The organism is Streptomyces sp. NPDC093111, assembly GCF_040683955.1.
Taxonomy (GTDB): domain Bacteria; phylum Actinomycetota; class Actinomycetes; order Streptomycetales; family Streptomycetaceae; genus Streptomyces.
This window is the reverse complement of record NZ_JBFBNW010000020.1, coordinates 1-54844: the sequence shown is the minus strand read 5'-3', so window position 1 is coordinate 54844 and position 54844 is coordinate 1. Positions and strand designations below refer to the sequence as shown.

Annotated in this window: 55 protein-coding genes (1 of these 55 cut by a window edge); 28 read left to right on the top strand and 27 right to left on the bottom strand. The window is 74.0% G+C overall.

Annotated elements, in window-relative coordinates; all coding sequences use genetic code 11:
- The 3 genes in view from AB0Q96_RS30485 to AB0Q96_RS30475 are tightly spaced (each overlapping or abutting the next) and all read right to left on the bottom strand, a layout consistent with a single transcriptional unit that may run on beyond the window.
- Positions 1-143 carry the 5' portion of an FtsX-like permease family protein gene (locus tag AB0Q96_RS30485; protein WP_365331026.1) on the bottom strand. It extends 2407 nt beyond the left edge of the window, so 143 of the gene's 2550 nt are visible here — the first part of the coding sequence; the start codon lies at positions 141-143; its stop codon lies off the left edge, out of view.
- Positions 140-913, bottom strand: a complete 774-nt coding sequence (locus AB0Q96_RS30480) for an ABC transporter ATP-binding protein (RefSeq protein ID WP_365331025.1) — start codon at positions 911-913, stop codon at positions 140-142. The genes AB0Q96_RS30485 and AB0Q96_RS30480 overlap by 4 nt, the downstream gene beginning before the upstream one ends.
- Positions 910-1188, bottom strand: coding sequence for an SHOCT domain-containing protein (locus AB0Q96_RS30475; RefSeq protein ID WP_365331023.1), 279 nt, complete (start codon positions 1186-1188; stop codon positions 910-912). The genes AB0Q96_RS30480 and AB0Q96_RS30475 overlap by 4 nt, the downstream gene beginning before the upstream one ends.
- A 273-nt stretch (positions 1189-1461) precedes the next feature.
- Here AB0Q96_RS30475 and AB0Q96_RS30470 point away from each other — a divergent pair, with 273 nt between their 5' ends.
- Positions 1462-2046: a DUF4865 family protein gene (locus AB0Q96_RS30470; RefSeq protein WP_365331021.1), complete on the top strand. Its 585-nt coding sequence runs from the start codon at positions 1462-1464 to the stop codon at positions 2044-2046.
- 151 nt (positions 2047-2197) lie between these two features.
- Here the strand turns inward: AB0Q96_RS30470 and AB0Q96_RS30465 are convergent, their stop codons facing one another.
- Together AB0Q96_RS30465 and AB0Q96_RS30460 are read right to left on the bottom strand one after the other, a co-directional pair.
- On the bottom strand, positions 2198-2962 hold the full coding sequence (locus AB0Q96_RS30465; protein WP_365331019.1) for a methyltransferase domain-containing protein: 765 nt from the start codon (positions 2960-2962) through the stop codon (positions 2198-2200).
- A 43-nt stretch (positions 2963-3005) separates the two neighbouring features.
- Entirely contained in the window at positions 3006-4250 is a 1245-nt protein-coding gene (locus AB0Q96_RS30460; protein ID WP_365331017.1) for an ROK family protein, read from the bottom strand.
- Positions 4251-4608: 358 nt separating this feature from the next.
- Here AB0Q96_RS30460 and AB0Q96_RS30455 point away from each other — a divergent pair, with 358 nt between their 5' ends.
- The gene (locus AB0Q96_RS30455) at positions 4609-5856 is read left to right on the top strand and encodes an MFS transporter (protein ID WP_365331015.1); all 1248 of its coding nucleotides are present in this window, start codon (positions 4609-4611) and stop codon (positions 5854-5856) included.
- Positions 5857-5997: 141 nt separating this feature from the next.
- Positions 5998-6744 (top strand): maleylpyruvate isomerase family mycothiol-dependent enzyme, encoded by a 747-nt coding sequence (locus AB0Q96_RS30450; RefSeq protein ID WP_365331013.1) that lies wholly within the window; start codon positions 5998-6000, stop codon positions 6742-6744.
- Positions 6745-6754: 10 nt separating this feature from the next.
- Here the strand turns inward: AB0Q96_RS30450 and AB0Q96_RS30445 are convergent, their stop codons facing one another.
- The 3 genes from AB0Q96_RS30445 to AB0Q96_RS30435 all read right to left on the bottom strand — a co-directional run bounded on the left by AB0Q96_RS30445 (position 6755) and on the right by AB0Q96_RS30435 (position 9436).
- Complete coding sequence (locus AB0Q96_RS30445) at positions 6755-7420, bottom strand: response regulator transcription factor (protein ID WP_365331012.1); 666 nt, start codon at positions 7418-7420, stop codon at positions 6755-6757.
- Positions 7417-8508: a sensor histidine kinase gene (locus tag AB0Q96_RS30440; RefSeq protein ID WP_365331184.1), complete on the bottom strand. Its 1092-nt coding sequence runs from the start codon at positions 8506-8508 to the stop codon at positions 7417-7419. The genes AB0Q96_RS30445 and AB0Q96_RS30440 overlap by 4 nt, the downstream gene beginning before the upstream one ends.
- Positions 8509-8731: 223 nt before the next feature.
- On the bottom strand, positions 8732-9436 hold the full coding sequence (locus tag AB0Q96_RS30435; protein ID WP_365331010.1) for a TetR/AcrR family transcriptional regulator: 705 nt from the start codon (positions 9434-9436) through the stop codon (positions 8732-8734).
- A 239-nt stretch (positions 9437-9675) separates the two neighbouring features.
- On the opposite strand from AB0Q96_RS30435, the gene AB0Q96_RS30430 reads away from it, so the two are divergent.
- On the top strand, positions 9676-10143 hold the full coding sequence (locus AB0Q96_RS30430; protein WP_365331008.1) for a nitroreductase family deazaflavin-dependent oxidoreductase: 468 nt from the start codon (positions 9676-9678) through the stop codon (positions 10141-10143).
- A gap of 112 nt (positions 10144-10255) precedes the next feature.
- Here the strand turns inward: AB0Q96_RS30430 and AB0Q96_RS30425 are convergent, their stop codons facing one another.
- Entirely contained in the window at positions 10256-11590 is a 1335-nt protein-coding gene (locus AB0Q96_RS30425; RefSeq protein ID WP_365331182.1) for a geranylgeranyl reductase family protein, read from the bottom strand.
- Positions 11591-11863: 273 nt separating this feature from the next.
- Between AB0Q96_RS30425 and AB0Q96_RS30420 the strand changes: the two genes are divergently transcribed.
- From AB0Q96_RS30420 to AB0Q96_RS30410, 3 genes are all read left to right on the top strand, one after another.
- Complete coding sequence (locus AB0Q96_RS30420) at positions 11864-13231, top strand: dipeptidase (RefSeq protein WP_365331006.1); 1368 nt, start codon at positions 11864-11866, stop codon at positions 13229-13231.
- A gap of 211 nt (positions 13232-13442) precedes the next feature.
- The gene (locus tag AB0Q96_RS30415; RefSeq protein WP_365331180.1) at positions 13443-14090 is read left to right on the top strand and encodes an MBL fold metallo-hydrolase; all 648 of its coding nucleotides are present in this window, start codon (positions 13443-13445) and stop codon (positions 14088-14090) included.
- Positions 14091-14186: 96 nt separating this feature from the next.
- Positions 14187-14747, top strand: a complete 561-nt coding sequence (locus AB0Q96_RS30410) for a hypothetical protein (RefSeq protein WP_365331004.1) — start codon at positions 14187-14189, stop codon at positions 14745-14747.
- A gap of 44 nt (positions 14748-14791) precedes the next feature.
- Here the strand turns inward: AB0Q96_RS30410 and AB0Q96_RS30405 are convergent, their stop codons facing one another.
- Both AB0Q96_RS30405 and AB0Q96_RS30400 read right to left on the bottom strand, forming a co-directional pair.
- Positions 14792-15832, bottom strand: a complete 1041-nt coding sequence (locus AB0Q96_RS30405) for an NUDIX domain-containing protein (RefSeq protein WP_365331001.1) — start codon at positions 15830-15832, stop codon at positions 14792-14794.
- 95 nt (positions 15833-15927) lie between these two features.
- Complete coding sequence (locus tag AB0Q96_RS30400) at positions 15928-16875, bottom strand: ROK family protein (protein WP_365330999.1); 948 nt, start codon at positions 16873-16875, stop codon at positions 15928-15930.
- A gap of 122 nt (positions 16876-16997) precedes the next feature.
- Here AB0Q96_RS30400 and AB0Q96_RS30395 point away from each other — a divergent pair, with 122 nt between their 5' ends.
- Positions 16998-18035: a LacI family DNA-binding transcriptional regulator gene (locus AB0Q96_RS30395; protein ID WP_365330997.1), complete on the top strand. Its 1038-nt coding sequence runs from the start codon at positions 16998-17000 to the stop codon at positions 18033-18035.
- Between the two features lie 142 nt (positions 18036-18177).
- Here AB0Q96_RS30395 and AB0Q96_RS30390 read toward each other — a convergent pair whose 3' ends face one another.
- The 6 genes from AB0Q96_RS30390 to AB0Q96_RS30365 all read right to left on the bottom strand — a co-directional run bounded on the left by AB0Q96_RS30390 (position 18178) and on the right by AB0Q96_RS30365 (position 24487).
- Complete coding sequence (locus AB0Q96_RS30390; protein ID WP_365330995.1) at positions 18178-19839, bottom strand: protein kinase; 1662 nt, start codon at positions 19837-19839, stop codon at positions 18178-18180.
- Positions 19840-19908: 69 nt separating this feature from the next.
- On the bottom strand, positions 19909-21198 hold the full coding sequence (locus AB0Q96_RS30385; protein WP_365330993.1) for an aldolase/citrate lyase family protein: 1290 nt from the start codon (positions 21196-21198) through the stop codon (positions 19909-19911).
- A 180-nt stretch (positions 21199-21378) separates the two neighbouring features.
- Entirely contained in the window at positions 21379-22341 is a 963-nt protein-coding gene (locus tag AB0Q96_RS30380) for an electron transfer flavoprotein subunit alpha/FixB family protein (protein WP_365330992.1), read from the bottom strand.
- Positions 22342-22436: 95 nt separating this feature from the next.
- On the bottom strand, positions 22437-23222 hold the full coding sequence (locus tag AB0Q96_RS30375) for an electron transfer flavoprotein subunit beta/FixA family protein (RefSeq protein ID WP_365330990.1): 786 nt from the start codon (positions 23220-23222) through the stop codon (positions 22437-22439).
- Positions 23223-23420: 198 nt separating this feature from the next.
- The gene (locus AB0Q96_RS30370; RefSeq protein WP_365330988.1) at positions 23421-23954 is read right to left on the bottom strand and encodes a flavin reductase family protein; all 534 of its coding nucleotides are present in this window, start codon (positions 23952-23954) and stop codon (positions 23421-23423) included.
- Between the two features lie 221 nt (positions 23955-24175).
- Entirely contained in the window at positions 24176-24487 is a 312-nt protein-coding gene (locus AB0Q96_RS30365) for a thioredoxin family protein (protein ID WP_365330986.1), read from the bottom strand.
- A gap of 221 nt (positions 24488-24708) precedes the next feature.
- On the opposite strand from AB0Q96_RS30365, the gene AB0Q96_RS30360 reads away from it, so the two are divergent.
- Positions 24709-25434, top strand: a complete 726-nt coding sequence (locus AB0Q96_RS30360; protein ID WP_365330984.1) for a lysophospholipid acyltransferase family protein — start codon at positions 24709-24711, stop codon at positions 25432-25434.
- 33 nt (positions 25435-25467) lie between these two features.
- Here the strand turns inward: AB0Q96_RS30360 and AB0Q96_RS30355 are convergent, their stop codons facing one another.
- The 4 genes from AB0Q96_RS30355 to AB0Q96_RS30340 form a co-directional block, all read right to left on the bottom strand.
- On the bottom strand, positions 25468-26160 hold the full coding sequence (locus AB0Q96_RS30355; RefSeq protein ID WP_365330982.1) for a phenylalanine--tRNA ligase beta subunit-related protein: 693 nt from the start codon (positions 26158-26160) through the stop codon (positions 25468-25470).
- Positions 26161-26321: 161 nt separating this feature from the next.
- A complete protein-coding gene (locus AB0Q96_RS30350; RefSeq protein WP_365331178.1) occupies positions 26322-27401 on the bottom strand; it encodes a low specificity L-threonine aldolase in 1080 nt (359 codons plus the stop codon).
- Complete coding sequence (locus tag AB0Q96_RS30345) at positions 27398-28159, bottom strand: SDR family oxidoreductase (protein ID WP_365330981.1); 762 nt, start codon at positions 28157-28159, stop codon at positions 27398-27400. Before AB0Q96_RS30345 ends, AB0Q96_RS30350 begins: the two co-directional genes overlap by 4 nt.
- A 35-nt stretch (positions 28160-28194) precedes the next feature.
- Positions 28195-29601, bottom strand: a complete 1407-nt coding sequence (locus tag AB0Q96_RS30340; protein ID WP_365330979.1) for a DUF6421 family protein — start codon at positions 29599-29601, stop codon at positions 28195-28197.
- A 256-nt stretch (positions 29602-29857) separates the two neighbouring features.
- On the opposite strand from AB0Q96_RS30340, the gene AB0Q96_RS30335 reads away from it, so the two are divergent.
- Entirely contained in the window at positions 29858-30535 is a 678-nt protein-coding gene (locus tag AB0Q96_RS30335) for a glycerophosphodiester phosphodiesterase family protein (RefSeq protein ID WP_365330977.1), read from the top strand.
- Between the two features lie 15 nt (positions 30536-30550).
- Here AB0Q96_RS30335 and AB0Q96_RS30330 read toward each other — a convergent pair whose 3' ends face one another.
- Entirely contained in the window at positions 30551-31102 is a 552-nt protein-coding gene (locus AB0Q96_RS30330) for a GNAT family N-acetyltransferase (RefSeq protein ID WP_365330975.1), read from the bottom strand.
- Between the two features lie 179 nt (positions 31103-31281).
- Here AB0Q96_RS30330 and AB0Q96_RS30325 point away from each other — a divergent pair, with 179 nt between their 5' ends.
- The 6 genes from AB0Q96_RS30325 to AB0Q96_RS30300 all read left to right on the top strand — a co-directional run bounded on the left by AB0Q96_RS30325 (position 31282) and on the right by AB0Q96_RS30300 (position 36549).
- Entirely contained in the window at positions 31282-31866 is a 585-nt protein-coding gene (locus AB0Q96_RS30325) for a DUF5134 domain-containing protein (RefSeq protein ID WP_365330973.1), read from the top strand.
- Positions 31867-31967: 101 nt separating this feature from the next.
- The gene (locus AB0Q96_RS30320) at positions 31968-32909 is read left to right on the top strand and encodes a M56 family metallopeptidase (protein WP_365330971.1); all 942 of its coding nucleotides are present in this window, start codon (positions 31968-31970) and stop codon (positions 32907-32909) included.
- A 133-nt stretch (positions 32910-33042) separates the two neighbouring features.
- On the top strand, positions 33043-34062 hold the full coding sequence (locus AB0Q96_RS30315) for a helix-turn-helix domain-containing protein (protein WP_365330970.1): 1020 nt from the start codon (positions 33043-33045) through the stop codon (positions 34060-34062).
- Positions 34063-34119: 57 nt separating this feature from the next.
- Entirely contained in the window at positions 34120-34977 is an 858-nt protein-coding gene (locus AB0Q96_RS30310; RefSeq protein ID WP_365330968.1) for a GNAT family N-acetyltransferase, read from the top strand.
- Positions 34978-35001: 24 nt separating this feature from the next.
- Positions 35002-35679 carry a phosphatase PAP2 family protein gene (locus AB0Q96_RS30305; RefSeq protein WP_365330966.1) on the top strand — a complete coding sequence of 226 codons (678 nt, stop codon included), beginning with the start codon at positions 35002-35004 and terminating at the stop codon, positions 35677-35679.
- Positions 35680-35808: 129 nt separating this feature from the next.
- On the top strand, positions 35809-36549 hold the full coding sequence (locus AB0Q96_RS30300) for a helix-turn-helix domain-containing protein (RefSeq protein WP_365330964.1): 741 nt from the start codon (positions 35809-35811) through the stop codon (positions 36547-36549).
- A 12-nt stretch (positions 36550-36561) separates the two neighbouring features.
- On the opposite strand, the gene AB0Q96_RS30295 is transcribed toward AB0Q96_RS30300, so the two are convergent.
- On the bottom strand, positions 36562-38070 hold the full coding sequence (locus tag AB0Q96_RS30295) for a hypothetical protein (protein ID WP_365330962.1): 1509 nt from the start codon (positions 38068-38070) through the stop codon (positions 36562-36564).
- A 149-nt stretch (positions 38071-38219) separates the two neighbouring features.
- Here AB0Q96_RS30295 and AB0Q96_RS30290 point away from each other — a divergent pair, with 149 nt between their 5' ends.
- Both AB0Q96_RS30290 and AB0Q96_RS30285 read left to right on the top strand, forming a co-directional pair.
- On the top strand, positions 38220-38879 hold the full coding sequence (locus tag AB0Q96_RS30290; RefSeq protein WP_365331176.1) for a DUF305 domain-containing protein: 660 nt from the start codon (positions 38220-38222) through the stop codon (positions 38877-38879).
- A 27-nt stretch (positions 38880-38906) separates the two neighbouring features.
- Positions 38907-40283: an FAD-dependent oxidoreductase gene (locus AB0Q96_RS30285; RefSeq protein WP_365330961.1), complete on the top strand. Its 1377-nt coding sequence runs from the start codon at positions 38907-38909 to the stop codon at positions 40281-40283.
- Positions 40284-40370: 87 nt separating this feature from the next.
- Here the strand turns inward: AB0Q96_RS30285 and AB0Q96_RS30280 are convergent, their stop codons facing one another.
- A complete protein-coding gene (locus AB0Q96_RS30280; RefSeq protein WP_365330959.1) occupies positions 40371-40757 on the bottom strand; it encodes a helix-turn-helix transcriptional regulator in 387 nt (128 codons plus the stop codon).
- Positions 40758-40923: 166 nt separating this feature from the next.
- Between AB0Q96_RS30280 and AB0Q96_RS30275 the strand changes: the two genes are divergently transcribed.
- The 5 genes from AB0Q96_RS30275 (at position 40924) to AB0Q96_RS30255 (ending at position 45972) form a co-directional block, all read left to right on the top strand.
- Positions 40924-42009 carry an NADH:flavin oxidoreductase/NADH oxidase gene (locus AB0Q96_RS30275; protein WP_365330957.1) on the top strand — a complete coding sequence of 362 codons (1086 nt, stop codon included), beginning with the start codon at positions 40924-40926 and terminating at the stop codon, positions 42007-42009.
- A gap of 123 nt (positions 42010-42132) precedes the next feature.
- On the top strand, positions 42133-43218 hold the full coding sequence (locus AB0Q96_RS30270) for an exo-alpha-sialidase (RefSeq protein ID WP_365330955.1): 1086 nt from the start codon (positions 42133-42135) through the stop codon (positions 43216-43218).
- 75 nt (positions 43219-43293) lie between these two features.
- Entirely contained in the window at positions 43294-43971 is a 678-nt protein-coding gene (locus tag AB0Q96_RS30265) for a uracil-DNA glycosylase (protein ID WP_365330954.1), read from the top strand.
- The gene (locus AB0Q96_RS30260; protein ID WP_365330952.1) at positions 43968-44954 is read left to right on the top strand and encodes a BadF/BadG/BcrA/BcrD ATPase family protein; all 987 of its coding nucleotides are present in this window, start codon (positions 43968-43970) and stop codon (positions 44952-44954) included. Before AB0Q96_RS30265 ends, AB0Q96_RS30260 begins: the two co-directional genes overlap by 4 nt.
- A gap of 97 nt (positions 44955-45051) precedes the next feature.
- On the top strand, positions 45052-45972 hold the full coding sequence (locus AB0Q96_RS30255) for a hypothetical protein (protein ID WP_365330950.1): 921 nt from the start codon (positions 45052-45054) through the stop codon (positions 45970-45972).
- 86 nt (positions 45973-46058) lie between these two features.
- Here the strand turns inward: AB0Q96_RS30255 and AB0Q96_RS30250 are convergent, their stop codons facing one another.
- Positions 46059-47102, bottom strand: coding sequence for a lactonase family protein (locus tag AB0Q96_RS30250; RefSeq protein ID WP_365330948.1), 1044 nt, complete (start codon positions 47100-47102; stop codon positions 46059-46061).
- 410 nt (positions 47103-47512) lie between these two features.
- On the bottom strand, positions 47513-49021 hold the full coding sequence (locus AB0Q96_RS30245) for an FUSC family protein (protein ID WP_365331174.1): 1509 nt from the start codon (positions 49019-49021) through the stop codon (positions 47513-47515).
- Positions 49022-49335: 314 nt separating this feature from the next.
- Here AB0Q96_RS30245 and AB0Q96_RS30240 point away from each other — a divergent pair, with 314 nt between their 5' ends.
- The 5 genes from AB0Q96_RS30240 to AB0Q96_RS30220 all read left to right on the top strand — a co-directional run bounded on the left by AB0Q96_RS30240 (position 49336) and on the right by AB0Q96_RS30220 (position 52299).
- Complete coding sequence (locus tag AB0Q96_RS30240; RefSeq protein ID WP_365330946.1) at positions 49336-49809, top strand: Lrp/AsnC family transcriptional regulator; 474 nt, start codon at positions 49336-49338, stop codon at positions 49807-49809.
- Between the two features lie 128 nt (positions 49810-49937).
- Entirely contained in the window at positions 49938-50636 is a 699-nt protein-coding gene (locus AB0Q96_RS30235; RefSeq protein ID WP_365330944.1) for an HAD family phosphatase, read from the top strand.
- Positions 50637-50686: 50 nt separating this feature from the next.
- Positions 50687-51082, top strand: a complete 396-nt coding sequence (locus tag AB0Q96_RS30230) for a helix-turn-helix transcriptional regulator (RefSeq protein WP_365330942.1) — start codon at positions 50687-50689, stop codon at positions 51080-51082.
- Positions 51083-51153: 71 nt separating this feature from the next.
- A complete protein-coding gene (locus tag AB0Q96_RS30225; RefSeq protein ID WP_365330940.1) occupies positions 51154-51780 on the top strand; it encodes a DinB family protein in 627 nt (208 codons plus the stop codon).
- 69 nt (positions 51781-51849) lie between these two features.
- On the top strand, positions 51850-52299 hold the full coding sequence (locus AB0Q96_RS30220) for an SRPBCC family protein (protein ID WP_365330938.1): 450 nt from the start codon (positions 51850-51852) through the stop codon (positions 52297-52299).
- A gap of 112 nt (positions 52300-52411) precedes the next feature.
- On the opposite strand, the gene AB0Q96_RS30215 is transcribed toward AB0Q96_RS30220, so the two are convergent.
- Positions 52412-54469 (bottom strand): SpoIIE family protein phosphatase, encoded by a 2058-nt coding sequence (locus AB0Q96_RS30215; RefSeq protein WP_365330936.1) that lies wholly within the window; start codon positions 54467-54469, stop codon positions 52412-52414.
- Positions 54470-54844 lie beyond the last annotated feature (375 nt).

The window sequence follows — 54844 nt, the reverse complement described above, 5'->3', positions numbered from 1 at the left end:
GTGTCGAAACCGGCCCGCAGGGTGTCGCCCATGACGAGCGTGCCGGTCAGGAAGGCGACGCCGAGCAGTACGGCGGCGAAGGTGCCGAGGAAGCGGCGACGGTGGGCGCGGAGGGAGGCGAGACTGAGCCGCAGGGTGGTCATGTCACCGCTCCTCTCCGGTCGAAGGACTTCATCCGGTCCAGGACGACATCGGCCGTCGGATACGGGATCCGGTCGACGAGCCGCCCGTCGGCCAGGAACACGACCTCGTCCGCGTGGGCGGCGGCCACCGGATCGTGCGTGACCATGACGACCGTCCGGCCGGTGCGCCGGACGGTGTCACCCAGCAGCCGCAGCACCTCCTCGCCGGAACGCGAGTCGAGGTTTCCGGTGGGTTCGTCGGCGAAGACGACGTCCGGGTCCCCGGCGAAGGCCCGGGCGACGGCGACGCGCTGCTGCTGCCCCCCGGAGAGCTCGCCCGGCCGGTGCCGCAGCCGGTCGCGCAGCCCCACCGCGTCGATCAGCCCGTCGAGCCTGGCGCGGTCCGGGGTGGTGCCCGCGAGGTCCAGGGGCAGCGTGATGTTCTCCGCGACGGTGAGGGTCGGCAGCAGGTTGAACGCCTGGAAGACGAAGCCGATCCGTTGCCGGCGCAGCAGCGTGAGGCGCCGGTCGTCGAGGGCGGACAGGTCGGTGTCGCCGATCAGGGCGGAGCCGGAGGTCAGGGTGTCGAGACCCGCGGCGCAGTGCATCAGTGTGGACTTGCCGGAGCCCGAGGGGCCCATGATCGCGGTGAAGCGGCCGGCCGGGAAGTCGACGCTCACCCCGTCCAGGGCCCTGACCTCGGTGTCCCCGCCGCCGTACACCTTGACCGCGTCCACGACGCGGGCCGCGGCGGCCGGAATCGGCGCCTTCGTGCCGGTCGTGACGCTCATGACCGCCGTCCCTTCTCGTCCGAGGCGCGCCCGAACTGCTCCTCCAGGACGGTCAGCCGCCGCCAGTACTCGTCCTCGTCGATCTCACCGGCCGCGAACCGGTGCCCGAGCAGCGCGATCGGCGACCGCTCGTCGACGCGCGGGCCCCAGGGGCCCCGGTGGCGGCGCGGGCCGAAGCGGCGCAGGACGGTCACGACGGTGACGATCACGGCGGCCCAGACGAGCGGGAAGAAGAGGGCCCATGGGCCGGGGCCCGCGTGGGCGAGGGTGTTCATCGTGCTCAGCTCCTCGTGTGGTCGATGCTTCGAGCCTCGCCCCGAGACCCCCGCCGAGTCGTCGTACCCCCAGCGGCTTCGCCCGTACACCGTGGGGAGTACCGGGGCCCCCGCCCCCTGCTCCCGCCTCCCGCTCCCGCCTCCGCCCGCTCCGACTCCGCACCCGCCGGTGGGTACAGTCGGATCATGAGGGGGGCCGCGGCGGGTGTCGCGGCGGCGCGCGGTCCGCTCGCGCGGCCGTCCCCCGTCCCGCCGAGCCGAGGAGCGAGTCCCGTGCACGCGATGCAGTACGCCGTCACCCTGCCCGCCGACTACGACATGGGGATCATCCGCGAGCGGGTGGCGACCCGGGGGCATCTCCTGGACGACTTCCCGGGTCTGGGCCTCAAGGCGTATCTGATGCGGGAGCGGGCGGACGGCTCGCCGGTCAACCAGTACGCGCCCTTCTACCTGTGGGCGGCGCCCGAGGGCATGAACGCGTTCCTCTGGGGCCCCGGATTCCAGGGCATCGTGAACGACTTCGGCCGGCCCGTGGTGCGGCACTGGACCGGGCTCGCGTACGAGGAGGGCCAGGCGACCGGGCACGCGCCGCTCATCGCGACGCGCCGCGCGACCCCGCTCGGCGAGGGCACCCCGCCCGGCGAGGCGGTCGCCGACGCGGTGGAACGGCACGCCGTGGAGGCGAAGGCCGAGGGTGTGGTGGCGAGCGCCCTGGCGATCGACCCGCACCACTGGGAACTGCTGTCGTTCACCCTGTGGGCCGGGGCGGAGGCCCCGGCCGGGGCGGGGGACCGTTTCCAGGTCCTGCACCTGTCGGCCCCGGGCCGACACGGCCTCCGCTCGGGACGCCTGTGGTGACCGGCCCGGCCGCCTGACGGATCCGCTCCACGCCCCCGGCGGCGACGGGATCCAATCCACCGGCCCCGACGCCCGGACCGGATCCAATCCACCGGCCCCGACGCCCAGACTGGATCCAATCCACCGGCCCGGACGCCGGATCCGGACGGGGTCAGTCCACCGCCACCAGGGTCAGGTACGCGATGCCGAGCAGCGTCCGGTAGCCGAGCCAGGCCGAGCGCTGCCGGTCGACGCGGGCCCGGGTCTCGGCGGCCTGCGGGTGCTCGGGGTGGGCGGCGAGCCAGAGTTCGGCGTCGTGGCGGTATCCGGACTCGAACTCCTCCCACTCCTCCGGGCTCGCCGTCTCGGTCCACAGCGGCCGGAACCCGGCCTCGATCGCGAGGTCGACCAGCACGGCGAGCGACGGGTGGTCGTCGGCCCGCGCGCCCGGCCACATGGCCCCGAGCTCGGCCTCGGTGGGCGTCCGCTCCCAGAATCCCTCGCCCAGCACGGCCCGGCCGCCGGGCCGTACCAGCCGGCGCAGCTCCCGCAGGATGACGGGCAGGTCGTACGTGTCGCCCTCGCACAGCGCCTGCCCCGACCCGAGGCACAGCACCGCGTCGGCGGGGCCGTGCGCGGTGCCGACCGCGGACTCCTCGACGTACGCGACCCGTTCGGCGAGCCCGCGCCCGGCGGCCCGCTCCCGCCCGAGGACCAGCTCGGCCCCGTCGATGTCGATGCCGACGCCCTTGGCGCCGGGCACGGCCTCCAGGACCCGGAGCAGCAACTCGCCCTGCCCGCACCCGATGTCGAGCACCGTCCCCGGTGTTCCGGCCGCGATCCGGGCCACGAGCCGCTCGGCCCTGGCCTCCGAGAGAGGTCCGTGGAAGGTGAGGCCGCGACCGAGGCGCGGCGGAAGATCATCTTGGGTGGTCATGGGCCCGGACCCTAGTCGGCCTGACCCGCGACGCCCACTGGTTTTACGGCGCCTGCTCCGTCGTGACCGGACCCCCGAGCGCCGCCAGCGGATCGTCGAGCACCGGCTGCCAGGCCAGTTCCGCGGCGCCGACGAGGCTGTTGTGGTCGAGGGTGCAGGGGAGGATCGGGACGCCGCCACTGCGGCCCCAGAGGCTGCGGTCGGCCACGACGGCGCGGAGGCGGCTCGGGTCCGCGTGGAGGAGTTCGCGGTGGAGTCCGCCGAGGATGATGCGGTCCGGGTTGAGGATGTTGACCAGACCGGCCAGGCCGAGGCCGAGGCGGTCGATCAGCTCCTCGGTGGCGGCGCGTACGCCGGGGTCGTCGGAGTGGTCGCGCAGGAGGTCGCGGGCCTGCTGGAGGAGGGAGACCTCGGGGCCGGGGTCGCGGCCCGCGACGGTGAGGAAGGCGAGCGGGTCGGTCTCGACGTCGAGGCAGCCGCGCGAGCCGCAGTGGCAGGGGCGGCCCTCCGGGTTGACGGTGAGGTGGCCGACCTCCAGGGCGAGGCCCGAACTCCCCGTGTGCAGGCGCCCGTCGAGGACGAGGGCGCCGCCGACGCCGCGGTGGCCGGTGGCCACGCACAGCAGGTCCTTCGCGCCGCGCCCGGCGCCGTGGCGGTGCTCGGCGAGGGCGGCGAGGTTCACGTCGTTGCCGGTGAAGGCGGGGCCCTCGATCCCGGCCGCGCGCACCTGCTCGGCGAAGATCTCGCGCACCGGCGCGCCCGCGGGCCAGGCCAGGTGGAGCGGGTTGAGGGCGGTGCCCTCGGGTTCGGCGACGGCGGAGGGCGCGGCCAGGCCGGCGCCGACGCAGCGGCGCCCCGTCTCGCGGAGCAGCCCGACCCCCGCCTCGACGACGGCGCCGAGGACCTGGGCGGGGTCGGCGGAGACGGTGACGCAGCCGGGGGCGGTGGCCACGAGCGCGCCGCCGAGGCTGACGAGGGCCGCGCGGAAGCCGTCGGCGTGGACCTGCGCGGCGAGGGCGACGGGGCCCTTCTCGTCGACCGACAGGCGGTGCGACGGGCGTCCCTGCGAGCCGGCCGCGGCGCCCGGGTTGGAGTCGACCCGGATGAGGCCGAGCGCCTCCAGTTCGGCGGCGACGGCTCCGGCGGTGGCACGGGTCACGCCGAGCTCCGCGGTGAGGACGGCGCGGGTGGGCGCCCGGCCCGTGTGCACCAGTTCCAGCGCGGGTCCGAGCGCGCTGCGCCCCCTGTCCAGCCGTGTTCGCGTGGTCGTCGTCGCCTTGCCGTTCATGGGGGCGAGTCTCCCATGATCGGTCCGCCCCGGGCTCCCGCCGCCCTCCCTTTGGCCGGGTCTCGCCCGCCACTCCGGCCTGAAGTACCACGGCGGGCAGACCGCAGCCCCGGCCTGAAGTGCCGCCGCAGGCAGCCCACAGCCCCGGCCCGTAGTACCACGGCAGGCTGCCCGCCGCCCCGGCCGAAGCATCCCGGCGGACAGCCCGCCGCCCCACCCGGACGTGGCTCGACGGACGGCCCGTCACCCCGCCCGGACGGGGCGGCGCGGACGGCCTTCCGCCCCGCCCGGACGCGCTGTGGCGGAGGTCGCGCCGCCCATGTTGAATCCAGGGCCGTTCGACCCCTATCCTGAGTTTGTGCCGCTACTAAACAAAGTACGGACGGCCGTATCAGGGGGATCCGGCGGAGACACCGCTCCCCTCCCCCTGTCCCGCCTCCGCTCCGCCCTGACCCTCTTCTTCGCCCTCGACGGCTTCCTCTTCGCCGGCTGGGTGGTCCGCATCCCCGCCATCAAGCAGCAGACCGGCTCCTCCGCCGGCGACCTCGGGCTCGCGCTGCTCGGCGTCTCCGCGGGTGCCGTGGTCACGATGACGCTCACCGGGCGCCTCTGCCGCCGCTACGGCAGCCACCCCGTGACCGTCGTCACCGCCGTCCTGCTCTCGCTCTCCCTCGCCCTGCCGCCCCTCACCCACTCCCCGCTGGCGCTCGGACTCGTCCTGCTCGTGTTCGGCGCCGCGTACGGCGGCATCAACGTGGCCATGAACAGCGCCGCCGTCGACCTCGTCGCCGCGCTCCGCAGGCCCGTGATGCCCAGCTTCCACGCCGCTTTCAGCCTCGGCGGCATGGTCGGGGCCGGGCTCGGCGGGCTCGTCGCCGGCGGCCTGTCGCCCACCGCGCACCTGCTCGGCCTCACCGTCGTCGGACTGCTCCTGACCGCCGCCGCCGGCCCCGTACTCCTGCGCCATCCCTCCCCCGCCCTACCGGAGGCGCTCCCGGCGAACCCGTCGCACGCGTCGAGCACGCCGGGCCGGTCCGGCGCCCGCCCCGCCGGGGCCCGCAGGGCCGTGCTCGTCTTCGGCGTGATCGCGCTGTGCACGGCGTACGGGGAGGGCGCGCTGGCCGACTGGGGCGCGCTGCACCTCGCGCAGGACCTGGACGCGCACCCCGGCGTGGCCGCCGCCGGATACTCGCTGTTCGCGCTGACCATGACGGCCGGCCGGCTGTCCGGCACGGCCCTCCTGGAACGGCTCGGGCAGACCCGTACGCTCGTCACCGGCGGGCTCACCGCCGCGGCGGGCATGCTGCTCGGGGCGCTCGCGCCGACCGTGTGGGCGGCGCTGCTCGGCTTCGCCGTCACCGGGCTCGGCCTCGCCAACATCTTCCCCGTCGCGGTCGCGCGCGCCGGCGCGCTCGCGGGCCCGAGCGGCGTGGCGACCGCGTCCACCCTGGGCTACGGCGGCATGCTGCTCGGCCCGCCGTCGATCGGCTTCCTCGCCGACTGGTTCTCCCTGCCGGTGGCCCTCACCACCGTCGCCCTGCTCGCCGCCGGTGCCGCCGTCATGGGGTACGCGACACGCGACGACCGGACGCGCGCCGCGAGTTGAGCGGGCCCGCCCAGGCGCCGGCGGGCCCGCCGGCGCACACCCGGGACCGCGCGGTCGGAGGGGCGCGGCCCGCCGTCCCGAGGTGCGGTGATCGTGACCGGGCCGGGACACCGTGATCCGCCGCGGGCCATAATCCGCGGCATGGACATCGTGAGCACCGACACGCACATCGACGCGCTCGACGCGGCGGGCAAGGCACTCCTGGAGGCCGCCGCGGCGGCCGGACTCGACGCCGAGGTCCCCACCTGCCCGGGCTGGCGGGTGCGGGACCTGCTGCGGCACACCACGGCGGTCCACCACTGGGCCACCACGCTGGTCGCCGAGGCCCACACCGCGTACCTGCCCTTCGGCGGGGAGCCCGACCTGGACGGCGACGCGCTCCTCGCGTACACCCGCGAGGGCCACGCCCGGCTCGTCGAGGCCCTCCGCGGCGCCCCCGAGGACCTGGAGTGCTGGACCTTCCTGCCGGGCTCCGCGCCGCGCGCGTTCTGGGCGCGGCGGCAGACCCACGAGACGACCGTGCACCGCGCCGACGCCGAGTCCGCGCTCGGCTCCGCGCCCGGCCCGGTCGACCCGGTCATCGCCGCCGACGGGATCGACGAGCTGCTGCGCGGCTTCCACGGCAGCGACCGCAGCCGGGTCCGCACCGACCGGCCGCGCACCCTGCGGGTCCGCGCCACCGACAGCGGCGACGCGTGGACCGTGCACCTGTCCCCGGAGGTGCCGCGGACGGAGCCGGGCGCGGACGGCCCGGCCGACTGCGAGCTGAGCGGGCCCGCAGACCGCCTCTACATGACGCTGTGGAACCGCCTTCCGCACGAGGCCGTGACCGTCACCGGCGACGCCGGCCTGGCCCGGCTGTGGCGGGAGAGCTCCGCCATCGGCTGACCGGCGGGTCTCAGCCGAGCCAGCCCGGCCTGACCAGGCCCGACTCGTAGGCCAGGACGACGAGTTGGGCCCGGTCGCGGGCGCCCAGCTTCACCATCGCGCGGCTCACGTGGGTCTTGGCGGTGAGTGGGCTGACCACCAGGCGGCGGGCGATCTCGTCGTTGGACAGGCCGATGCCGACGAGCGCCATCACCTCGCGCTCGCGCTCGGTGAGTTCGCCGAGGCCCTCGGCGCGCGCGGGCGGCTTGGAGCGGGCCGCGAACTCCTCGATGAGCCGCCGCGTCACCCCCGGCGACAGCAGCGCGTCGCCGTCCACCACCGCGCGCACGGCGCGCAGCAGTTCCTCCGGTTCGGTGTCCTTGACCAGGAAGCCGGAGGCGCCGGCGCGGATCGCCTCGAAGACGTACTCGTCGAGCTCGAACGTGGTCAGCATGACCACGCGGACCGCGCCGAGCTCCGGGTCGCCGGTGATCAGGCGGGTGGCGGCGAGGCCGTCGAGCCGCGGCATCCTGATGTCCATCAGGACGACGTCCGGCCGCAGTTCGCGCACCCGGGCGACGGCCTCGTCGCCGTCGGCGGCCTCGCCCGCGACCTCGATGTCCGGCTGGGCGTCGAGGAGGGCGCGGAAGCCCGCCCGGACGAGCGACTGGTCGTCGGCGAGCACGACACGGATCACGAGGGCTCCTCAGGGCGTACGGGAAGGGTGGCGCGCACCCGGAAGCCGCCGTCCGGCCGGGTGTCCGCCTCGATGGTGCCACCGAGCGCGGCGGCCCGCTCCCGCATTCCGGCGAGTCCGTTGCCGCTGCCGCCCGCGTCGCCGCCGGTGGCCGGGCCCTCGTCGTCGACGCGCAGGGCGAGGGCGTCCGGGCCGTACTCCAGGACGACCTCGGCGGTGCGCGAGCCGGAGTGGCGCACCACGTTGGTCAGCGCCTCCTGCACGATGCGGAAGGCGGCCAGCTCGGTGCCGGGCGGCAGGCGTCTGCGGCGGCCCTCGACGCGGGTCCGCACGGTGAGGCCCGCCGCCGCGGCCTGTTCGACGAGTTCGGGCAGGCGGTCCAGGCCGGGCGCCGGGGCGCGGGGCGCGTCGCCGGGGGCGCGCAGGGTGTCGAGCACCTGGCGCACCTCGCCGAGGGCTTCCTTGCTGGCCGCCTTGATGGTGGTGAGCGCGGTACGGGCCTGGTCCGGGTCCGCGTCGAGGAGGGCCAGCCCGACGCCGGCCTGGACGTTGATGACGGAGAGGGAGTGGGCGAGGACGTCATGGAGCTCGCGGGCGATCCGCAGGCGTTCCTCGTCGGCCCTGCGGCGTTCGGCGGCGGCCCGCTCGGCGCGCTCCTTCGCCCACTGCTCGCGGCGGACCCGGGCCAGTTCGGCGGCGGCGAGGATCGCGACGGCGAAGGCGGCGACCGGGAGTTCCTGCCCCCAGGGGGCGGGACCGTCACCGTCCGGCGGGAGCCAGCGGTAGAGCCAGTGCGCGAGCAGCAGATGACCGGCCCACAGGAGCCCGAGCGCCCACCAGGCGGCCCGGCGGTGCCCGTGCACGACGGCGGCGAAGCAGGCCACGGCGACGGCGACGAAGACCGGGCCGTACGCGTAACCCGCAGCCAGGTATCCGAGGGTGACCGCCGACACGCCGAACACCACCGGGACGGGGTGTCGGTGACGCAGGAGCAGCGGCGCGCAGGCGAGCAGGAGCAGGGCGCGGCCGAGGGTATCGAGGGCCAGCCGGTCGGGCTGGTTGCGGGCGGCGAAGCCCGTGCCGACCATGACGAAGACCGTGACGACGAGGGTCGAGCGCCAGGGCGGCCCGGTGCCCGGCCCGTGTCCCGCCCACGGCCAGGGGCGCGGCCACGGCGGGCCGCCGTGGCCGGGGTTCCTCGTCGGATGCGCGTCCATGGCGCCACGCTAGACGGGGCCGGGGTGCGGGGGCGTCCGCCGGGCGGGGTGGTCACCCGTACTCCCTCGGGAGTACGGGCGTCCCGCCCCGGTGTCAGGCGACGGGCCGCAGCCCCACCTCGCGGCCGAGGCGCTCGGCCGAGGCGGCGAAGAACGCCTCCCGGTCCTCGACGACCCGGTGGAACTGCCCGAAGACCTCGAAGGAGATCAGCCCGAAGAGCTGGGCCCACGCGCCGACGAGGGCGGTGGCGAGGGCCGGCGGCAGATCGGGCGTCAGGTCCGCGGCGAGCCGCTCGGCCTCGGGGCGCAGCGCGGGCGACAGGGGTGGCAGGGCGATGCCCGGGCCCTGGTACGCGGCGCGGGCGAGGGAGACGAGGACGAGCCCGACGCGGGCGGCGGGGCCGACGGTGTCCTGGGGGGCGGTGTAGCCGGGCACCGGGGAGCCGTAGATGAGGGCGTACTCGTGGGGGTGGGCGACGGCCCAGGCGCGGACGGCCCGGCAGACGGCGGTCCACCGGGCGAGGTGGTCGGCGGGCGCGGTGGCCGCCGTGGCGGCGTCGGCCCGCTCGGCGGCGGCGCCGACGGCGTCGTAGGCGTCGACGATGAGGGCGGTGAGGAGGTCGTCGCGGCTGGGGAAGTAGCGGTACAGCGCGGAGGACACCATGCCGAGCTCGCGGGCGACGGCACGCAGGGAGAGCTTGGCGGCGCCCTCGGCGGCGAGCTGGGTGCGGGCCTCGTCCTTGATGGCCGCGGTGATCTCGATGCGGGCGCGGGCGCGGGCTCCTTGAACGGGGGTCATGGAGAGCAGTGTGCCATGTTTCGGAGCACCGCACCGAAACGAGAGCGGTGCTCTTGCTTTGGAGCGCCGATCCGTGCACACTGATGTCAAGCGAGAGCAGTGCTCACGAAACGGAGCATCGCTCCAAACCTCGCAGATCCAGTAGATCCCATAGATCCCGCAGATCCCGCAGATCCCGCAGATCCCGCAGATCCCGCAGATCCCGCAGATCCCGCAACAACACTCCCCAGGAGCCTCCGATGTCGACCTCGCAGCACCAGCCCCAGCCGTACTACCTCCAGGGAAGCCCCCTCGCCATCCGCTTCAACGGCATCGTCGGCTGGCTCGCCCGCCACGGCGTCAGCCTCCTCGGTTCGGCCGAGCTCTCCGTGCGGGGCCGCAAGAGCGGCCGGATGCAGCGCATCCCGGTGAACCCGTACGAGCACGGGGGCACCCGGTACCTGGTCTCGGCGCGCGGCCACTCCCAGTGGGTACGCAACATGCGGGCGGCCGGCGGCGGCGAACTGCGGGTGGGCCGCAAGGTGCGCCACTTCACCGCCGTCGAGGTGCCGGACGCCGAGAAGCCCGAGGTGCTGCGCGGCTACCTCCAGCGCTGGGGCTGGGAGGTCAACCAGTACTTCCAGGGCGTGACCGCGCGGTCCACGGACGCGGAGCTGGCCGCCGCCGCCCCCGACCACCCCGTCTTCCGCATCACCGTCACGAAGTGAGGGCGGCACGGATCTCTCCGCACCGCCCTCGTACCGTCTTCGTACCGCCCTCGGACGCCGTCGGCCCCTGTCCGTCAGGACCGGACCCGGACGTCCGTCCCGCGCCCGCGCCTCAGGAGACCCCGGGCACCTGGGTGCCGTCCGAGGCACCCCGCTCGCCCGGCTCCGCCTCGGCGGCCGGAGCGGGACCCTCCGCCGTCTCCTCGTGCGCGGCCTCCTCGTCCTTGCGGGCGGCGACACCACGGCCCGCCGGACCCACACCCGACTCGGTGTCCATGCGCCGGTCCAGCAGGTCGAGCCCGCGGCGCGCGAGACCGTTGCCGCGGACCAGGCCGCCCAAGGTGGCCGAGCCGCGCGTGATGTCGGCGAACGCGTTCCACGCCGGGCGCAGTCCCGTTATCGTCGCGTGCAGCAGACCCGGGCGCCGCTCGAACAGCGCCAGCATCCGGCGGCCCACGGCCATCTCGACGCCGAGGCCGGCCTTGATGGCGAAGGCGTAGTTCAGCGCCTGCCGCCGCGCGTCCACCGCGTCGCCCGCCTCGGCGACGCGGACGGCCCACTCGCCGGCGAGCCGGCCCGAGCGCAGCGCGAAGGAGATGCCCTCGCGGGTCCACGGTTCGAGGAGACCGGCCGCGTCGCCGCAGACCAGGACCCGGCCGCGGGAGAGCGGCGAGTCGTCCGTGCGGCAGCGGGTCAGATGACCGGAGGAGACGGCCGGTTCGAAGCCGGCGAGGCCCAGCCGGGCGACGAAGTCCTCCAGATAGCGCTTGGTCGCGGCACCCTCGCCGCGTGCCGAGATGACGCCGACGGTCAGCGTGTCGCCCTTCGGGAACACCCAGCCGTAACTGCCCGGCAGGGGGCCCCAGTCGATGAGGACCCGCCCCTTCCAGTCCTCGGCCACCGACGGCGGGACGGGGATCTCGGACTCCAGGCCCAGGTCGACCTGCCCCAGCTTCACACCGACGTGCGCCCCTATCCGGCTGGCGCTTCCGTCGGCGCCGACGACGGCACGGGCCAGCACGGTCTCGCCGTCGGCGAGGACGACGGCGACCGTGCGGCGGTCCGGCACGGACTGCCCGTGCTGCTCGACGCGGCTGACGGTGGCTCCGGTGCGCAGCTCGGCGCCCGCCTTCTGCGCGTGCTCGACGAGCTGGGCGTCGAACTCGGGCCGGTTGATCAGCCCGAACAGCATGCGGCGCGAACGGCGGGTGCGGGTGAAGCGCCCGTTGTGCGAGAAGGTGACGGCCTTGACCCGGTCCTGCAGGGGCAGTTCGAAGCCGGGCGGCAGCGCGTCGCGCGAGGGCCCGATGATGCCTCCGCCACAGGTCTTGTAGCGGGGGAGCTCGGCCTTCTCCAGGAGCAGCACCCGGCGGCCCGCGACGGCCGCCGCGTACGCCGCGGAGGCTCCCGCGGGTCCGGCACCCACCACGACCACGTCCCAGACCATGGGCGGACCCCCGTCCGGACCCACCGACCCCGCTCCGGCCACGCCGGACTCCGCCGCTCCGGCGTCTGCGTTCTCGCTGCTCACGATGTGCTTCTGCTCCTGATCCGACCGGTGGTTCCTGCTCTGTACGCATCCTACGGCCCGGTAGCCGGGCGGGACCGCGCCGCCCCGTGCCGACCCGCGCCGTAGGATCGGCCATGCGTTCGTCGTACAACCGATACACGCCGAACGCGCCCACAACGTCACAACGTCGCACCCACCAGGAGCGTGCCCATGACCGCGAATCCGATCGCCGAGACCATTGCGTCCCTGATGCCCCGCGCCAAGGCGGAGCTGACGGAGCTGGTGGCCTTCCAGTCGGTCGCGGACGAGGCCGTCGCCCCGCGCAGCGAGTGCGAGGCCGCCGCGAACTGGGTGGCGGACGCGCTGCGCACCGAGGGCTTCCAGGAGGTGGCGCTGCTCGACACCCCGGACGGCTCCCAGTCCGTGTACGGCGTGCTGCCCGGCCCGGCCGGCGCCCCGACCGTCCTCCTCTACGCGCACTACGACGTGCAGCCGATGCTGGTCGAGTCCGCCTGGGTGACCCCGCCGTTCGAGCTGACCGAGCGGGCGGACGGACGGTGGTACGGGCGTGGCGCGGCCGACTGCAAGGGCGGCTTCATCATGCACCTGCTGGCGCTGCGCGCCCTGAAGGCGAACGGCGGCGTCCCGGTCACGGTCAAGATGATCGTGGAGGGTTCGGAGGAGCAGGGCACCGGCGGCCTGGAGCGCTACGCGGAGGCGCACCCGGAGCTGCTGGCCTCCGACGCGATCGTCATCGGCGACGCGGGCAACTTCCGGGTCGGTCTGCCGACGGTGACGGCGACGCTGCGCGGCATGACGATGATCCGGGTCACCATCGACACGCTCCAGGGCAACCTGCACTCGGGCCAGTTCGGCGGTGCCGCGCCGGACGCGCTCGCCGCGCTGATCCGCGTCATGGACTCGCTGCGCGACGAGACCGGTGCGACCGTGATCGACGGGCTGCCGGCGGACGCGGTGTGGGAGGGCCTGCAGTACCCGGAGGCCGACTTCCGCAAGGACGCCAAGGTGCTGGACGGCGTGGCGCTGCCGGGCGTCGGCACCGTCGCCGACCGGATCTGGGCGCGGCCCGCCGTGACCGTCATCGGCATCGACGCGCACCCCGTGGCCGGTGCCACGCCGTCGATCCCCTCGACCGCCCGCGCGCAGCTCAGCCTGCGGGTCCCGCCGGGCCAGGACGCCGCGAAGGCGACCGAGCTGCTGTTCGCGCACATCGAGAAGCACACCCCGTGGAACGCCCGGGTGAGCATGGAGCAGGTCGGCCAGGGCCAGCCGTTCCAGGCCGACACGTCGAGCCCGGCGTACACCTCGATGGCGGAGGCGATGCGGATCGCGTACCCGGGCGAGGAGATGCAGGCGGCCGGCATGGGCGGCTCCATCCCGCTGTGCAACACGCTGGCCGCGCTGTACCCGGAGTCGGAGATCCTGCTGATCGGCCTGAGCGAGCCGGAGGCGCAGATCCACGCGGTGAACGAGTCCGTGTCCCCGCAGGAGCTGGAGCGCCTGTCGGTGGCCGAGGCGCACTTCCTGCTGAACTACGCGGCCTCCAAGCGGGCTTGATCCCCACGTCGGGGAACGGCATGACGCTCTGGGCGTAACTCGCCCAGAGCGTACACACATACGGCGGACGTACTTCCTTACGTACGTTCGCCGTATGAGCGAAGAGCACCCAGACCACACCGACCACACGCACCACACGCACCCCGAGGGCGACCACGACGCCCGGCTCGTCGAACTCGTCGAGCTCGTCGAACTCACCCCCCGGCTGCACATGCTGCGCCTGCCCATCGGCCAGGCGTACGTGTGGCGGGACGGCAGCGAACTGACCCTCGTCGACGCCGGATGGGTGGGCGCGGCGGACGACATCGAGGGGGCGCTGCGCGGCGCGGGCCTCGACCCGGCCCGGATCCGCCGGATCGTGCTCACCCACTGCCACCGCGACCATGTGGGCGCGGCCCAGGAGCTGGCCGACCGCTTCGGCGCGGAGATCCTGGCGCACGCGCTGGACGCGCCCGTGATCCGGGGTGAACTGCCGGTCCCTGAGCCGGATCTGCTCGACTGGGAGCTGCCCCTGTACGCGCACGGGCTGACCGTCCCGGAGGCCCCGCCCACCCGGGTGGACCGGGAGGTCGCCGACGGCGAGGAGCTGGGCTTCGGCGACGGCGCGGTGGTGCTGCACACCCCGGGCCACACCCCTGGTTCCCTCGCGGTCCATCTCCCCCGGCACGGCGTGCTGTTCACCGGGGACACGGTGGCCACGGTCCAGGGCGTGACCTTCGGCGTCTTCCACGTGGACCGGGAGCGGGCACGGGAGTCGATGCGGCGGCTGGCGGAGCTGGCGCCGTCGGTGCTGTGCTGCGGCCACGGCGACCCGGTGACGGAGGACACGGCCGAACAGCTCAGGAAGGCAGCCGTCTGAGGGGCCCGGCCGGGCGGGAACCGACCGCGCCCCGGCCGCCGTCCTCTCCCCCGGCCCGCCCCGCGACGGGGCGGACGACAGGGTACGGGGGGACACATGGTGGAGGCCGGTGCCGACATGGCCGCGGACGCCGGGGCGGTACGCGCCCGGCGGCTGCGCCGGGCGGGGATCAGCGGTGGGGCGATCGGCGGCGTGATCGGCGGCGCGGGCGCGACGGTCCAGGGCCTCGACACGGGATTCCCCTGGTGGATCGTGGGCCCCTTCACGGCCCTGGGCGTCACGGTCGGCATCCTGGTGGGGGTGCGGTACGGGCGCGAGGACCGGGCGCAGAAGGACTCGCTGGAGCCGAACGAGACCGTCCTGAACGTGTACGGGGTGTGGCCCTACCCCGCGCCGCCGCGGAGCGGGATGGTATCGCCGGAGAACGCGCCGTACCAGTTGCACACCACGACCCGGCACCTGCAGTTCTGGAAGGGCGAGGACCTGGTGTGGGCGCACCCGTGGCACGAGGTGCGCGTCGAGGTGGAGGGCCCCGTACTGCGCCTGCTGCGCGAGGACGTGGAGATCGCGCTGGTGGAGCAGCCCGCGGCACCGGAGATGCCGGAGGAGTTCCGCTTCGTGGCGGAACGGATCGCCGCCCGCTTCGGCCGGCGTTAGGCCGGGGCCGGGTCCGGGGTGGCCGCTCGACGGGAGGCGGCCCCTCAGCCGACCGGGTCCCCGGCTTCGAGGTTGAGGACGGTGCCGCGTTCCCGGGCGCGCAGGGCCCAGCGGAGGCGGCGGTAGCGGACCGGGGGCAGCAGGTCGGCCGCCTCCTCCTCGGTGACGAACCGCCAGGCGCGGAGCTCGGCACCGGGGAGGAGGAGCCGGTCGGCCTCGGCGGCCGGCAGCCGGCCGCCGTCGAAGAGGAACCGCAGGCCGCCGAATCCGGGCGGTTGGGGGCGCTCCCAGTCGACGAGCAACAGGCGCGGTACGGCGTCGAGTTCGATGCCGATCTCCTCGGCTACCTCGCGCATGCCGGCCCGGGCGGGCGCCTCGCCGGGTTCGACGACGCCGCCGGGGAACTCCCAGCCGGGCTTGTAGGTGGGATCGACGAGGAGGAAACGATCCTGCTCGTCGAAGAGCAGGACGCCCGCGGCGACGGTCTCGCCGGTGGGCTCGGGGGTCTGCACGATGCCGCAGGGGGCGGCGAGCCCCGCGGCGACGGCGTCGGCGACGGCCCGCGCGACCTCCGCCGCGGTGCGCCCGCCGTTGTCGACGGCGTAGGCGTCGTCGCCGAGCCAGCCGTCGAGGGCGGCACGGTACGGCTCGACGTGCCGGTGACACCAACGGCGGGCCCGGTCCTCGGCCTCGGGGTCGTCGGGATGCTGGCGACGGGTGTCTATCCGCTCGCGCAGGATCGTTTCGTCCGGGGTGAGCACGACGTGCCGGACCTCGATCCTGCGGGCGGCGAGCGCGCCGAAGATCTCGTCCCGGTACTCCTGCCGCAGCAGGGTCATGGGGACCACGAGCACCCCGCCGACCTCGGCGAGCAGCGCGGCGGCGGTGTCCACGACGAGGCGGCGCCAGATCGGCAGGTCCTGGAAGTCGTCGACCTCCGCGAGGCGCTTCTGTGGAAGCAGCAGGCTCAGACCGCCGCCGACGAGCTCCGGGTCGTACAGGGTGCTGTTCGGGATCAGATCGACCAGCTCGCGCGCGGTGCTGGTCTTCCCCGCGCCGAACGCGCCGTTGATCCAGACGATCACGGTTCCCCCTCTTCGTATGCCCCCTGAGGCTTGCCCGCACCACCCTGCCACGGAAACCCCCCGTGAGGGCCGCGGTACGGGCCGGGGGCCGCCTGTCAGGACGGCGGCAGGCCCTCCCCGGCCCGGGGCACGGCCGCCGCCGCCCCGAGGAGTCCGGCGTCGGTCCCGGTGAGCGCGGGGACGACGGCGAGGCCCGCCACGAACGAGAGCGTGGCGTAGGACCGAAGGCTGCGGCGGAGCGGAGCGAACAGGACCTCGCCCGCGCCCGCCACTCCCCCGCCGACGACGGCGATGTCGATCTCGACCAGGCTGGCGGTGGCGGCGATGCCGGCCGCGAGGGCCTGCGCGGCCCGTTCGAAGGAGGCGACGGCCACGGGGTCACCGGTGCGGGCGGCGGCGGCCACCGCGGCGGCGGAGGAGTCGCCGTCGGGCCCGGGGCGCCAGCCGGCGGCCAGGGCGCGGCGGGCGATGTGCGGGCCGCTGGCGATCCGTTCGACACAGCCGCGCCCGCCGCAGGCGCACGGGTCGCCGTCGAGGTCGACGCTGATGTGGCCGATGTGCCCGGCGTTGCCGGTGGGGCCGGGATGGACCCGCCCGTTCAGGACGAGCCCGCCTCCCACGCCGGTCGAGACGACGAGGCACAGCGCGTTGTCATGGCCGCGCGCGGCGCCCATCCAGTGCTCGGCGGCCGTCATGGCGACGCCGTCGCCCACCAGCGTGACGGGGCGTCCGCCGGTCGCCCGGTGGACCCGCTCGACCAGGGGGAAGTCGCGCCACCCGGGCACGTTGACCGGGCTGACCGTACCCGCGCAGGCGTCGACGGGCCCCGCGCTGCCGATGCCGACGGCACCGGCCGCGTCCCAGAGCGGGGAGCGGGCCAGCTCGTCGAGCACGGCCTCGACCGCGCGCACGACCGTCTCGCCGTCCTCCCGCGCGGGCGTGGGCCGCTGCGCCCGTACGAGGATCCGGCCGGCTCCGTCGACCAGCGCACCGGCGATCTTGGTACCGCCGATGTCGAGGGCGACGACGAGGTCAGTGCTCATGGGCTCCGGATCTCCGTGGGGCGGTGGGTGCGATCTACAGTCTCCCCACCTCTGACAACGTTGTCCAGGCCCTATGCTCGACAGCGACGAGATCGAAACCGACACCGGAGGCACCGCACACCGTGGCCGACACCGCCCGCCGCCCCGAGCACCGCTACGGCAATCGGCCCACGATGAAGGACGTCGCCGCCCGCGCGGGCGTCGGCCTGAAGACCGTCTCCCGCGTCGTCAACGGCGAACCCGGCGTCACGCCCGACACCGAACGGCGCGTCCAGGAGGCCATCGACTCCCTCGGCTTCCGCCGCAACGACAGCGCGCGGGTGCTGCGCAAGGGGCGTACGGCTTCCGTGGGCCTGGTCCTGGAGGACCTGGCGGACCCGTTCTACGGCCCCCTCAGCCGCGCCGTCGAGGAGGTCGCCCGAGCCCACGGGGCGCTGCTCATCAACGGCTCCAGCGCGGAGGACCCGGACCGCGAGCAGGAGCTGGCGCTCGCGCTGTGCGCGCGGCGCGTCGACGGACTCATCGTCATCCCGGCGGGCTCCGACCACCGCTACCTGGAGCCGGAGATCCAGGCGGGCGTCGCCACCGTCTTCGTCGACCGCCCGGCGGGACGCATCGACGCGGACGCCGTCCTCTCCGACAGCTACGGCGGCGCCCGCGAGGGCGTGGCCCACCTGATCGCCCACGGCCACCGCAGGATCGGCTTCATCGGCGACCGCCCCCGCATCCACACGGCCGCGGAACGCCTGCGCGGCTACCGGGCGGCCATGGAGGACGCGGGCCTGGAGCCGGCCGAGGAGTGGATCTCCCTCGGCCCGACCGAACCGGACCGGGTCGCCCGGGCGGCGGAGGCGATGCTGTCCGGCCCGGCCCCGGTCACGGCCCTGTTCGCCGGCAACAACCGGGTGACGGTGACGGCCGTCCGTACCCTCGCGGCACGCGAGACCCCGGTCGCCCTGGTCGGCTTCGACGACATCGAGCTGGCCGACCTCCTCGGCATCACCGTCATCGCCCAGGACGCGGCGGCCCTGGGCCGCACGGCCGCGGAACGCCTCTTCCGCCGCCTGGACGGCATCCAGGAGCCCCCCACCACCACGATCCTGGCAACCACCCTGATCCCCCGCGGCTCCGGCGAGATCCCCCCACCGACGCACAGCTGACAGACGGACGGGAGGGGGCCGGTGCCGGAGCGGGGGTAGGGGGTGTCCGGACGTGGCGGCGCCCGTAACGAGCGCAGCGAAGTGAAGGTCGCAGTCCGGACACCCCCTACCCCCGCGGAGGCACCGGCCCCCGCGGAGGCACCTAGCAGACCCGCAGCCCCTCGACGGGCCCGCCACCCGACCCGCCCCTCAGGTGCAGCACGCTGACGTAGACGTTGGTGTTGCCGCTGTCGTCGTCGGTCCGGGCCCACCAGCGGCTGCTACGCCCCCCGTAGGTCTCGCTGTGATCGAGATCCACCTGGCAGAAGAACTCCTGCGGCCCCGCGCCCACGGTCCCCATCTCACCCCCGTCGTACCGCTTGCTCGTGGCCGTCCGCACCACCTGGCAGGTGGCGGAGGACCCGGACGCGGTGCACCCGGAGGCGACCGGCGGCGGGGCGGTGGTCGGGGCGACGGTGGTCGGCTCGGCCCCGCCCGTCGCGGCCGAGCCGCCACCACCCTTCTTGCCCGGGGTGGGCGCCGCGGTGGCGCCGGGCGACGCGGCGCCGCTCTCCCCGGGAGGTACGTCGACGGTGGCGGAGCCCCCTCCGCCGGGCGTGGCGCTCTCGCCCGCCCCGGGCGTACGCGTGGCCGCGCCGGCGGACCCACTGCTCCGCGGCGCGTCGGCGCGCCCGTCCAGCACCCGCCCGGGCTCCCCGGTCTCCTCCTGGGACGACTGCCCACCGGCCACCACAGCATCACCAGCCGGGGACCGGTCGATCAAGCTGTACGTGACCCCACCACCGATGAGCACCACCCCGGCCACGGCAGCGGCGACGACTCCCCGGGCCCGACGCTTCTCACGACGCGGCCCCGGCGGGGCAGGCACTTCGGGCGGCCCGAAGGTGCCCAGGGGCTCGGCGACAGGAAGAGGCGCTGCAACGGGCACATGCGCACCCACACCAGCACCGACACCAACGGAGCCCTCCGCCCCCGCCACAACCCCCGCCAGCATCCCCGCAGCTTCCCGAGCCGACGGCCGCCCGTCCGGGTCCTTGCACAGCAGCCGCAGGAGCACGGGCGTCAGGACCCCGGAGCGGACGGGGTCCGGGAGGGGGTCGGTGACGATGGCGGCGAGGGTGGACCAGGTGGAGGTGCGCCGGAAGGGCACGGCCCCTTCGACCGCCGCGTACAGGGTGGCGCCGAGCGCCCACACGTCGGCGGCGGGTCCGGGGGCGGCGCCGCGGGCGCGTTCCGGGGAGAGGTAGTCGAGGGAGCCGACGATCTCGCCGCTGCGGGTGAGGCGGGCGGCGGAGCCGTCGCCGGGGTCCTCGATGGTGGCGATGCCGAAGTCGGTGAGGAGGACCCGGCCGGAGCGGTCGAGCAGGATGTTGCCCGGCTTGACGTCGCGGTGCAGGACGCCGGCCTCGTGCGCGGCGGCGAGCGCCTCCAGGACGCGGGCGCCGATGCGGGCGGCCTCGACGGGGTCGAGGGGGCCGTCGGCGGCGAGGACGTCGTCGAGGGAGGGGCCGTCGACGAGTTCCATGACGATGACCGGCCGGCCCTCGTGCTCGGTGACGTCGTGGACGGCGACCACTCCGGCGTGCCGGACCCGGGCGGCGGCGCGGGCTTCGCGCTGCATGCGCAGGCGCATGGCGTCGAGTTCGGGCGCCGCGGTGTCCGTGTAGGTGCGCAGTTCCTTGACGGCCACGTCGCGGCCGAGGACTTCGTCGACGGCCTGCCAGACGACGCCCATGCCGCCGCGGCCGAGTCTGCGCACGATTCTGTAGCGGCCCGCGAGCCGCTCGTTCTCCCCCGATGACACCGCTGCCCCGTTCCCTGTCGATCTTGTGAACTCATACAGGGTACGGGGCAGTTGGCGGGAAAGTGACGTTTACTGCGCCTGAGCGGTGAGATCGCCGCGGCGCGGGGCCGAGAAACGGTCCAGGTCGGCGCGGGTGAGGCCGGTGAGGGCGTCGACCTCGGCGGTGTCGAGGGCACCGCAGTCGATGCCGCGCAGCAGGTAGGAGCTGAGGGCCTTGGCGGTGGCGGGCTCGTCCATGACGTCGCCGCCGGCGTGGTTGGCGTAGGCGGAGAGGCGCTTGGCGGCGGCCTGGAAGCCCTCGCGATAGAAGGCGAAGACGGCGGCGTAGCGGGTGGGGATGTGCCCCGGGTGCATGTCCCAGCCCTGGTAGTAGGCGCGGGCGAGGGCCCGTCGGGTGAGCCCGTAGTGCAGCTTCCACGCCTCGTGGACGTGGGCGGTGGAGCCGACGGGGAGGACGTTGGTGGAGCCGTCGGAGACGCGTACGCCGGTGCCGGCGGCGGCGACCTGCATGATCGCCTTGGCGTGGTCGGCGGCGGGGTGGTCGCTGGCCTGGTAGGCGGCGGAGACGCCGAGGCAGGCGCTGTAGTCGAAGGTGCCGTAGTGGAGGCCGGTGGCGCGGCCCTCGGCGGCGTCGATCATGCGGGCGACGGCGGCGGTGCCGTCGGCGGCGAGGATGGACTGGCTGGTCTCGATCTGGATCTCGAAGCCGAGCCGGCCGGCGTCGAGGCCGTGGGCCTTCTCGAAGGCTTCGAGGAGCCGGACGAAGGCGGTGACCTGCTCGGGGTAGGTGACCTTGGGGAGGGTGAGGACGAGCCCGTCGGGCAGGCCGCCGTTCTCCATGAGGCCGGTGAGGAAGACGTCGGTGGTGCGGATGCCGCGGTCGCGTACGGCGGCCTCCATGCACTTCATCCGGATGCCCATGTACGGGGCGGCGCTGAGGTCCGCGTAGGCCTCGGTGATGATCCGCGCGGCGCGGGCGGCGTCGTGATCCTCGTCCGCGCCCCCGTAGCCGTCCTCGAAGTCGACGCGGAGGTCCTCGATGGGCTCGCGCTCCAGCTTGGCGCGGACGCGGCCGTAGACGTCCTCGGCGAGGTCGTCGGAGAGGCCGAGGACGCCGGCGAAGGTGGCGGCATCGGGGGCGTGCTCGTCGAGGGCGGCGAGGGCCTGGTCGCCCCAGGAGCGGATGGTTCCGGCGTCGAAGAGGTTGCCGGGCACGTAGACGGTGTGGACGGGCTGGCGGGTGCCGGGGTCTCCCGGGTAGCGCCGGTCGAGCTCGGCGTCCACGGCGGTGAGGGAGGCGCTGATCTCCTCGCTGACCGCGCCGGCGAGGCTCGTCGACACCTTCTCCTGCTGACCCATCCCACATCCTCCTGTTTTCCGCTTCACGGAATCAACAATCCGTATAGCGAAGTTAATGGCCTGCCGGGACTCACGTCAATGGCTGTCCGAAACGACCGGGGGCCGCGCGGTGAAGATCACCACGCGGCCCCCGGACCGTAGAAGAACCGCAGGTCAGCCCTTGGGGGCCGACTCCGAGTCTCAGCCCTTGCGGGCCTTGACCTCGTCCGTCAGCTGCGGCACGACGTCGAACAGGTCGCCGACGACGCCGTAGTCGACCAGCTCGAAGATCGGGGCCTCGGCGTCCTTGTTGATGGCCACGATGGTCTTCGAGGTCTGCATACCCGCGCGGTGCTGGATCGCACCGGAGATGCCGGAGGCGATGTACAGCTGCGGCGAGACCGACTTGCCGGTCTGGCCGACCTGGTTGGAGTGCGGGTACCAGCCGGCGTCGACGGCGGCGCGGGAGGCGCCGACGGCGGCACCGAGGGAGTCGGCGAGCGCCTCGATGATCGCGAAGTTCTCGGCGCCGTTGACGCCGCGGCCGCCGGAGACCACGATCGCGGCCTCGGTCAGCTCCGGGCGGCCGGTCGACTCGCGCGGGGTGCGGGCGACGACCTTGGTTCCGGTGGCCTGCGCCGAGAAGGAGACGGCGAGCGCCTCGACGGCGCCGGCGGCCGGAGCGGCCTCGACGGCGGCCGAGTTCGGCTTGACCGTGATGACCGGGGTGCCCTTGGAGACGCGGGACTTGGTGGAGAAGGAGGCGGCGAACGCGGACTGCGTCGCGACCGGACCCTCGTCACCGGCCTCCAGGTCGACGGCGTCGGTGATGATGCCGGAGCCGATGCGCACCGCGAGGCGGGCGGCGATCTCCTTGCCCTCGGCGGAGGACGGGACGAGCACGGCGGCCGGGGAGACGGCCTCGTACGCGGCCTGGAGGGCGTCGACCTTGGGGACGACGAGGTAGTCGCCGAACTCGGGGGCGTCGGCGGTCAGGACGCGGGTGGCACCGTGCTCGGCGAGGGCCGCGGCGGTGTCGGCGGCGCCGTTGCCCAGGGCGACGGCGACGGGCTCGCCGAGGCGGCGGGCGAGGGTGAGCAGCTCCAGGGTGGGCTTGCGGACGGCTCCGTCGACGTGGTCGACGTAGACGAGAATCTCAGCCATGGGACTTCAATCTCCTGCGGAAGAAACGGGACGGCCTGAGGGGCGGCGCGGGACGCGCGGGTCCGGGGCCGGAACCCCGGCCCGCGGACTGCGGATCAGATGAACTTCTGCTCCGCGAGGAACGCGGCGAGCTGCTTGCCGCCCTCGCCCTCGTCCTTGACGATCGTGCCCGCGGTGCGCGCCGGACGCTCGGCGGCCGAGTCGACCTTGGTCCAGGAGCCCTCCAGGCCGACCTCGTCCGCCTCGATGTCGAGGTCGGACAGGTCCAGGGACTCCACCGGCTTCTTCTTGGCGGCCATGATGCCCTTGAAGGACGGGTAGCGCGCCTCGCCCGACTGGTCGGTCACGGAGACGACGGCCGGCAGGGAGGCCTCCAGCTGCTCGGAGGCGGTGTCGCCGTCACGGCGGCCCTTGACGGTGCCGTCCTCGACGGAGACCTCGGAGAGCAGGGTGACCTGCGGGACGCCCAGGCGCTCGGCGAGGATGGCGGGGAGGACGCCCATGGTGCCGTCGGTGGAGGCCATGCCGGCGATGACGAGGTCGTAGCCGGTCTTCTCGATCGCCTTGGCGAGCACCAGCGAGGTGCCCATGACGTCGGTGCCGTGCAGGTCGTCGTCCTCGACGTGGACGGCCTTGTCGGCGCCCATGGAGAGCGCCTTGCGCAGCGCGTCCTTGGCGTCCTCGGGGCCGACGGTCAGCACGGTGACCTCGGCGTCGTCGGCCTCGTCCGCGATCTGGAGCGCCTGCTCCACCGCGTACTCGTCCAGCTCGGACAGCAGGCCGTCGACGTCGTCACGGTCGACGGTCAGGTCGTCCGCGAACTTCCGGTCGCCGGTGGCGTCCGGCACGTACTTCACACAGACAACGATCCTCAAGCTCACGCCGGCTCTCCTACTGCATCGTCATAACGGGCTGCCTTGTTGCTCGCAGCATAGGCGCCTGAAGGGCTGGTTTCCGGTCGGGGCGGCGGACGCCCCGACCGGTATATTACTCGCCAGTACACCCAGTTCGTTACGAGTAAGCAAGCGCTCAGCGGTGTGACCTTGCCAACGCGCCCGGAGCCGGCCCCGGGGGAACTCTCAGTCGCGCAGCGCGTTGAAGCGACCCTGGTGGTAGAGGAGCGGTCGGCCCACGCCGTCCGGGTCGCCGGCGACGACCTCGGCTATCACGATCCGGTGGTCGCCGGCCGGGACCCGGGCCACCACGCGGCACACCAGCCAGGCCAGGACGCCGTCGAGCACGGGGACGCCCTCGGGGCCGGGGCTCCACCGGGTGGGAGCGCCGAAGCGGTCGGCGCCGCTGCGGGCGAAGGTGGCGGCCAGCTCCCGCTGGTGCTCGCCGAGTATGTGGACGCCGATGTGCTCGGCCTCGGCCACCACGGGCCAGCTGGAGGAGCCGGTGCCCACGCCGAAGGAGATCAGCGGGGGTTCGGCGGCGACGGAGTTGAGCGAGGTCGCCGTGAAGCCGACCGGGTGCTCGCCGTGCGCGGTGATGACCGCGACACCGGCGGCGTGCTGCCGGAAGACGGAACGGAGCAGGTCGGGAGCGGCCTGTCGGGGTGCGCCGAGGGCGGAAATCGTCGGGAGCGTGCGGAGCTCGGGCGAGACCGTCATGGAATTGTCCTTCTGCGAGGGCGGCGTGTGGGGAGTCTCGGGTCGGTCAGACACCCGGACAGCGCGCACTCGCGTTGCGGGCCAGGTCCACGTGGGCCCGCCCGTAGAGAAGGAGTTCTGGGGGCACTACGCCAGACTGACGATCGTTGCCGCGTGCAGTCAAGTGCGTACCGGGATGTGGGAGATGTGTCACCGCGTCAGGGACCGTGCCGCGCACCGCGTCAGACCGCCTGTCCGAGCGCGGCGATGACGTCGGCGCGGCGGGGCTGCCCGGCGGCCCTGCGCACGATCCGCCCGGTCCGGTCGAGGACCAGCACCGTGGGCGTACGGACGATCCCCAGCTCCCGTACGAGGTCGAGGCGCTCCTCGGCGTCGATCTCGACGTGGCCGACGCCGTCGACCATGGCGGCCACCTCGGCGAGCGTGCGGCGGGTGGCCCGGCAGGGCTGGCAGAAGGCGGTGGAGAACTGCACCAGGGTGGCCCGCTCCCCCAGCTCGGCGCCGAGCCTCTCGGCGCCCACGAACTCGCTCATCCCGCTGCTCCTCCTGTGGTCCCTGTCCGGTGCAGCGTCGCACGTGAGCGAACGATTCCCGCCACGAGTACCCCGAGTGACGAGAATCTCCCCGTACGAAGCCGCCTGGACTGGTCACGGGGGCCCACATGGGGCACGATCTGCCCAAAGCCGAAAACCTACGGCCGCGTAACTTCGCCGGGAGAACCCTCCCCAGGCACTGACGAAGGGGTTCGTCCCAGATGGCAGAGCTCGTCTATCGGCCGGTCATCGGCGCCGCCCTCACCCTGTTCAAGGCGCTCGACCTGAAGATCGACACTCAGGGTTCGCAGCACATCCCCCGCGAGGGCGGGGCGGTCATCGTGAGCAACCACATCAGCTATCTGGACTTCATCTTCACCGGTCTGGCCGCACTGCCCCAGAAGCGTCTGGTGCGCTTCATGGCGAAGGAGTCGGTGTTCCGGCACAAGGTCTCCGGCCCGCTGATGCGCGCGATGAAGCACATCCCGGTGGACCGCGCCCAGGGCGAGCACGCCTACGAGCACGCGCTGCGCTCGCTGCGCGCGGGCGAGCTCGTCGGCGTCTTCCCCGAGGCGACCATCTCGCAGTCGTTCACGCTGAAGAGCTTCAAGTCCGGTGCCGCGCGCCTCGCGCAGGAGGCGGGCGTCCCGCTGATCCCGGTCGCGCTGTGGGGCACCCAGCGGGTGTGGACCAAGGGCCGGCCGCGGAACTTCAAGCGCAGCCACATCCCGATCACCATCCGCGTGGGCGAGCCGCTGGAGGCCCCCGCCGACCAGTACGCGGGTGCGATCACCCGGCGGCTGCGCGGGCGCGTCCAGGAGCTCCTGGAGGCCGCGCAGCGCGCCTACCCGGTGCGCCCCAAGGACGCCGGCGACACCTGGTGGGTGCCGGCGCACCTCGGAGGCACGGCGCCGACGCCGGAAGAGGTCAAGGCCGCCGAGAAGTAGTCCCGCGGCGGCCCCGGCCCCTGCGGCGAAACGTCACTCCGGGTCGCGGACCGTGATCTGCGCCCCGGGGCTGACCTTCTGCAGCACCTCGGCGAGCTCCTCGCCGGCCGCGCGCAGCGCGTCGAGCGTCATGGGCTCCAGCGACTCCAGCAGGAAGATCGCGTCGGTGGTGTCGTCCTCGATGCGGGTGCGCGGGCCCTGGCGCCAGTTCCAGCGACGGCAGGTGACGCCCGCCTCGTCGCACCAGATGACCTCGCCGGGCTCGGGGTGCTCGACGCTCTCCTCGCCGCCCGCGACGGTGACGAAGTCCTCCTCGCCGGTGGCCCGGACGAGCCGCATCGAGCCCTCGATCTTGTTCAGGTCCTCGCCGCCGACCGGGATCAGGTGGGCCACGCTGATCGCGTTGTACGCGTCCACGAGCCGGTTGATCCGGGGCAGTCCGCCGTCCGCCAGGGCGCGCTTCGCCAGCGCCTCCGCGGAGTTGCGGGTACGGGAGGGCTTGGCGCCGAACGCGGAGTACGCGGCGCGCCAGGCGGCGACATGCGGGTCCTTGTCCGGGGCCTGTCCGTCCAGGCGCTCGGCGAGGCGCCGGGCGGCGTCGTCGAGCAGGGCCGAACTGGTCTCGTCGCTGGGCCCGTTGACGAGTCCGCGCGCCTCGACGGCGAGGTGGGTGAAGCCGGGTACGAGGGTGCGTACCTCGTCGGAGACGGTGAGCGTCAGGGTCATGGTCCGCCGTTCGGTGTTCCGGTATCTCAGGGTGTGGTTCAGCATAGAACACCGGAAAATCCACTTCACTGGACTTCCGCCGGAAGCGGACGGCCCATGACGGAACGGCCGGACGGAAGTCGGTGACTTCCGTCCGGCCGTCGGTCGGTGCGCGCGGGGAACTAGCGTCCCATCTCTTCCTTCAGCGCCTGGAGGAACGCGTCCACGTCGTCCTCCGAGGTGTCGAACGAGCACATCCAGCGCACGTCGCCGGCCGCCTCGTCCCAGAAGTAGAAGCGGAAGCGCTCCTGGAGCCGCCTGCTGACCTCGTGCGGCAGCCGCGCGAAGACCGCGTTGGCCTGGACCGGGTAGAGGATCTCGACCCCGTCCACGCCCCGCACGCCGGCCGCGAGGCGCTGGGCCATCGTGTTGGCGTGGCGGGCGTTGCGCAGCCACAGGTCCTTGGCGAGCAGCGCCTCCAGCTGGACCGACACGAAGCGCATCTTGGAGGCGAGCTGCATGGACAGCTTGCGCAGGTGCTTCATGTGGCTGACGGCGTCGGGGTTGAGCACGACGACGGCCTCGCCGAACATCATGCCGTTCTTGGTGCCGCCGTACGAGATGACGTCCACGCCCGCCGCGCTGGTGAAGGCGCGCATGGGCACGTCCAGCGAGGCGGCCGCGTTGGATATGCGGGCGCCGTCGAGGTGGACCTTCATGCCCTTGGAGTGGGCGTGCTCGGCGATGGCCCGGATCTCGTCCACGGTATAGACGGTGCCGAGCTCGGTGTTCTGGGTGATCGAGACGACCTGGGGCATGGCCCGGTGCTCGTCCTCCCAGCCCCAGGCCTGCCGGTCGATCAGCTCGGGGGTGAGCTTGCCGTCCGGGGTGGCCACGGTGAGCAGCTTGAGGCCGCCCATCCGCTCGGGCGCGCCGCCCTCGTCCACGTTGATGTGCGCGGACTCGGCGCAGATCACGGCGCCCCAGCGGTCGGTGAGCGCCTGGAGGGCGGTCACGTTGGCCCCGGTCCCGTTGAAGACCGGGAACGCCTCGGCCAGGGGGCCGAAGTGGCTGTGCATGATCCGCTGGAGGTGCTCGGTGTACTGGTCCTCGCCGTAGGCGACCTGGTGGCCGTCGTTGGCGAGGGCGATGGCCGCGAGGACCTCGGGGTGCACACCGGCGTAGTTGTCGCTGGCGAAGCCCCGGACCGACGGGTCGTGGTGACGACGGGCGTCGGTCTTCGGGCCGAGGGCCGCGGTCACGGCTTGGGGGTCAGCCACAGGCGCTGTCCATTCACTTCCTGCGCGGGCCGGTCCCAGAGTCCGGCGATGGCCTCGGCCAGGTCCTTGACGTCGGTGAAGCCCGCGAACTTCGCATTGGGGCGTTCGGCGCGCATGGCGTCGTGCACCAGTGCCTTGATCACCAGGATGGCAGCCGCGGCCTGGGCGCCGTCGTCGCCCCCCGCCTTGCGGAAGGAGTCCGCCATGGCCAGGGTCCACGCCTCGGCCGCCGCCTTGCCGGCGTTGTACGCGGCGTTGTTGGCGACCGGCTTGTGCGCGCCGACCTGGCTGATCAGGGCGTAACGGCCCCGGCCGCCGCTGCGCAGCAGTCCGTCGTGGAAGGCGAGCGAGGTGTGCTGGACCGTGCGGACCAGCAGCTTCTCCAGGAAGTCCCAGTCCTTGAGGTCGGTCTCGACGAAGGACTGGCTGCCGCGCCAGCCGCCGACCAGGTGGACCAGGCCGTCGATCCGGCCGAACTCCTTCTCGGTCTTCTCGGCCCACTCCTTGGTCGCGGCCAGGTCGAGCAGGTCGACCGTGTCGCCGATGACCCGGGCGCCGCCGTGGGCGTAGCGGGCGGCGTCGACGGCCTCCGCGAGGCGCGCCGGGTCGGCGTCGGAGCCGACCACGGTCGCGCCGGCCTCGGCCAGGCGCAGCAGGGTCGCCCGGCCGGCCGGGCCGGCCGCGCCGGCGACGGCGATGACGGCGCCGTCGAGCGGACCACCGTTTCCGTTGGCGTTCATGGGCGCCGCCTCCTCCGTCTGTTCGGTACCCGCGCTCACGCGGCGGCCCGGTCGGCGTCCGAAGCGTTCGCGGCGGTGATGCCCTTGGTCGCGGCGATCACGCTCTTGAGCTTCTTGGCGAGGGCCTCATAGAACATGCTGAGCGGAAACTCGTCCGGAAGCACGTCGTCGACCAGCTTGCGCGGCGGGAGGCTCAGGTCGAGGGCGTCGGGACCCTTGGCCCAGGTGGAGCCGGGGTGCGGGGCGAGGTAGGTGGAGACCAGCTCGTACGCCTTGAACCAGTGGACCAGCTTCGGGCGGTCGATGCCGTCGCGGTAGAGCTGCTCGATCTCGCCGCAGAGCTGGTTGGTGACCTCGGGGGCCCGCTCCCAGTCGATCTTCAGCGTGTTGTCGGTCCAGCGCACCACGTCGTGCTTGTGCAGGTACGCGAAGAGCAGCTGGCCGCCGAGACCGTCGTAGTTGCGGTTGCGGTCGCCGGAGAGCGGGAAGCGGAACATGCGGTCGAAGAGGACGGCGTACTGCACGTCACGGCCGTGCTCGTTGCCCTCGGACTCCAGCTTCACGGCCTCCTTGAAGGCGGTGAGGTCGCAGCGCAGCTCCTCCAGGCCGTACATCCAGAACGGCTGGCGCTGCTTGATCATGAAGGGGTCGAACGGCAGGTCGCCGTGGCTGTGGGTGCGGTCGTGGACCATGTCCCACAGGACGAAGGCCTTCTCGCAGCGGTCCTGGTCCTCGACCATGGCGGCGATGTCCTCGGGCAGCTCGATGCCCAGGGTGTCGACGGCGGCCTCGGTGACCTTGCGGAAGCGGGCGGCCTCGCGGTCGCAGAAGATGCCGCCCCAGCTGAAGCGCTCGGGGGCCTCGCGGACGGCGATGGTCTCCGGGAAGAGGACGGCCGAGTTGGTGTCGTACCCGGCGGTGAAGTCCTCGAAGGTGATGCCGCAGAACAGCGGGTTGTCGTAGCGGGTGGCCTCCAGCTCGGAGAGCCACTCCGGCCACACCATGCGCAGCACGACGGCCTCGAAGTTGCGGTCCGGGTTGCCGTTCTGCGTGTACATCGGGAACAGCACGAGGTGCTGGAGCCCGTCCACGCGGTCGGCGGCCGGCTGGAAGGCCAGCAGCGCGTCGAGGAAGTCGGGGACCGCGAAGCCGCCCTGGGCCCACTTGCGCAGGTCGGCGACGAGCGCGCGGTGGTACTCCGCGTCGTGCGGGAGCAGCGGGGAGAGCTGCTCGACCGCGGCGACGACGCGCTCCACGGTCCGCTCGGCGAGCGCCAGCGCGGGCGCGCCCTCGGCCCGGAAGTCGATGGAGCCGTCCGCGCTCTGCCAGGGGCGGAGCTCCTCCACGGCATTCTTGAGCTCCGGCCAGGCAGGGTGGTCGACCACGGGAGCGTCGGCGGATATCCCCCCACCGGTCACGTCCTGCACAAGAATTTCCGTCATGCCTCTTCCTCCACAGGAGAACCTCGCGTCAAGACACCGTAACCATCGACGGTTGCCCGCCACAAGAGGGGTAAGGGAAATTCTCCTGTCGAACCCGGGGGTAGACCGCTGTTTTTCCTGTGGCGCGGGGAGGATGGCCGAGAAATGCGGTGTCCCGCAGGGTCGCTTCCGGTTGCGGAACCGGCCACTAGGCTGCTGCGCGAACCGCACCGGGCACGGCGGAGCCGGGCCGGTCCTCGACGGAAGCGAGAAGATCTTGAGTTTCCTCACCATCGGCCATCGCGGAGTCATGGGCGTCGAGCCCGAGAACACCCTGCGCTCCTTCGTCCGGGCCGAGCGGGCCGGACTGGACGTCATCGAGCTCGACCTGCACCTCAGCAAGGACGGCGCCCTGGTCGTCATGCACGACGCGGAGGTCGACCGCACCACCGACGGCACCGGTCCGATCGCCGACAAGACCCTCGCGGAGCTGCGCGAGCTGGACGCGGGCGGCGGCGAGCGCGTCCCCGTCTTCGAGGAGGTCCTCGACGCGATCGGCGCGCCCATCCAGGCGGAGATCAAGGACGTCGCGGCGGCCCGGACCCTCGCCGGGGTGATCCTCGCGCGCGAGCTCACCGGCCGCGTCGAGGTGATCTCCTTCCACGACGAGGCCCTCGCCGAGGTCCGCGCACTCGTCCCCTCGGTGCGCACGGCGCTGGTGGCCGACCGGCGGCAGGCCGACGTGGTGGCCCGGGCCCTCGCGGTCGGCGCCGGCGCGCTCGTGCTCGGCATCCGGCACCTCACCCAGGACACCGTCGAGCGGGCGCACGCGGAAGGGCTGCGGGTGACGGGGTGGGTGGTGAACACCCCGGACGATCTGCGCCTGGCGCACGCCCTGCGGCTCGACGGCGTGACGACCGACCGCCCCGAGATCAGGGGCGGCGGCACCGCGTGAGCGGCGGCCTTCGGGTCAGCCGAGTTCCTTGACGAGCAGCTCGAACTGCAGGTCGTCGCGCTGCGGCAGGCCGAAGCGCTCGTCGCCGTACGGGAAGGGGGTCATCCGGCCCGTGCGGCGGTAGCCGCGCCGCTCGTACCAGGCGATCAGTTCCTCGCGGACCGAGATGACGGTCATGTGCATCTCGCGCACGTCCCAGAGCTCGCGCACCCGGCGCTCCGCCTCGGCGATGATCTGCCGGCCGAGGCCCGCGCCCTGGAGCTCCGGGCGGACCGCGAACATGCCGAAGTAGGCGGCCTCGCCGCGGTGTTCGAGCTGGCAGCAGGCGACGACGGCGCCGTCGCGCTCCACCACCATCAGCCGGCTGCCCGGAGTGGCGATGACCGCCTCGACGCCCTCGGCGTCGGTGCGCTGCCCCTGGAGGATGTCCGCCTCGGTGGTCCAGCCGGCCCGGCTGGAGTCGCCCCGGTACGCCGACTCGACGAGCGGCACGAGCGCCGGGACGTCGTCCGGCACGGCGTCGCGGTAGGTGATGCGGCCGGTGTACTGGGACTCGGCGGTGTCCATCTGTGCGGGGCTCCCCTCGGGCGCTGGCGATCGGCGTGCGCGATCGCCCCGAGCCTAGCGCGCGCCCCGCACTCCCCCTCGTACACCCGTGTGCGCCTCTGCGCCCGCGTAGGCGCTCCGGGGGCCGGGCATGCACTCGGGGTCGGGAGGGTTCGCGGTCGGCGAGGAGGGGGTCCGACGTGCATGGACCGGCTCTGTCCGGCTGGCTGCTCGTGGTGCTGTGCGCGGCCGGCGGCGCTTACTGTCTGCTGCGCGCGCGGCGCAGCTCCGGGGAGGAGCGCCGGGCGGCGGGGAGCGAGGCCGTGATGGCCTTCGGGATGGCCGCGATGGCGCTGCCCGCGACCGTGGTGGCCCCGCCGGAGTGGGTGCTCGGGCTGTACGTGGGGGTGTTCGCGCTCGCGGCCCTGGGCGGCCTGCTCGGGGCGGTGCGGGGCGGTGGACACCATCTGCACCACCTGGTGGGCTCCCTGGCGATGGTCTACATGGCGCTGGCGATGGCGGCGGCCCCCGGCGCGACGGGCGCGGGGGCGCACGCGGGGCACGCGGCGGCGGGCGCCGGGGGCATACCCGTGCTGACCGGTGCGCTGCTCGCCTACTTCGGCGGGTACGTGCTGCGCTCGGGCACCCGGCTGGTGCCGGTGGCGACGGGCGGCGCCGGTGAAGTGCGGCCGACGGGCGGGGCCCGGGCGCCCGGCTCGGACCTGACCCTGGTGTGCCGGCTGTCGATGGCGCTCGCGATGCTGGCGATGCTCCTCACCCTCTGAGGAAGGGGCACGGGCCCGAGGGTGAACCGGGTAAACGTGGCGTGCGTCACTTGACCGGCAAGGCCATACCCCCGCGTGGTACCTGCTCATAGGCTGGCGCCATGTTGGTCTCCCTCGCGCTGCTCGCGCTCGGCGTCCTGACCGCCGTCGTGGCTCCGCGACTCCTGTCGCGGGCCGACTGGGCGGAGCGGGAACCCGTGGTGGCCCTGTGGGTGTGGCAGTGCGTGGTGGCGGCGGTGCTGCTGAGCTTCGCCCTGTCGATGACCTTCAGCGCGTCCGCGGCCTGGCAGGCGGTGCGCGGCCAGCTCTTCGCCCCCGCCCCGCACGGCGTGATCGAGGCGTACGAGCTCGGCGCCAGCCGCCCCTGGTCGGCGGTGCTCGCGGTGCTGCTCGCGGCCGGCGGGCTGTGGACCGGCGCGATGCTGGGCCGCGAGATCGGCCACGCGCGGGCCCGCCGCAGGCAGCGCCGCTGCGAACTCCTCGTGCGGGCGCCGCTGGTGCCCGGCGAGGAGGCCACCGGTGGCGAGCGCCTGGTCATCCTGGAGGGCGAGCGCGCGGACGCCTGGTGGCTGCCCGGCGGCAGGACGCCCCGGCTGGTCATCACCACGGGGGCGCTGCGCCGCCTCAAGGGCCGGCAGCTCGACGCGGTCCTCGCGCACGAGCAGGGACACGCCCGGGCGCGGCACGACTGGCTGCTGCACTGTTCGACGGCGCTGGCCGACGGTTTCCCCGGGGTGCCGGTCTTCGCGGCCTTCCGCGGGGAGATGCACCGGCTGGTGGAGCTGGCGGCGGACGACGTGGCCTCGCGCCGCTTCGGGCGCCTGACGGTCGCGCTCGCCCTGGTCGAACTCAACGAGGACCGCGGGGTGTTCGGCCCCGGCCCCGGCCCGGACGCCGGCCTGCCGCAGCGCGTCGACCGCCTCCTCGCCGCCACCCCCCGCCTGACCGCGGCCCGCCGCCTGCGCCTGACGGCCGCGGCGGCGCTGGTCCCGGTGCTCCCGGTCCTGGTCGCGTTCGTACCGGCGCTGAGGGCGCTGGGCTAGGGACGGCGGGGCAGTCGCGCGGGTCGCTCCCAGAGCGCCCGATAATGAGCGAGGCGCGGTGCGGGTGAGGCACGGCGATGCACCGACCCGGTGAAGCGTGGGAGCGCCGCTACGTCGAGGTGCGGGGGATCGCATGCAGTCGCTGTTCGCGTCGGAAGCCGTCGGGGCGGGTGAGGGCGGGTTCGACCGCTTCTGCGAGGCGGTGTCCACGGAGGTCATGCCCATCACGCTGAGCACGCGCCACGCGGCCGACTTCCGGGCGGGCATGAGGTACCTGGACCTCGGCGTCGTGCGACTGTCCTTCGTGGCGTCCTCGCCGGTGCTGTCGCGCCGTACGGCGGCTCACGTCCGGCGTGGCGATCCCGAGCACGTACAGCTGGCGCTCATCACGAAGGGCGCCCTGCGGATCTCCCAGCGGCGCAACGAGTCGGTGGTCGCGGCGGGCCTCGTCCTGACCGACACCTCACGGCCCAGCGAAGGGGAGTGCACCGGCGGGCAGATCGAGTCGCTGGTCCTCCAGATTCCCCGTGAGGCCCTGGCGCTGCGTTCGGACCGGCTGGACCGGCTGCTCGCGCAGTGCCTCGCCGCGGACGGGGGGTCCGGGGCGATCCTCGCCGACTTCCTGAGGACGCTGCTCACCCACGGCCCGGACTGCCGGCCGGAGGAGCTGCGCGGGATGGGCTCGGTCGCCCTCGACCTGGCCACCGCGTTCCTCGCGCGACAGCTCGGCGACCCCGGCCAGGCGCCCGCCGCGGCCCGTACACGGGAGACGCTCCAGCGGATCCACCGCTTCATCGAGCACAACCTCGGCGACCCGGACCTGACGCCCCAGCTGATCGCCGACCGGCACAACCTGTCGCTGCGGCACCTGTACAACCTCTTCGCCGACGAGCCCCTGACCCTTTCGGCCCACATCCGCCGAAGCCGGCTGGAGCGCGCCCGGACGGACCTCGGGCGCGGGGAACCGAACGGTCAGCCGGTGCGGGCCATCGCGGCCCGCTGGGGCTTCGCCAGCGCCACCGCCTTCAGCCGGGCGTTCCGCGAGACCTACGGGACCACCCCCACCGAACACCGCGCGTACGCCCTGACGCTCTCGCCCCGGCCCGCCCGCGGCACCGCCACCGACGGGAGCGGGAACCAGCGGTTCGTGTGACGCGGCGGCTCCGAAAAGGGCTGGACCCCGGCCGTGGGGTCATACCAGCATCGGCGCATGCGATGGCATTTCACCGAGGAACCCGCCGGCTTCCCCGACGCCGCCCGCGCCGCTCTGGCCGCGGAGTCCCTGCGCAACACCACGCTGCTCGGGCTGCTCGACCGGCCGGGACCGCGCGGCTGGTGGGACGGGCCGGGCGGGGGCGCCTGTCTGACGGTGTCTCCGGGGGCGCTGCTGCTGGGCGTGATGCCGGACGCCGCGGCCGGTGCGCTGGCCGCCGCGTTCCCGGGGGCCCACGAGGTGAACTCCGTACGGGGCGAGAGCGGGACCGTCGAGGCGTACGCGCGGGCCACCGGCCGGGCCTGGCGGACCGCGCGCCGGATGCGGCTGTTCCTGCTCGGCGAGCTCGCTCCGCCGCGCCCCGCGCCACCGGGCGCCCCGCGTGTCGCCGGGCCGGACGACGTCCCGCTCGCGCTCGCCTGGATGCGGGAGTTCGCCCGGGACATCGGCGAGGACCCCGACGCCGACTACACGGCGAACGTCGAGGCCCGCGTCGCCGAGGGACGCCTGCACTTCTGGGAGGTGGACGGCGAGCCCGTCGCCATGGCGAGCGTCTCGCGGCTCGCCGCGGGGCAGGCCCGGGTCTCGCCCGTCTACACCCCGCCCGCCCGGCGCGCCCGGGGCTACGGCGGGGCCGTGACCGTCGAGGTCAGCCGGGCCGCCCGGACCGCCGGCGCCGCCGACGTGCTGCTCTTCACCGACCTGGCGAACCCGACGAGCAACGCGCTCTACCGGCGCCTGGGCTACCGTCCGCTCGCCGATCACGTGGAGGTCGGGTTCGTCCCGGCCGACGGCCGGGACGCCGGCCGGCGCCCGGTCCCCGAATCACCGGGGGGTCGGGCGCACGGCGCCTGAAGGGCTTCGGGCAGGATCGGGCCCATGCGCATCTCCGCCGCCGTCTCCGGCGCCCTGGCCGTGCTGCTGCTCGTCCTGGTGGCGGTGGGGTGGTCCCCGCTGCTGTCGCTCGACCGGGACGTCGCGGAGGCCCTGCACCGCAGCGCGCTCGCCGAGCCCGGGTTCACCCACCTCAACCGGATCCTGACCGACTGGATCTGGGACCCGTGGGCCATGCGCGCGCTCGCCGCGGTCGCCGTGGGCTGGCTGTGGTGGCGGCGCGAGCGGCTGCTCGCGCTGTGGGTGGCGGGCACCAGCCTGCTCGCCGTCGGCCTCCAGCAGGGGCTGAAGGCGCTGGTGGACCGGCCGCGGCCGGTCTGGCCTGATCCGGTCGACTCGGCGAACTACTCCGCGTTCCCCTCCGGCCACGTCATGACGGCGACGGTCACCTGCGGGCTGCTGCTGTGGGTGCTCGCCCTGCACTGGCACGAGGGCCGGCGGGGCTGGGGCACGCTCGCCGGGGTGGCCGTGGTGTCGGTCGTCGGGGTGGGCTGGACCCGGGTGTACCTGGGGGTGCACTGGCCGTCCGACGTGGTGGGCGGCTGGCTCTTCGGCTGGACCTGTGTGGCCGTGGCGATCGTCACGTACCGCGCGGTCTCGGAACGGAGCTCGCGTACCGGCCCGGGGCCCGACGGCGGGAGCAGAATGGAGGGCAGGCGATGACGCCGCCTGTCCTGGACGATCCCCCGCGTCGCCCAGAACAGACGGCAAGTCCCGCTTCCGGCCACGAGGGCGCGACAGCAGGACGCGCTGAGTATATTGGCTGCGAGCCAGTCAACGCAGGAGTCCAGCATGTCCCCGCGTAGCGCATCGGTCAATGAAGAGCTTCGGCGGCGCTCCCGCGAGCGGCTCCTGCAGGCGACCGTGGAACTGGTCGACGAGCGCGGGTACGAGGCCACGACCCTCGCGGACATCGCCTCCCGGGCGGGCTCGGCGCGTGGTCTCATCTCGTACTACTTCCCCGGCAAGCGGCAACTCCTCCAGTCCGCGGTGCACCGGCTGATGCACCTGACGCTGGAGGAGGCGCTGGAGCGGGAGCCGCGGACGGAGGACGGCCGGGAGCGGCTGGCCCGGGCGATCGACGCGATCCTGGGGCTCGCGGTGACGCGCCCGCAGCTCATGCGGACGCACATGGCCGGCATCCTCCAGGCGGAGGGTTTCGTGCGGTGCCCGGAGCAGCAGCGGCTCGCCGAGCTGCTGCGCGACACGGTCACGCGCTACGGCTCCGAGGACGTGGACACCGCCTATCCGCTGCTGCGGGCGTTGCTGATGGGGGCGGTGGTGGCCGTGCTGCTGCCGGGGGCGCCGATGCCGATGGCACGGCTGCGGTCGGAGCTGTTCCAGCGGTACGGGCTCGACTGGGAGCAGGGCATGCCGCCGGGCGGGGGTCCGCCCGACGGCATGCCGGAGGTGCGTACGGCGTTACCCGACCCGTCGGCCCGGGTGCCGCGTCAGGCCTCGAAGGAGACCGGTCCGAAGGAGACCGGTCCGGTCGAACGGTCGACCGGACCGGCTGACCGACTGGTCGACTAGGCGTCTAGTCGTCTAGTCGAAGTAGTCGGGCTGCGTCTGGACGTTGAGCCCGTCCATCCGGACCCGTGCCGCCTTGTCGGTGCGCTTGTCGCTGAGCTTCAGCACGTCGAAGCCCTTGGCGATGTCGTTCGAGTAGATGTACCCGTTGTAGTAGTAGGCCGACCAGGAACCGCCGGTGGCCAGCGTGGTCGCGGAGACCGGGCCCCGCTCGAAGAAGGCGATCTCCTTCGGGCGGCTGGAGTCGGTGAAGTCCCAGACGGAGACGCCGCCCTGGTACCAGGCCTGGACCATGATGTCCTTGCCCTTGACCGGGATCAGCGAGCCGTTGTGGGCGACGCAGTTCTCGGTGTCGGCCTGGTGGCGCGGGATCTTGAAGTAGCTGCGGAAGACCAGCTTGCGCCGGTCGCCCTTGCCGACGATGTCGTAGATGCCGTCCGCGCCGCGGTTCGGGCCGACGACCGCGTTGCAGGTGGGCGCGCCGCCGCCGCCGAGCTCGTCGGTGAAGACGACCTTGTTCGCCTTCTGGTTGAAGGTCGCGGAGTGCCAGAACGCGAAGTTGACGTTGTCCTGGACCCGGTCGATCACCCGGGGGCGTTCCGGGTCCTTGATGTCGAAGAGGATGCCGTCGCCCATGCAGGCGCCGGCGGCCAGGTCCTCGCTGGGCAGCACGGTCAGGTCGTGGCAGCCGGTGGTCTTGGAGACGCCCGGGTTGGTGGGCTCACCGGGGTTGCCGCCGCCGTCCGGGCCCTCGCCGGGGAAGAGGACCGGGAAGTCGACGACCTTGGCCTGTTCGGGCGCCTTGCGCGGCACCTTGATGACCGAGATGCCGTCGTGCGGGGGCTGGCAGTCGGGGAAGGCGGCGTTGGGCGAGTACGAGGAGACGTAGATGTACACGTCCTTGCGCTTCGGCACCAGCGTGTGGGTGTGCGAACCGCAGTTGGTCTCGACGGCGGCGACGTACTTCGGGTTGGCGATGTCGCTGATGTCGAAGATCTTCATGCCCTCCCAGGATTCCTTCACCGAGGCCGGCTGCGGAACGCTGGCGCAGGAGTTGTCGCTGCGCGAGGAGTCGGTGGACAGGAAGAGCAGGTTCCCGGAGACGGAGACGTCGTTCTGGGAGCCGGGGCACAGCACCTGGGCGACGGTCCTGGGCGACCGGGGGTTGCTGATGTCGAAGATCCGGAAGCCGTCGTAGTTGCCGGCGAAGGCGTACTTCCCCTGGAAGGCCAGGTCGGAGTTGATGCCCTTCAGGGCGTCCTTCGGGACGTTGACGAGGTGGTCGATGTTGGGGCTGTGGACGACCTCGTCCACGCCGGGTATCTCACCGGCGGCGATGGCGGCGCGGGCGTCGGACGCCCGCTCCGCCGAGACGGCCGCCTGGGCCGGTGTGTCGCCGGGGTCGGGTGTGGCGGCCGCGGGTCCGGCGGCGAGCAGGCCGATCAGCAGGCCGGCGGCGGCGGTCGCCACCCCCAGGCCCCTGATCCGTGCACGCGGGGTACTCGTGGTACGCAACGAAGTCACTCCGTCCTCTCTGGTGTCGCACAGTTGAACGGTGGTGGGACCCCGGCAGTATCTTCCTTGGTGTGCACATCTCAACAGATGGCAACAGAGACGTAATGGAGAAACACCCGCACCCGCCCCTCGCAGTCGCCGAAGTGCCCCTGGAGGTCGTGTTGTCGAAGCGCCGTGTCCGTGGAGCCGTCGCCGGAGTGCTCGCCGTCGCCGCCGTGTTCGCGCTCGCCGCGTGCGAGTCGGACCCGAAGACCGGGGCCGCCGCACCCCCGGCGCCCACGTCGGGCGGCCCCCTGGTGGTGGCCCCGGGCAAGCCGGGCGAGCCCGCGAAGAAGCTCACCCCCGAGGAGGCGGCCCGGCTGACGCCCGACGAACGCCCCAACGGCGCCGACTACATGTACGTGCAGATGATGATCGAGCATCACCGGCAGGCGGTCACCATGACGGCGCTGGCCCCGCAGCGGGCCGAGTCCGAGAAGGTGCGGAAGGTCGCCGAGCGGATCGGCGCGGCGCAGGGCCCGGAGATCAGCGCCATGGAGGGCTGGCTGAAGAACAACGGCGGCCCCCGGCCGCAGACGGGCCACGACCACCACTCCATGCCGGGCATGGCCACCGAGGCGCAGCTCGCCCAACTGCGCGCCGCCAAGGGGAAGGCGTTCGACGCCCTCTTCATCAAGTTGATGATCACGCATCACGAGGGAGCCGTCAGCATGGCCGCCGAGGTGCTCGGCCAGGGCAACAACGTCCTCGTCGGCGAGATGGCCGACGACGTCATCGCCCAGCAGACGGCGGAGATCAACCGGATGCGCTCCTTGTAGACCGGTCCGGGAGGCCCCGGCGGTGCCATGCTGGAAGCCTCCCGGCAGGAAGGGGCACCCCTCGTGCTGCGCGTCGCCGTCGTCGGCTCGGGCCCCAGCGGGGTCTACACCGCCCAGGAGCTGGTCCGGCAGACCGCCGTGCCCGGGATCCGGGTGCACGTCCTGGACCGGCTGCCCTGCCCGTACGGTCTGGTGCGGTACGGGGTGGCGCCCGACCACGAGAAGATCAAGTCCCTCCAGGGCAACCTGCGGACGGTCCTGGAGGACGAGCACGTCTCCTTCCTGGGCGACGTCGAGGTGGGGGCGCGCGGGCTCACCCCGGCCGGGCTCCTGGAGCTGTACCACGCGGTGGTGTACTGCGTCGGCGCCTCGCGCGACCGTCGGCTCGGGGTGCCGGGCGAGGAGTTGCGGGGCAGCTTCTCCGCCACCGAGTTCGTCTCCTGGTACAGCGCGCACCCCGATGCCCTACGGGACGGGTTCGGCCTGGACGGGCCCCGCGCGGTGGTCGTCGGGGCGGGGAACGTGGCGGTGGACGTGGCCCGGCTCCTGGTGCGGCGGGCCGCGGAGCTCACGCCGACGGACGTGCCGCAGGGCGCCCTGGAGGCGCTGGCCGCGAGCGGGGTCCGCGAGGTGCACATGGTGGCCCGGCGCGGGCCCGGCCAGGCGAAGTTCACCACCAAGGAGCTGCGCGAGCTTGGCGCCCTGCCCGACACCCGGGTCCTGGTCGACCCGGCGGAGCTGGCCCTGGACCCCGCCTACGCAGACCCGTCGGCGCTGCCCGCGGTCAACCGGCGCAACGTGGAGGTCGTCCGCGGGTGGGCGGCGGACGGTTCCACCGCCCCGCGCGGCATCCGGCTGCGGTTCTTCCTGCGGCCCGTGGAGATCCTCGGCACGGACGGCCGGGTCACCGGGGTCCGTTTCGAGCGGACCGAGCCGGACGGGAACGGCGGTGTGCGCGGCACCGGCCGGTACGAGGAGATCGCGGCGGGTCTCGTGCTGCGCGCGGTCGGCTACCGGGGCGCGCCGCTGCCCGGACTGCCCTTCGACGCGGCGCGCGGCACCGTCCCGCACGCGGCGGGGCGGGTGCTGCGCGGCGGGGCGGTCTCGCCCGGGGAGTACGTGGCGGGCTGGATCAAGCGCGGCCCGACGGGCGTGATCGGCACCAACCGGCCCTGCGCCAAGGAGACCGCCGCCGCCCTGCTGGCCGACGCCCCGGCCCTGGCCCGCCGCCGGATCGCCGACGACCCGGTGGCGGAGCTGCGGGCGCTGGGGCACGAGCCGGTGCCGTGGACGGGCTGGCTGGCGATCGAGCGGGCGGAGGCGGCCCTCGGCGGGACGCTGGGCCGCGCGCGCGTGAAGATCCCCGACTGGGCGGGGCTGCGGGCGGCGGCCCGGGAGGCCTGAGCGCGGCGGCGCGGCACCTGGGGCGTGCGGTCGGACGCGGCCCTGGGGCCCGTCGTCACACTCCCGTCGTCACCCTGGGGCCCGTCGTCACACTCCCGACCCCGGGGCTCCGTGCCGCTCGGTCTCGCCGAGGCGGGCGGCCTGGGCGCCGGCGGCCGTCAGGACGCTGTCCAGGAGGCCGGGGAAGAGCGCCTCCAGGTCGTCGCGGCGGAGCATGTTGAGTTTGGCGGTGCCCCGGTAGATCTGCTGGACGACGCCGCTCTCGCGCAGCACCCGGAAGTGGTGGGTGCTGGTCGACTTGGTGACCGGCAGCTCGAAGTACGAGCAGCTGAGCTCGGCCCCGGTGTCCGCGAGGGCCATGCAGCGCACGATCCGCAGCCGGACGGCGTCCGACAGGGCGTGCAGCACGGCTTCGAGCCGGATGTCCTCGCGCGCGGGGTGTTCCAGGACCCTGGGGTTGGTCGCGGTCGTCACGGCTGCGGCTCCACTTCTGTCCGGGGTGCGTGCTGCCGGGCGGCTCGGGAATGTGTGCGGTCATTGTACGAGCATCCTCGTAGTTTGACAGGCACCGTACTACGATGCCTATCGTAGTAAGCATCTTCTCCAGGCAGTACCGAGAGACGCCGAAACGGAGTCCGCCATGAGCACCGCCCTCTTCGAGCCCCTCACCCTGAGGTCCCTGACCATCCCGAACCGGGTGTGGATGGCCCCGATGTGCCAGTACTCGGCGGAGACCGGCGGCCCCCTGGCGGGCGCCGCGGGCGACTGGCACTTCGCCCACTACGCGGCCCGCGCCACGGGCGGCACCGGCCTGATCCTGACCGAGGCGACGGCGGTCGCCCCCGAGGGCCGGATCAGCCCCGCCGACCTCGGCATCTGGGACGACGTCCACATCGAGGGGCTGCGGCGGATCACCACCTTCCTGAAGCGGCACGGCACCGTTCCGGGCATCCAGATCGCCCACGCCGGGCGCAAGGCGTCCACCAACCGCCCGTGGGAGGGCCGCGGCCCCGTCGACCCCGCCACCGGACTCGGCTGGCAGCCGGTCGGGCCGAGCCCGGTCGCCTTCGCCGAGGACCACCCGGTGCCGACCGAGCTCGCGCCCGAGCAGATCCACGAGGTCACCGCCCGGTTCGCCGACGCGGCCCGGCGCGCGCTCGCCGCCGGCTTCCAGGTCCTGGAAGTGCACGGCGCCCACGGCTACCTGATCGGCGAGTTCCTCTCCCCGCACAGCAACCGGCGCACCGACGCCTACGGCGGCTCCTTCGAGAACCGCACCCGCTTCGCCCTGGAGGTCGTCGACGCCGTGCGGGCCGAGTGGCCCGAGGAACTGCCGCTCTTCTTCCGCATCTCCGCCACCGACTGGCTCGACGAACAGGGCTGGACCGCGGACGACACCGTGCGCTTCGCCGCGCTGCTGCGCGAGCACGGCGTCGACCTGCTGGACGTGTCCACCGGCGGCAACGGCGGCGCGGCCAGCATCCCGGTCTCCCCCGGCTACCAGGTGCCGTTCGCGGCCCGGGTGAAGGCGGAGACCGGGCTGCCGGTCGCGGCCGTCGGCCTGATCACGGAGAGCGGCCAGGCCGAGAAGATCGTCGCCAACGGGGAGGCGGACGCCGTCCTCATCGGCCGCGAGCTGCTCCGCGACGCCTCCTGGGCCCGGCGGGCCGCGCGCGAGCTCGGCGCCGAGACCCACGCCCCGGCCCCGTACGCCTGGGCGATCTGACCCTCGCGTCGGACACCCCCAACACGCCCCTCACCTGGGGCGGAGCCGCCTCCAGGGGCCGTTGTCAGTGGCCGGGTGCAGACTTGCCCCTATCCGCGACAACGGCGTCCTGGAGGTGTCGGCATGACCGACGTACTACTGACCGTAGGCACCCGCAAGGGTCTGTTCATCGGCCGCGGCCGAGACGGCCGCTGGGAGTTCGACCCACCCCACTTCAACGCGCAGGCGATCTACTCGATCGGCATCGACACCCGCCGCGAGACCCCCCGGATCCTGGTGGGCGGGGACAGCGCGCACTGGGGCCCGTCGGTCTTCCACTCCGACGACCTCGGCGCCCACTGGACCGAGCCGGCCAAGCCCGCGGTCAAGTTCCCCCAGGACACCGGGGCTTCACTGGAGCGGGTCTGGCAGCTGCACCCGGCGCCCGCCCACTCCCCCGACGTCGTGTACGCGGGGACCGAGCCCGCCGCGCTGTTCCGGTCCGCCGACGGCGGCGAGTCCTTCGAACTGGTCCGCCCCCTCTGGGAGCACCCGACCCGGGACCGCTGGGTGCCGGGCGGCGGCGGCGAGGCCGTGCACACCGTCGTCACCGATCCGCGCGACCCGGACGCGGTGACCGTCGCCGTGTCGACGGCGGGCGTCTTCCGCTCCCGCGACGGCGGCGAGAGCTGGGCCCCTGCCAACGAAGGGGTGTCCGCGGTCTTCCTGCCCGACCCGCACCCGGAGTTCGGCCAGTGCGTGCACAAGATCGCCCAGGACGCGGGCGACCTCGACCGGCTCTACCTCCAGAACCACTGGGGCGTCTTCCGCAGCGACGACGCCGGCGGCCGGTGGACCGACATCGGCTCCGGACTCCCCTCCGACTTCGGCTTCGCGGTGGCCGCCCATCCGCACCGCCCGGACACCGCCTACGTGTTCCCCATCAACGCCGACGCCGACCGCGTCCCGGCCGGACGCCGCTGCCGCGTCTACCGCACCGCCGACGCCGGAGCGACCTGGGAGCCCCTCACCAAGGGCCTGCCGGACGGCGACCACTACGGCACGGTGCTGCGCGACGCCCTGTGCACGGACGACGGCGACCCGGCCGGCGTCTACTTCGGCAACCGCAACGGAGAGGTGTACGCCAGTGCCGACGACGGCGACAGCTGGCAGCTGCTCGCCGAGCACCTGCCGGACGTGCTGTGCGTACGGGCGGCGGTGATCGGCTGACGCCGGCCACCGGAGGAGGCGGGGACCGTCGGGCGGCGGGGCCCGATGTCCGACTGCGCCACTAGAGTGACAGGCGTGGCAGCACGACCGTTGAACGAAATCGTCGAGGCCGGGTGGGCGCAGGCGCTCGCCCCGGTGGCCGAACGCATCGCCCAGATGGGCGACTTCCTCCGGCAGGAGGTGGCCGCGGGGCGCACCTACCTGCCCTCCGGGGCCAACGTCCTCAGAGCCTTCCAACAGCCCTTCGACGAGGTGCGGGTCCTCATCGTCGGCCAGGACCCCTACCCGACGCCGGGGCACGCGGTGGGTCTGAGCTTCTCCGTGGCACCGGACGTGCGTCCGGTGCCACCGAGCCTGGACAACATCTTCCGCGAGATGCACGCGGACCTCGGGCACCCGCGCCCGGCGAACGGCGACCTGACCCCGTGGACCCGGCAAGGCGTCCTGCTGCTCAACAGGGCGCTCACCACGGCTCCCCGCCGGCCCGGCGCGCATCGCGACAAGGGCTGGGAGGCCGTCACCGAGCAGGCCATCCGGGCGCTCGCCGCGCGCGGCAAGCCGCTGGTGTCGGTGCTGTGGGGCCGGGACGCGCGCAATCTGCGCCCGCTGCTCGGCGACCTGCCCGCGATCGAGTCCTCGCACCCCTCGCCGATGTCGGCGGACCGCGGCTTCTTCGGTTCCCGCCCCTTCAGCCGCACCAACGAGCTGCTGCTCCGTCAGGGCGCCCAGCCGGTGGACTGGCAGCTGCCGTGACGGACGGGGCGCAGCACGGGCTGGTCGTCGGTGTCGACTCGGGCGGGTCGGGGCTGCGGGTCGCGCTCGCCCGGGCCGTGGACGGCCGGATCCTGGAGACGGTCGCGTCGAAGGAGCCGGTGCGCACCGGGGCGGGCGGGATCGACGCCGGGCACCTGCTGGCCCAGTCGCTGCCCGCCGTGGAGGCGATGACGGCCCGGCACGCCGGCGCCGACGACCGGATCGCGGCGGTCGCGGTGGGCGCGGCCGGAATGGCGACGCTCGGCGACGGCCTGCGGGCCGAGTTGCCGGGCGCGTTCGCGCGGGCCTGGGGCGTGCGGCGGCTCGCGCTGGCCGCCGACGCCGTCACCGCCTACGCGGGCGCGCTGGGCCAGCGACCGGGCGCCGTCGTCGCGGGCGGCACCGGCCTGATCGCCATGGGCACGGATCTGACGGCCTGGCGCCGGGCCGACGGCTGGGGCCATCTGCTGGGCGACTGCGGAAGCGGGGCCTGGATCGGGCGCGCCGGGCTCGAAGCGGCCATGCGGGCGCACGACGGGCGGCGTGGAGGCTCGGCCGCGCTCCTGGCGCGCGCGGCGGAACTCTTCGGTCCGGTGGCCGGGTTGCCGGGCGCGCTCTACCCCCGGAGCGACCGGCCCGCCGTCCTCGCCTCCTTCGCGCCCTTGGTGGGCGACTGCGCCGCCGCCGGGGACCCGGTGGCGGTGGCGGTCCTGGAGCGGGCCGCCGGCCACATCGCGGAGGCCGCGGCGGCCGTCTGCCCCTCCGGAGCCGACGTCGAAGTGGCCCTGACGGGCGGTCTGTTCAAGATGGGCGAGCCGCTGCTCGGTCCGCTGCGGGCCGAGCTCGCCGCATCGCTCCCGCGGGCCCGCGAGGTGCCGGCGGCGGGCGATCCGCTCGCCGGGGCGGTCACGATCGCCGCCGCGCTCGCCGCCGGGACGGTGCGGCTGCCCGGAGATCCGCGCCTTCTTGAACTCACCAGGTAATCGGCGGTTCCTGACGAGTCGGACATACAGGGGCAGAAGTCGCCCAGCTGCACCTCACCGAATTGCGCGACGGGCAAAACCAGTAGCATGCGGCGCCATGAGCTCCCCCACTGGGCCTACTCCCGGCCTGCCTGTACGAATGCCGCGCCCCCGCCAGCCCGGGCGGCACCGGCGCCCTGAACCCGTGGTGGCGCCCGAGGGCGCGCCCGCGCTCGTTCTCGCCGTCCCCGGCGTGCCGTCGGCCGCCATACGCTCGCTGGCCGAGGAGGTCGTGAGCATCGCCCGTTCGGAGCTGCCCGGCCTCGACGCCGTGATCGGCTACCTGGACGGCGACGACGCCACCGAGTACCCGACCCTCGGCGCGGTCCTGACGCGCGCCGCCGCGCTGCGCACCGAGCGGTACGAGCTGGCCCTCGCGGCCGGTCGTGAGCCGGCCGCGCCCGAGGGCCCGCCCGCGGTCGTGGTCCCGCTGCTCGCGGGCCCGGACAGCGCCCTGCTCCGGCGGATCCGCCAGTCCGTGATGGACAGCGGCAACACCGCGGAGCTGACCGATGTGCTCGGCCCGCACCCGCTGCTCGCCGAGGCCCTGCACGTGCGCCTCTCGGAGGCCGGTCTGGCCCGCGCCGACCGCGCCCGGCTGTTCACGGTCGCCACGGCGGCCGACGGCATCATCCTGGCCACGGTCGGCGGCGAGGAGGCGGTCCAGGCCGCCGGGATCACCGGCATGCTGCTGGCGGCGCGGCTGGCCGTGCCCGTGATGGCGGCGGCGCTCGACCAGGAGGGGTCCATCGCGGCCATCGCCGACCAGCTGCGCGGCTCCGGCTCGGAGCAGCTGGCGCTCGCCCCGTACCTGATCGGCCCGGAGCTGGCCGAGGGCCTGCTCGACGCGGCCGCCAAGGAGGCGGGTTGCGCGACGGCGGAGGCGCTGGGCGCGTACCCGGCGATCGGCAAGCTGGTGCTGTCGCAGTACGCGTCGGCGCTCGGGATCTCCCCGCAGCAGGGCTCGCCCGTCCACTGAGGGACCGGGCGCGCGCAGGACCGTGACGGGAAGGGCCCGCACCGGACGTCTCCGGTGCGGGCCCTTCCCGTACGGGCGGGGCGTCGTCAGGCGAGGACGACGCAGGAGGCCGCCGGGGCCGGGACGGAGCCCGTACGGGCCGGCAGGCCGGTCTCCGGGTCGACCGTGAACCAGGTGACGTCGCCGGAGCGCTCGTTCGCGGCGTACAGGTGCCGTCCGGTGGGGTCGAGGGTCAGGTCGCGGGGCCAGTGGCCGCCGCAGGGCACCGAGGCGATCAGGCGGGCCTGAGCGCCGCCCGCGTCGAGGGCGAGGACCGCGAGGGTGTCGTGGCCGCGCACGGCGGCCCACAGGAAGCGCCCGTCGGGGGCGACGACCACCTCGGAGGGGTAGCGGTCCCCCGTGGCGTCCGCGGGGACCACGGGGGTCTCGCCGAGCGGTTCGAGGACGCCCTCGGCGGCGTCCCAGCGGCACACGGTGACCGTGGGCTCCAGTTCGTTCAGCACGTAGGCGTGGGTGCCGTCCGGGTGGAAGGCGAGGTGGCGGGGCCCGGTGCCGGGGCGCAGCGCGGTCGTCCCGTGGGGGCGCGGGGCGCCGCTGTCGGGGTCGAGGGCGGCGATGGCGACGGAGTCGGTGCCGAGGTCCACGGCGAGCACCCAGCGGCCGCTCGGGTCGGGCAGCACCTGGTGGGCGTGCGGTCCCTCCTGGCGTCCCGCGACCGGGCCCGAGCCCTGGTGCCGCAGCACGTCGGTGACGGGCTTGAGGCTGCCGTCGGCGGCCGTCGGCAGGACGCTGACGCTGCCGGAGGTGTAGTTGGCGGTGAGGACGTGTCCCGAGGTCACGGCGAGGTGGGTGGGCCCGGAGCCGTCCACGGGCACGGGGGCGCCGAGGAGGCGGGGCTCGGGGCCGGTGACGTCGAGGGCCGCCGCGGCGCCCTCCGTGGTCTCGGAGACGGCGTACAGCACCTCGGCGCCGGGTCCGAGGGCGAGGAAGGACGGGTCGGCGACGGCGTCGCTCGCCCCGACGAGCTCCAGCGCTCCGGTCTCCGGTTCCACCTCGGCGACGAGCACGCCCCGGCCGCCCGCCGAGGTGAACGATCCGATGTATGCCCGCGTCCGGCGTGTGTCGCCCACGGCGCCTCCCCATGTCCGCTGTCCCCGGGCCGGTCACGGCAGACCGGCCGTCGTCGGGGCCGACGTTAGCAGGCGGTCTAGACCAGGTGGGGCCGGCGGGGCGGAGGGGTTTCCGGCCGCCCGGCGCCGGCGGCGCGGGGCCGGGTGTCAGGTCGCGGGGACGAGCGGTGCCGGGCCCGGTGTCAGGCGGCGGGGACGAGCGGTGTCGGGCGCCCGCTGTCAGGCCGCAGGGACGAGCGGCGCCGGGCCGCGGGGACGAGCAGTGCCGAGCCCGGCGTCAGGCCGCAGGGACAAGCGCGGTGCACAGGCGCCCGGCGTCAGGCCGCAGAGACAAGCGGTGCCGGGCCGCGGGGACGAGCAGTGCCGGGCCCGGCGTCAGGCCGCAGGGACGAGCAGTGCCGGGCCCGGCGTCAGGCCGCAGGGACAAGCGGTGCGCGGGGTGAGGTGCGTAGTGGGGCCGCCAGGTCGACCAGGGCGCGTTCCAGGCTGTGGAGGTGCCCGAGGGCCGCCTCGGCGCCCGGGTGGTGGGGTGCCGGGACGGGTGAATCGGCGGCGGCCGTGCCGCGGCAGGCCGCGTCGACGGGCGGTACGAGGGCGTGGACGGCGGCCTCGACGCGCCACGCGGCCGCGGCGAGCCGGGCGTCGTGCGAGGCGTCCGGGTCGGCGGCGACCGCGGCGAGCCCCCGGGTCTCCCGGGCGCAGTCGTCGAGCAGCGCGAGGACCCGGCGCGCGCGGGCCTTGCGGGCGCGCAGCGGGCTCAGCGGGTGGACGAGGGGGGCCAGCGTGAGGCGGGCGCGGGCGAGCAGGAGGTCGAGCTCGGCGGCGTGCGGCGCCGGGTCGGCGGCCGGGTCGCCGGCCAGCCGGCGGGCGGCGGCCGTGGTGCACGCGTGCACGGAGCCCACGGCCCGCTGGATCCAGGCGTTGGTCGCGGCGTGCGTGGTGACCGGCAGCAGCGCGACGCCGACGGCCGCGCCGAGGGCGCCGACCGCCGTCTCCTGGAAGCGGAGCAGCAGCAGCCCGGGGTGCAGGACGCCCAGCAGCCCGTACAGGAGGCCCGCCATGACGGTGACGAAGAACATCATCCAGCTGTACGAGAGGGGCGCCGTGTAGAAGATGCCGAAGACGCACACGGCGACGAGGGCGGCCGTCGGGGCGGCGGACCCGCCCAGCGGCAGGGCGATCAGCAGGCCGGCCGCGATGCCGGTGACGGTGCCGACGACCCGGCGGAAGCCGCGCACCAGGGTCTCGCCGCGCGATGCGGTGTTCACGAAGATCCACCAGGCCGTGCCGACGGCCCAGTACCAGCGGTCCGGCGAGACGAGCTGTCCGACCGCGAGGGCGACCGCGCAGGCGGCGGTGGCCTGGAAGGCCTGGCGGGTGGTGGGCCGGGCGAGCCCGGTGCCGGGCAGCGGGGCGGGCGCGGCGGGCGGCGGGACGCGCCGCTCGATGCACCAGGCGACGAAGCGGACCGCGCCCGCCGCGCCGAGCGCGAGGAGGACGGCGCCGTACAGCTCGGGGAGCTGGCGGGGCACGGCGTGCAGGAACTGCGTCACGAAGAACTGCATGAACGCGAAGATGCCGAGGGCGTGCCCGCGCGGTCCCCAGCGGCGTGCGTACACGCCGGCGAAGACGACGAGCAGCCAGGCCGCGTCGCGCAGCAGCGGCAGCCCGTGCAGGGCGGTCGCGAGCGCGAGGACGGGGAAGCCGGCCAGCGGCAGCAGGGCCGTGGTGACGGCCTGGCGGCGCACGGTGGGGTCGCCGACCGTGAACAGCGCCAGGAGCGCGGCGAGACCCGCGGTGATCGAGGCGGTGAGGGAGAGCCCCACCAGCTCGGCCACGGCGACGGCCAGGCCGACGCCGAGCACGGCCCGCGAGGCCACCCGCAGCCGCACCTTGCCCGGGTCGGGCGCCACGCACACCTGCCGGAACAGCCGGCCCGCGGCCGTCAGGCCCTTCTTCACGACGGTCGATCCGCCCCCGCTGCCGTACACACACCCTCTTCGTGGTCGCCGTGATGTCGTGCGCGCGCCGCGCGCACGTCTTCGGACATGGCGATGGCGCCGCGGGTCCGGGGCCGGCCACCTCGCCGGTCCGGCGCGTGCGCGGCGCCATCTGTCCAACTCTTCCAAGAGGAAAACATCCTTCCGCCCAGTGGCTCAACCGACGGGCCGAAGGGTGGACCATTGGTACAGTCGAAGTGCCGGAGAACCAGCCAGAGGGAGGCCAACGGACCATGGCGGTGGACGAGCTCGACACCCGCGTCCTACGGCTGCTCATCGAGCAGCCGCGTACCAGCGTCCGCGAGTACGCCCGGATCCTCGGGGTGGCGCGGGGCACGGTCCAGGCCCGGATCGACCGGCTCGAACGGGACGGGGTGATCACCGCGACGGGCCCGGTGCTCTCCCCCGCGGCACTCGGGCATCCGGTGCTCGCGTTCGTGCACATCGAGGTGACCCAGGGGCATCTCGACGAGGTCGGGGACGCCCTGGCGACGGTCCCGGAGATCGTGGAGGCCTTCTCGATCACGGGCGGCGGCGACCTCCTGACCCGGGTGGTCGCCCGGGACGCGGGCCATCTGGAGGACGTGATCCAGCGGCTGATCCAGCTGCCGGGCGTGGTCCGCACCCGGACCGAGATCGCGCTGCGCGAGCGGGTGTCGCACCGGCTGCTGCCGCTGGTCGAGTCGGTGGGACGCCGGGCCGACTGAAGGACCGGCCGGGGAACGAGGGACGGGGGGGCGGGGTGGGGCCGGGCGCGGGGCGGGGGTCGGGAGTCGCGGTGGGGCCGGGACCAAGGACCCTCCGGTTCCGGTGGCCGCTCTGCCAGGCTGAGCCCATGAGCACCTCGCACGTTTCGGTCGTCTTCGATCTCGACGGCACGCTGGTGGACAGCGAACCCCACTACTTCGAGGCGACCCGCCGGACGCTCGCCGCCCATGGCGTGACGTCCTTCGACTGGCAGCGCCACAGCGAGTTCATTGGGATCGGGACGCTGGAGACGCTGCGCGCACTGGCCGCCGAGTACGGCGTCACCGCCCCCGTGGAGTCGCTCCTGGACGCGACCAACCGGCACTACTTGGAACTGGCGCGGACGGCGATGCCCGTCTTCCCCGAGATGCGGGTCTTCGTGGAGCGTCTGTACGCGCAGGGGGTGCCCATGGCGGTGGCCTCGGGTTCCTCGCCCGCGGCGATCGCGACCGTCCTCGCCGGGACCGGCCTCGACGCGTGGCTGACGACCACGGTCTCGGCCGAGGAGGTCGCGCACGGCAAGCCGGCGCCGGACGTCTTCCTGGAGGCGGCCCGTCGCCTCGGCGTCGCCCCGCAGGAGTGCGTGGTGCTGGAGGACGCGGCACCGGGGGCCGCCGCCGCGCACGCGGCGGGGATGCGCTGCCTCGCGCTCCCCTACGTACCGCAGACGGCGGACGATCCCGCCTTCGCCACGGCCGATCTGCTCTTCCGCGACGGCCAACGGGAGTTCACGGCGCGGGCGGCACTGGACTGGATCGCCGATTGGACATCGCAAATGCAAGTGTAATCGCATCTATTTGCTTGCAGGTGCGATAAGCGTCGGCTTAGGGTGCGGGTATGCAGACGTACACCATCGGCCAGGCGGCACGCCTCCTGGGCGTCAGTCCGGACACCGCGCGGCGCTGGGCCGACGCCGGCCGGGTCGCCACCCACCGCGACGAGAGCGGCCGGCGCCTCATCGAAGGGCCCGACCTCGCCGCGTTCTCTGTCGAGATCGGACAGAGCGGCCAGGGCGACGAGGAGGAGAGCTACACCTCCGTCCGCAACGCCTTCCCGGGGATCGTCACCGCGGTCAAGCTGGGTGACGTCGCCGCCCAGGTCGAGATCCAGGCGGGCCCGCACCGGCTGGTCTCCCTCCTCACCCGGGAAGCGGTCGAGGAGCTCGGTCTGGAGGTCGGCATGCAGGCCACGGCCCGCGTGAAGTCGACCAGCGTGCACATCGACCGCGCCTGAAATCGCGTGGTCGGAGGGCGAGTTCTGTGACAGGGTTCGGCACGCACCCCCCAAGAGATCCTGGAGCGTCCATGGCGATCCCGCCCCGCCTCGCCCCCCTGCTCGACCAGTTCGAGTTCGCCCGCGAGCGGCTCGTGAACCGGCTGAACGGGCCGGTGACGGACAGCGGCGACGGGACGGGCGTGCCGGTCGGGCCGATCACCGACACCGAGTTCCGGTGGGAGCCGGTGGAGGGCTGCTGGTCGGTCCGCCGCCGCGAGGACGGGCCCGGACACCGGGCCACGGTGCTCACCGGCACCGGCGACTGGGGCCGTGACGCGGCGCCGTACCCGCATCCCGAACCGGCGCCGTTCACCACGATCGCCTGGCGGCTGAGCCACCTCGCCGAGATGTTCACGCTGCGCACCGACCACACCGCCGGCACCCGCGCCCTGACCCGCGACGACTTCCGCAGCCACGGGGACGCCGCCGAGGCCGTCGCGGACTTCGAGCGGGCCTCCGCGGCCTGGCACGCCATGCTGCTCTCGCTGGACGACGGCGTGCTGGACAAGGTCGGCTACAGCTCGTACCCGCACGGCAGCGACCCGGAGGACCCGCTCCTGGAGGTCATCTGGTGGATGAACCAGGAACTCCTCCACCACGGCGCGGAGATCTCCCTGCTCAGGGACCTGTACCGGGCCCGGGGCGCCGGCGTCTGACGCCGCCTCCAGGGGCCGCGAGTGGGACGATGGAAGTGGTCCCACCTCCCCCGCGAGCAAGGAGGCGCCATGTCGAGGATCAACGCCTCCGTCGACATCTCCCGTCGCCCCGAAGACGTCTTCGCCTACGTGACCGACCCCTCCCACCTGCCGGAATGGCAGGAGAGCGCGGTCGCCGTGCGGCGCACGGCCGGCACCCCCGGCACGATCGGACAGCAGGTCGCCGTCACCCGGCGCATGGGGCGCCGGGACTTCGACATGACGATGGAGCTGACCCAGCTCGACCCGCCGCACAGCTGGCACGTCCACGGCGTGGACGGCCCCGTGCGCGGTGACGTCCAGGGCACCATCGAGCCGCTCGACGCCGGCGCGCGCTCACGGCTGACGCTCTCCCTCGGCTTCGAGGGCCACGGCATCGGCAAGGCGCTCGTGCCCCTCGTCGTCCGACCGCACGCCCGGAAGGAGATGGCGCGGGACGAGCGGAAGCTGAAGGCGATCCTGGAAGGCGCCGACGGCTGACCGCCCGGCGCCCCTTGAGCCGCACACGCCCGTTTACCTTCACCGGCGCGTACGCCGGTCAGCGAATTGTGCTCGCGTACGCCGGTCAGCGCGTCCTCCGCGCGTACGCCGGTCAGCGCGTCGTCCGGGCGAGCAGCACGGCCACGTCGTCCTGGGCCTGGCCGTCGAGCAGTCCGGCCAGGATGCCGTCGCACAGTTCGTCCAGCGGGCGGTCCGTGTCCCGCAGGGCGCGGGCCAGTTGGGCCATGCCCTGGTCGAGGTCCCGGTCGCGGGCCTCGATCAGGCCGTCCGTGTACAGGACGAGCAGGCCACCGGCGGGCAGCGCGACCTCCTCGGTGCCGAACTCGTGGGCTCCGGTGCCCAGTGGAGTGCCGGGCGGGCCGTCGAGGAAGCTGATGGTCCCGTCCGGGGTGGCCACGGCCGGCGGCGGGTGGCCGGCGCGGGCGATGGTCCAGACTCCGGCGCGCGGGTCGTGCACGGCGTACACGCAGGTGGCCATCTCGTCCTCGCCCAGGTCGGCGACGACGGCGTCGAGGGAGCGGAGCATCCGCGCGGGCGGGATGTCGTGCGGGGCCAGGGTGCGCACGGCGGTGCGGAGCTGCCCCATGACGGCCGCCGCGTGGATGCCGTGGCCCATGACGTCGCCGATGACCAGGCCGGTGCGCCCACCGGGGAGCGCGACCACGTCGAACCAGTCGCCGCCGACGTCGTGTTCGCTGGCCGGGAGGTAGCGGCCGGTGAGCTCCAGGCCCGTCACGTCCGGCAGCGCGTTGTTGGTGAGGCTCCGCTGGAGGGTGAGGGCGGCCTGCCGCTGGGTGGTGTAGAGGCGGGCGTTGTCGATGTTGAGCGCGGCGCGCGCGGCGACCTCGTCGATGAGGACGCGGTCCTCGTCGTCGAAGGGCTCGCGGTTCCGCAGCCGGGTCACCGAGACGGTGCCGAGCACCATGCCGCGGGCGACGAGGGGGATCAGCCGGGCGGAGCCGATGCGGGTGCCGAGATAGCTGCGCAGGGCCTCCATCCGGGGGTCCCTGATCAGGGCCGGGATGTCGACGACGGTCAGGTCCATCGCGCGGGCGTCGGTGATGACCTCCTCGTACACGGAGTCCAGCGGTATCTGGAAGGTGCTCCCGACGCCGAGCAGCGCGCTGGGGGCGTTCGGGTCGGGGAAGGCGGCGGCGAGGCGGCGCAGGACGCCGCGGGTGGCGGCGGTGGACTCGTCGGGCTCCAGGACGGATTCGAGGAGCTGCACGTCGGCGGAGTCGGCCAGCTGCGGGACGAGGAAGGAGACGACCTCCTCCGCGGTCTGCCGCAGGTCGAGGGTGGTGCCGATCCTGGCGCCCGCCTCGGCGAGCAGGGTGAAGCGGTGCCGGGCGCGCTCGACCTCGATGTGGGCCCGCTGGCTGTCGGTGACGTCGATGAGGGAGGCGATGACGCCCAGGGGGCGCCCGCCGTGGTCGAGGAGCGGCGCGTAGGAGCAGGACCAGATGTGGTCGTGGTCCGGGTCGGCGGGGGTGCGGCCGACCCGGCGGGCGTCGACGACGGCGGTGCCGCTGTCGAGCACCTGGCTCATCAGAGCCTCCAGCGCGCCGGCGTTCACCCCGGGGACGACCTCGGTGAGGCGGCGGCCCAGGTGGTCGGCGGGCGGCACTCCGTTCATGCGGGCGAGGGCGTCGTTGACGCGCAGGAAGCGCAGGTCCGGGCCGAGGGTGGCGAGGCCGATGGGCGACTGGGTGAAGAGGGACTCCAGGGCCGCGAGCGAGTCCCGCATCCGCAGGACCTCGGAGGTCTCGACGGCGATCAGCATGGCCCCGGGGCGGCCCTGCGGGTCGGCGGCGGGCACGATCCACATCTCCATGACGACCTGGTGCCCGTCGCGGTGCCGCACGGGCAGGGTGCCGACGACGGTCTCGCCGGCCTGCACCCGGTGGGTCAGCCGGTCGGCGAGCTCGCGGTTGGTGTCGGGGACGAGGAGCGGGGTGGCCAGGCGCCCGAGGACGTCCTCGGGGCGGTGTCCGAGCAGGTCCTGGGCGGCGAGGGACCATTCCACGATCCGGCCTTGGGCGTCCTCGCGCCAGAGCGCGATGGGCAGCAGGTCGTTGAGCACGCCCGCGTACCCCACGACCGCCCGGGGCGGCTGCGGAACCCTGCTCGGCGACTGGTGAGTGTGCAATGCATCGACCTACGCATCAGCCTGGCCCCGAGGGGCGCAATACCTACCGAATCACCCTATCCGAGACATTCCATACGGGCGCTGCGCAGTACCGCCGAGTGACGCCGGAGCACCCTTTCCGGATACCCCCCGGGGGTCCCGATTCCGTAGTTCTACGGATGTACGAACCCGTGCCGTTCTGAAAGAGTCTGCGCAAACGCCCACGATGTATGCGCATCCATGGACCGTATGCGCAGCCATGGACTCCGAGGAACCCGAGATCGCCCCCCACAAGCCCCACACGTTCCAGGTCGATCTGCGTGGCCTGGTGGACCTGCTCTCCCACCACCTCTACTCCAGCCCCCGGGTCTACCTGCGCGAACTCCTCCAGAACGC

Coding starts and splice junctions, on each gene's coding strand:
- AB0Q96_RS30480 (WP_365331025.1), bottom strand. CDS start 913: ATGAGCGTCACGACCGGCACGAAGGCGCCGATTCCGGCCGCCGCGGCC.
- AB0Q96_RS30475 (WP_365331023.1), bottom strand. CDS start 1,188: ATGAACACCCTCGCCCACGCGGGCCCCGGCCCATGGGCCCTCTTCTTC.
- AB0Q96_RS30465 (WP_365331019.1), bottom strand. CDS start 2,962: ATGACCACCCAAGATGATCTTCCGCCGCGCCTCGGTCGCGGCCTCACC.
- AB0Q96_RS30460 (WP_365331017.1), bottom strand. CDS start 4,250: ATGAACGGCAAGGCGACGACGACCACGCGAACACGGCTGGACAGGGGG.
- AB0Q96_RS30450 (WP_365331013.1), top strand. CDS start 5,998: ATGGACATCGTGAGCACCGACACGCACATCGACGCGCTCGACGCGGCG.
- AB0Q96_RS30440 (WP_365331184.1), bottom strand. CDS start 8,508: ATGGTCGGCACGGGCTTCGCCGCCCGCAACCAGCCCGACCGGCTGGCC.
- AB0Q96_RS30435 (WP_365331010.1), bottom strand. CDS start 9,436: ATGACCCCCGTTCAAGGAGCCCGCGCCCGCGCCCGCATCGAGATCACC.
- AB0Q96_RS30430 (WP_365331008.1), top strand. CDS start 9,676: ATGTCGACCTCGCAGCACCAGCCCCAGCCGTACTACCTCCAGGGAAGC.
- AB0Q96_RS30425 (WP_365331182.1), bottom strand. CDS start 11,590: ATGGTCTGGGACGTGGTCGTGGTGGGTGCCGGACCCGCGGGAGCCTCC.
- AB0Q96_RS30420 (WP_365331006.1), top strand. CDS start 11,864: ATGACCGCGAATCCGATCGCCGAGACCATTGCGTCCCTGATGCCCCGC.
- AB0Q96_RS30415 (WP_365331180.1), top strand. CDS start 13,443: ATGCTGCGCCTGCCCATCGGCCAGGCGTACGTGTGGCGGGACGGCAGC.
- AB0Q96_RS30410 (WP_365331004.1), top strand. CDS start 14,187: ATGGTGGAGGCCGGTGCCGACATGGCCGCGGACGCCGGGGCGGTACGC.
- AB0Q96_RS30400 (WP_365330999.1), bottom strand. CDS start 16,875: ATGAGCACTGACCTCGTCGTCGCCCTCGACATCGGCGGTACCAAGATC.
- AB0Q96_RS30385 (WP_365330993.1), bottom strand. CDS start 21,198: ATGGGTCAGCAGGAGAAGGTGTCGACGAGCCTCGCCGGCGCGGTCAGC.
- AB0Q96_RS30380 (WP_365330992.1), bottom strand. CDS start 22,341: ATGGCTGAGATTCTCGTCTACGTCGACCACGTCGACGGAGCCGTCCGC.
- AB0Q96_RS30370 (WP_365330988.1), bottom strand. CDS start 23,954: ATGACGGTCTCGCCCGAGCTCCGCACGCTCCCGACGATTTCCGCCCTC.
- AB0Q96_RS30365 (WP_365330986.1), bottom strand. CDS start 24,487: ATGAGCGAGTTCGTGGGCGCCGAGAGGCTCGGCGCCGAGCTGGGGGAG.
- AB0Q96_RS30360 (WP_365330984.1), top strand. CDS start 24,709: ATGGCAGAGCTCGTCTATCGGCCGGTCATCGGCGCCGCCCTCACCCTG.
- AB0Q96_RS30355 (WP_365330982.1), bottom strand. CDS start 26,160: ATGACCCTGACGCTCACCGTCTCCGACGAGGTACGCACCCTCGTACCC.
- AB0Q96_RS30345 (WP_365330981.1), bottom strand. CDS start 28,159: ATGAACGCCAACGGAAACGGTGGTCCGCTCGACGGCGCCGTCATCGCC.
- AB0Q96_RS30340 (WP_365330979.1), bottom strand. CDS start 29,601: ATGACGGAAATTCTTGTGCAGGACGTGACCGGTGGGGGGATATCCGCC.
- AB0Q96_RS30330 (WP_365330975.1), bottom strand. CDS start 31,102: ATGGACACCGCCGAGTCCCAGTACACCGGCCGCATCACCTACCGCGAC.
- AB0Q96_RS30320 (WP_365330971.1), top strand. CDS start 31,968: ATGTTGGTCTCCCTCGCGCTGCTCGCGCTCGGCGTCCTGACCGCCGTC.
- AB0Q96_RS30315 (WP_365330970.1), top strand. CDS start 33,043: ATGCAGTCGCTGTTCGCGTCGGAAGCCGTCGGGGCGGGTGAGGGCGGG.
- AB0Q96_RS30310 (WP_365330968.1), top strand. CDS start 34,120: ATGCGATGGCATTTCACCGAGGAACCCGCCGGCTTCCCCGACGCCGCC.
- AB0Q96_RS30305 (WP_365330966.1), top strand. CDS start 35,002: ATGCGCATCTCCGCCGCCGTCTCCGGCGCCCTGGCCGTGCTGCTGCTC.
- AB0Q96_RS30300 (WP_365330964.1), top strand. CDS start 35,809: ATGTCCCCGCGTAGCGCATCGGTCAATGAAGAGCTTCGGCGGCGCTCC.
- AB0Q96_RS30285 (WP_365330961.1), top strand. CDS start 38,907: ATGCTGGAAGCCTCCCGGCAGGAAGGGGCACCCCTCGTGCTGCGCGTC.
- AB0Q96_RS30275 (WP_365330957.1), top strand. CDS start 40,924: ATGAGCACCGCCCTCTTCGAGCCCCTCACCCTGAGGTCCCTGACCATC.
- AB0Q96_RS30270 (WP_365330955.1), top strand. CDS start 42,133: ATGACCGACGTACTACTGACCGTAGGCACCCGCAAGGGTCTGTTCATC.
- AB0Q96_RS30255 (WP_365330950.1), top strand. CDS start 45,052: ATGAGCTCCCCCACTGGGCCTACTCCCGGCCTGCCTGTACGAATGCCG.
- AB0Q96_RS30240 (WP_365330946.1), top strand. CDS start 49,336: ATGGCGGTGGACGAGCTCGACACCCGCGTCCTACGGCTGCTCATCGAG.
- AB0Q96_RS30235 (WP_365330944.1), top strand. CDS start 49,938: ATGAGCACCTCGCACGTTTCGGTCGTCTTCGATCTCGACGGCACGCTG.
- AB0Q96_RS30230 (WP_365330942.1), top strand. CDS start 50,687: ATGCAGACGTACACCATCGGCCAGGCGGCACGCCTCCTGGGCGTCAGT.
- AB0Q96_RS30225 (WP_365330940.1), top strand. CDS start 51,154: ATGGCGATCCCGCCCCGCCTCGCCCCCCTGCTCGACCAGTTCGAGTTC.
- AB0Q96_RS30220 (WP_365330938.1), top strand. CDS start 51,850: ATGTCGAGGATCAACGCCTCCGTCGACATCTCCCGTCGCCCCGAAGAC.